The organism is Kiloniella sp. (assembly GCF_048259265.1).
In the GTDB taxonomy this organism is placed as follows: Bacteria; Pseudomonadota; Alphaproteobacteria; order Kiloniellales; family Kiloniellaceae; genus Kiloniella.
In genome coordinates this window covers 230,686-273,542 of record NZ_JBLXHT010000006.1, presented here as the reverse complement: position 1 = coordinate 273,542, position 42,857 = coordinate 230,686, and the positions used below count along the sequence as shown (strand labels likewise).

The following is a 42,857-nucleotide window of genomic DNA, read 5'->3' as shown; positions in this document are numbered from 1 at the left end:
AAATTCGTGAATTGAATTTGACCTGACAGATACCACCACAAAACGGCTAACTGTCAGATCAAGTCGCGACTACTACAAATAAACCTAAACGAATTTCTTCTTTAACTTTGTCAAAGACCCACTTTTTGCGGCATCTTTAGGCGAAACAGATCGGTTTTTAGGAAAAACGACTGTTGCAACTGTGCCTTCACCAAGATTACTTTCAAGCGAGAACTTAGCTTGGTGAAGGCTACATAAATCATTCACGATCGATAACCCTAGACCAATACCATCATTGACACGGCTAAAGCTTGATTCTGCTTGTCCAAATCTTTTTAAGACTTCAGAAATTTTATCCTTTTCAATGCCAATCCCATTATCTTGAACTTTAATTATAATTTCTTTTTCAGCTGCACCACTAATTTCAACCTGGACTATTCCACCGTCATTGTTAAATTTTATCGCATTTGAAACCAGATTAGATAAAATCTGCCTGATCCGTATTTCATCGGCATAAAGCAATGGTACCTCTGGCGAAATTCGGGAAACCATGTTCAGCTTTTTTTTATTTGCAGCAAAAGAAAGCATTGAAAAAACATCATCAAGAACATTACTTAAGCGAATAGTATCTTCATATAGAATGGTATCTTTTGCCTGTATTTGAGACACGTCTAAAACTGTATTTATCAAGGCTAATAAATGGGAACCTGAATTATGAATATCCTCAACATATCCACGGTACCTAGTATCCCCCAACGATCCAAAAACTTCTGACTGCATCATCTGAGAGAACCCAATAATTGCATTTAATGGTGTTCTCAATTCATGGCTCATGTTGGCAAGAAATGCGCTTTTTGATCTATCCGCAATTTCAGCACTTTCTTTTGCAGCCACCAACTCTTTCGTACGTTCGGTAACTCTGTCCTCTAAAAATCGATTAAAATTTGCCAACTCTTCTGTCTTTTGCTCGATAAGATTTTCCAACTCCTTTTCCCGCTTTAAATTGCGGGAACACCTTATCCAATGACAAGCATAGCCGCCCCCTGCGACGAGAAGAAAAAAACACGTCTTTGCAACCCAGGTATCCCACCAAGGCGGAGAGATTATTACAGACAGAGAAGTACCTTCATTATTCCAAACACCATCATTATTTGCAGCTTTAACCTTAAATACATACTCACCATGAGGCACGTTTGTATAATTTGCTTTTCTATAGTTACTATCTGCCCAGTGCCAATGGTTATCAAAACCTTCCAACATGTATTTAAATTGATTTTTTTCTGGGACGCTAAAATCCAAAGCCGTAAAAGAAAAAGCAATATCCCGCTGCTCATGAGACAGATAAATCTCTTTCACCAAGCTTATTTCCTCGGAAAGAGGCCCGTCATCCGATATAGAAATCGGCTTTTGGAGAATCTCTAGATCTGTGATTTCGACTTTTGGCACCCTTGTATTTTTATAAGAGTATTCTGGATTAAAGACGTTTAATCCTTTGGTACCACCGAAATACAGGTCACCCGTTTTTGATTTCAAATGGCTAAAACGATTAAACTCCCAACCCTGTAGTCCATCAGAAACGCCAAAATTATCAATTTGTCTCGTTTTGGGATCAAACTTGCTCAGGCCTTTTCTTGTACCAAGCCATAGCATCCCCTGATTATCGACCTCTATACCGGATATAAAACTATCTGGCAGTCCCTCTTTAACACCGAAAACCTCTTTATTATTGGTCTCATGATCATAGAGAATTAGCCCTTCCGAAGTTGCAAACCAAAACATTTCATCATCAGTTTCCATTACGTCGTAAATATCGTTTTGCGTGTTTAAAACAATGGAATTGACTTGCATATTGTTAGGGTCAAGCACCTCCAAGCCATCATGACCACCGAACCACAATCGTCCTTTTTTGTCTTCGTGCTGAAAATTTATGTGTTTGTTTTTCAATCTGAAGGGCGCGGTTTTATTGTCCAGGCTATAATCAGTAAATGCTTCGATAACGGGATCGAATCTCTGTAGCCCTTTGTCCCAAACACTAAGCCACAAAATACCCATATCATCTATACGGATATCAAAAATATTGTTTCCAGCAAGCCCCCCTTTTCTCAATCCGCTGCTTTTATAATGTGTAAACATTTCACGAACTGGATCATATTTGTTAACCCCTCCGCCCCATGTTCCAAACCACAAAGTACCATCATCACTTTCGGCAATGCTAATGACCGAATTACTGCTCAGGCTATTGCGATTATTCGGATCATGCTCCATATGCCGGAACAGGGTCGTTTCCGGGTCAAAGACACTAATCCCTCCGCCATCTGTTGCAATCCAGATCTTTCCGCTTTTATCTTCGTGTAGATCAAGCAAATTATTAAAATTCAGTCCTTTTTCCGGCGATGAAGAATTGGCTTCATAAATACGAAACTTAAGATCATGAATGCTAAAGCGGCACACACCACTGTTGAAAACACTTAACCACAAAGCACCATTCATATCTTCTTTGATATCGAAAATGGCACCACGAGGAACCAAGTTACGTCCTGAACCTGCCTGATAATGAACAAAGCTATCAGTCTCAGCGATATATTTGTTAACCCCGTGCTTATCAGTCCCAACCCAGATATTACCCATGGTATCTTCGAATACGGTCCAGACATCATTTGTTGCAATTGAACTACTATCCAATTCTGAATGCTGATAATGAGTCCATTCTTTACTTTTAGGATTAAAGACAACCACACCTTCGGCTGTTGAAATCCACAAATTTCCATTAAAATCTCTTGTAATATCACGAATAGAATTAGTAAAAATTGTCGAAATATAGTCACTTAGAATAAAGCGCGTTATTTTTCCCGTATCTATTTCCAGATGCCCTAATCCAAGATCAGTCGCCAACCATAAATCATTATTTTGGCCATTAATAATACGGTGGATTGTGTTACTCACCAAAGAGTTGTCAATCATTGGGTCATTAGTAAAAACCTGAATTAATTCACCAGTTTCAGGATCGATGCGCCGCAAACCAAATCCGACACCACCAATCCAGAGTTGCCCCTTTAAATCTTGATGGATTGTATAAATAAAATTTTGGCTGGAAACATCGAAATTTTGGAAATTTCCTTTGTTATGATTATATCGACTTAATTTATTCCCCCCGACCCACACACGTCCATCGCGGTCAGTCATCGTACTTCGAGAGTTCGTCCCCGCAAGGCTCAAGCTATCTTTGGCATCATGAACAAAAGATGTAAAATCATAACCATCATAGCGACTTAAACCATTCGAACTGGCTATCCATAAATATCCATCGCCATCGAATGTGTGTTCAGTCACCAAACTAGAAGATAAGCCATCATCAACAGAAAAACATCGAATATTCGCTTGGTTTGCTGAAGAGTGGTCCGCAAGAGAAGCATCACTTCCCGCCATTAAGACAACGTTAATAAACCCCAAAAAATAAACTACTTGGTACCAACACATATAAATTCGTCTTTATTTTTATGACCCCGTAAGACAAAAACACTTGCGGACTTCTAACTTAAAAGTCTCATTATATTTTTTATTTTCGCCTATTAAGTGCATACTGAACAGAGGAAGTAAGTAAAACGTTAATTTCAGAAAACTGTCATGACTTTATTGCTCTAATCACGACAACCATGATTTCAAAAACAACACTTAATGCTCCCCTAACAACTCGATTTTTTTCTATTCTCACATGACTTTTTTAAATAAAGCCACTCATACTCAGCATAAGAAGCATGAACAGAAGATCTTTTTCACCAATTATTATCGTAACTTACGGTTTTAATCGGTAAGCATATTTTGTTTTCGGAGGATTTTGTTTGAGGTCGTACAAAATACATAGAGTCAATTAAGAAAAGCTATTATATAAAGTTTGTTTGCTCAGCCCAAACAATCATCTTTTTAAGACGTTGCGCCTTTATATTTTCGCAAGATGGCTTCTATCACACCTTTGTTGTGCAAGTTCTTCACACCGGTCACAATTTTCTGCAGGATCTCTGGCGACATATTTTGTGATTTATGTGACACTTGAATCCAAGCAGAACTATAGCTCAGAAAAAAAGCTTCCCCCAGAATATCCGGTGTCTTTCCCTGTTGCATCAGGTGGTAATTAATCGATATTTCAGGACCAGCGACCAAACTGACCCGATCAGCTAAGAGCTGATTAACAGCAGAGGAAAACCCCCGAGCATGTATTTTTTTTAATCTCTGGTCATTATCAAACTTGTCATAATACCCTGTTCCGGCCGGGACAGAAATTGTATGTCCCAAAAGATCACTATACCACAACAGATCAATACCTGCCTTTCCGACAACAACATTCCGCAGGGTGTATATCCGGGCTTTGGAAGATGCGATTTCCTCGCCCTTTGTTGATCGAAAAAAGATTGCAAGATCACTCTCGCCCGTTTTCAATTCGTGAAACATTCGTTTGTAGGGAACGACTTTTTTCTCGAAAACCAGCCCGGTTTCGTGTTCTATTTCAGTTAAAATCTCAGGGATAATACCAACGATTTGTCCATCGGCATTGCGCCCACCAAAAGGGGGCAAGTCAAAAACGCTTACCTGTAACGGGGCTGCACCACACACCTCGCTCCACAACAAAAGCAAGACGCTACATATAAAAGGACAATATGACTTAAAGTTTAAAGCGTTAATTTGATGTTTCTTTCATGAATATACAAACCAATCCAAACCACACTTTGGTGCTATTATCGGTTTTAATACTTCATAATTTATTAACTGGACAAAAACTGCCGTTTACAGAAAATTATCTGAGCCAAAATTACACGAATAACCGAGGGATGTTTAATAAAACACCAACAAAAACAACCCTTAACACACCTCAAAAATACAAGTAAATTCTTGCGTTTGTGCCTTAAAGAATAAGAATGCGAGGTCCATTCCAATAGCTAGAAACCGACAACCAAAAAGTGATAATTATTATATGTTGCGCAATTTATAACGGCTACTTACCAACAATGAACCGATTAATCCCCTTAAACATCACCACCCCCGCCACCATAGACAGTAAAAACAGATAGATTTCTGTTGAACCGATCAAAAGTCCGGTAATAGCAGGTCCCGGGCAAAGTCCAGAGATACCCCAACCCACGCCGAACAGGGCGGCTCCAAGAACAAGTCGCGCATCAATCTTGATTTTTTCCGGTAGCTTAAAATCCGTAGAGAACAAGGGGTCTTTTCTGGAAAATACCAGCCTGTAACCAATTCCTGTCGTCAAAAGCGCGCTGCCCATAACAATAATAAGGCTTGGATCCCAATTTCCAGCGACATCCAAAAATGCCAATATCTTGGCCGGATGAATCATCTGCGACACCACGAGCCCAAGGCCAAAAACCAACCCGGCGATCAAAGCGAAAAAACTTTGTTTCATAACTCTCTCCATAATCAACAAGTTAACAATCAGGTGCCCAAAACATGGCGGATTACGAATAAAGTCACAGCCGCCGTCACCATAAAAATCAATGTGGCCGCGATCGAACGGACGGATAAACGAGAAATTCCGCAAACCCCATGGCCGCTGGTACAGCCACTCCCCAATTGGGTCCCAACACCAACCAACAGACCGCCAATAATCACCAGCGGCGTGGAAATAGAAAAAGTTACCTTAGGGATTTGCCCCATGAACAAACCATATAAAAGCGGTGAAAGGATCAGACCAGCTAGAAAAGCGATCCGCCATGACATATCCCCCCACTTTGTGGAAAAACACCCACCTAATATACCGCTAATCCCCGCAACACGACCATTGAACAGCATCAAAATAATGGCTGCAACACCAATCAGAATACCACCGATCAATGCCGATATAGGTGTAAAGTTTTCCATAACACTCCCCTGATTGGACAGGTATCAAATTTGGGTTAATCAAGATATTTCCCCTGAACTGTTTGAACAACGCCCCCTGCATCCCAGAAAACGACATCCCAGAGAAATACTCATATGGTTTATGCAAAAAAATAGGTTCTGACTACTAGATATTACTCTACCAAGTGCGACAGAACCTAATCAATGATATTGATCAAACCAGTATAATAACTGGTCAGTATCAGTCCCCGAGAACGGTGCCTTCGCGACGGGTGTCTGCCCCACCGACAAGTTCGCCATCAAGGATCTGGATTACGTGAAGACCAGAATTCAGATCACGCACGTTAACCTCGTGCCCCATGGCTTCCAGCGCGGGGACCATCGCAACAGCATCTGTGCCCTCTTCCACGTCTGTAGCCCCATTACGATTGACGATATGTGGCTGGCTGATGGCAACCTGTGGGTCCATGCCAAAGTCCAGAATACCAATGACGGATTGGGCCACATAGTTGATAATCCGTGATCCACCGGGTGATCCGATAGCCAGAACAGGCTTGCCATCTTTTAGAACAATGGTTGGCGCCATGGATGATCTTGGGCGTTTGCCCCCTTCAACACGGTTGGCAATCGGCTTGCCATCTTTTTCTGGAGCACGAGAGAAATCGGTCAACTCGTTGTTTAAAAGAAAACCGTTGCTCATCACACGAGATCCAAAACCAGTTTCAATGGTTGTGGTCATGGAAATAACATTACCGTCGGCATCAACAATGGAAAAGTGACTGGTCCCCGGACGCTCCAGTTGCGTATCCGGTGCATAAATACTTGCTTCTTTCCACGGCGGCGTCCCGGCATCTGCCTTGCCCATTGTTTTTGCCGGATCGATCAAAGCAGCACGTTCTTTCAGATAGCTCTGATCCAATAACCCTTCGGGCATCTTCACAAAATCACTGTCTGCCATATAAAGACCACGGTCAGCATAGGCCAATTTAGCTGCTTCCAGATACAGGTGAGTGCTTTCAGTACCTGGTCCCATGGCCGGAATGTCATAGTTAGAAAGAATGGATAAAATTTGTCCAACGGTCAGCGCACCGGATGACGGTGGTCCCATGCCGCATACTTCATACTCACGATATGGCGCACAGGCTGGTTTACGCTCAACAACGCTATAAGCCTTCATATCTTCCAAGGTAAGAATGCCGCCATTTTCTTCCGTCTTCACGGCCTCGACAATGTCTTTGGCAATCTGACCTTCATAGAAAGCTTTCGAACCTTCTTTCTGGATCATCGCAAGCGCAGCCGCAAATTTAGGGTTACGTAATAATGTCCCTTCTTTTAAGGGGTCACCATTTTTATCAAAGAAATAAGCCCGTGTATGGGGCATGGCTTCCAGCTTGCGTTTGCCAACAGCGTTAGCAATAGAATTAGCCATGCGGTGCGAAATCTGGAACCCGCCCTGTGCCAGCGCACGGGTTGGTTCAATCAATTCAGCCCAGTCCTGATTACCATAACGCTGGTGTACCGTTTCAATCAGTTTAAGCGTGCCCGGCACCCCAACAGAACGGCCGCCAACAACCGCATCAAACCAACCCACAGGTTGACCATCTGTTCCCAACCAATAGTCTGGCGTTGCGGCCATTGGTGCTTTTTCACGTCCGTCAAAGGTCGTCAGGCTTTTTGCTTTGGCATCCCAATAAACCATAAAGGCACCGCCCCCGATGCCAGAGCTTTGTGGCTCGACAAGGTTAAGCATCAACTGCACAGCTACTGCCGCATCCGCAGCGGACCCACCGCGTTCCAACACCTCATAACCGGCTTGTGTTGCAATCGGATTGGCCGATGCCACCATGAATTTTTGAGATTTCACGGACTGTTTTTCGACAACGGCGTGGGTCGCCTCGGGTTGCACAGCTTCTTGAGCGACTGAGGCTCCAATAACGCTATAGAGAGGTAAGGTAGTGGCAAATGCCAGCGCGACCTTTTTCGGACTAATCGACATAAATTTCTTCCCTGTGATTATATTTATTTTCTGTAACAAACAGGTCTTGTGCATAACGCCCTGATACTGCCCAAAATATTATCCCGAATGTTATCCAAGATATTATAAAGCCGATATCATAGCTTTAATTTATAGACTTTGGGGTCAGCAACAAGTTTACGAAAACAGATCACCAACAAATAACCTTGCCAATAAGTTCTGTTTTTATAATAGATAACGGCTACAGCTTTGCACTATGCCCGACAATCTTATAAATTAATTTTATAACTTTATAGGTTGTTTTAATAGCATAGCGCCCTTTGATTTCCTTTGGCAATGTCGCCAATAATTTTGTCACAGGCAAATTTTTATATCATCAAAAGCCCAACACACCTTGAAAAATCAAACAAGATAATCGGCGAAGACAGTAAACAAAGATGCAAAACCTAAAAGAAAGCAAACTCGCACACCTAAAATCTCTAGAGGCTTTTGCCGCCGTAATGGAAGGGGGAAGCATTACCAAAGCCGCCGAAAAACTAGGAGTAACGCAGCCTTCTGTCAGTCAGCACATACAACGACTGGAAAGCGCTTTTGAAACCGAGCTTTTCATACGCCAGAACGGACGCATCTTTCCCACTGAACGAGCAAAAATCCTGTTGGATGACGTAGAAAGCCTGCTGGCGGGGATTGATAAAACCTTTCGCAAATGGCGAAGAGGACAAACCAAACAGCTAAGCCATTTACGCATCTGCGCGTCCTTTTCCAACTGTTCATTAGTGTTGCCGCATCTTTTGACCCGCTTATCCGGGCAAAATACAATGCATTTTCAGGTTACCTCGGCCTCGATGGAAGAGTCCGTTTCAGCCCTCGTTGAAAACCGAGCCGATGTTGCGTTTCATACCAAACCACTGGATCATGGATCGATTGAAAACCAACGCTTTCTTTCCGCTCGGCAAGTCTGTGTCATGCCAAAGACGCATCCACTGTCTGTCCATAACGCTCTCAGCCCCGTTGATCTGGACACACAAAGAATGATCTCGGTCCCCAAAACGGACCCTTGCTATCCAGAGCATCAGGAAATCATGCGTCGTTATAACCTTGTGGTACAAAACCTTTTGGAAACACCCTATTCCACCCTTGCCATGCAGATGGCCGAAGAATTTGATGCACTCTATATTGGGAACGTCCTGATTGCAGAGCTGTTCTGTCAAAAAAATCAAAACCTTTGCTGGCGTGAAATTAAAGAATTCGACCAAAAGACTAACTTCTATTTCGCTGTCTCTCCCTGGTTACAAAATTCAGAGACCGAACGCGCCTTAAAAAAATCGATAGCAGATGCTTTTTCAGAACTGAACAGTCGTCTCCACCTTTGGTAAAAGCCATCCAGAAAAGATCGATATCCAGTTTCCTTTCCAAACCTTGGAAATCAAACACTGTCCTGACCAGAACAGACTATGGACGTATTTTATAAAGACAGAGCGATTTATACTGTCCAACGCGGATTATGACCATGTGATGGATGCATGAACCTGTATTCGCCGTCACCTGCCAAGCTTGGTAATTCTCTGGGGTCATAGCCAAGTTCGCCAACTAACTGAACACGAGATACCCCAATATCCTTCAACCACTTCTCGTCACAGCTCAAGAGTTTATAAATTTCTCGTTTTCGCGCATTTTCCTTTCGCTTAGCAAGGAACCAAGACCGAAAACGTGATCCCCATAAACTCCCCAGTGGCACGCATTGAGACCTAAAAGTATTTTCAAGTTTATGTACCATCGAACCTATTCCTTATATCAATTATTACTGAATATAAGACTGCGATAGACATTTTTGAAATTCATAGTTAATATGATAGGCATTTAAAATTATTATAACTATATTTCTGAGATATGCGCTATGCCTCCTCACCTTGAAAGCGATTTACTCCGTACCTTTATTGCGATTGCGGAAACAAAAAACTTCACCCGAGCATCAGAAATTGTCAGCAGAACACAGTCTGCCGTTAGCATTCAGATGAAAAAACTGGAAGAAATCGTCAACGGGAAATTATTTGATCGTGGGCCACGGGGCGTTACCCTCACTCCTTCTGGGGAACACCTAGTTAAAGATGCTAAACGCATACTGTCGTTATTGGATCAGGCCGCGGCATCATTACAAACAGATCCTCTGAAGGGCACCGTCAGAATTGGAATCCCAGAAGAATATGGCGGTACATTTCTCCCCTCTGTTCTCTCTCGATTTGCAAAAACACATCCCCAAGCAGAAGTAACCGTGCGCTGCGCACAATCAGAAGCACTTAATAAGGGGATGGAAAAGGGGGAACTTGACCTTATTATTCTTCACGAAGAAGCCACCAAAACTGGCGGTGAAATTCTTTTGAACAATCCGATAGTTTGGATTACATCAGATACATATTGCCAACACGAATGTACTCCCATGCCTGTGGCTGTGTACGATAGTGAATGTTGGTGGCGTGAATGGGCATTGGCCTGTCTGGATCAGCAAAATAAAGATTATAAGATCACCTATGTCAGCAGCAGTACATTTGGCTTACAAGCTGCGGTATCATCAGGCATTGCAGTCGGAATTGTCGCCGAAGGCCAAATACCGCCTGACTGCCGAGAATTAACCGCAGAAGAAGGTTTTCCAAGACTTCAGAGCACAAATATTGTCCTCCGGCAAAACACACAACGCGAATGCAATACTAAAGCAGGAATGGCTCAGGCGATACGCGATGCCTTTCAAGCCTCTAGAGCTTAGGGTCTACCCCCCCCTAATTTCGCAACTTTTGCCCACATGGTTTTTATAGACATGATTTTTGTGGGCATGTTAATTGCCGCCACACCAACAACAGCGGCCAGAATTCCAATGGCCACAATAAAAGAAATTTCTTCCCCCAGAAAAACCACTCCGAGCATAACCCCGAAACCAGCACGTAAATATGCCTGACTGGCAACACCTAAAGAACCCAAGGTTTTGATCAACCGAAAATAAATCAGAAGCGCAACGCCGGTACAAAAAATAGACAGGATGGCTAACGATCCAATAGCTTCGACAGAAGGTGTCAAAGACCATGGCTTATCGACAATCAGGCTGGCAGGTACCAAAACAACCGTCGCCCAAAGCATTGTCCCCGTGGCAATGACCGAGGAACTAAGATGGGTAAAGCGTTTTCCATAAATTGCGGCACAGCCATAAAGAAAGGCGCCCCCAACGGCACAAATTTGCCCAAGAACTTCTTGCCCCAAACCGTCTAAGGCATCAACCCCAACGATAGACAGAACGCCAAACAGCCCAAGGGTTGCCCCAAAAAGCTTTAACCCCGTTATCTTTTCATGACGGGTAAACAGTAAAGTGATAAAAAAGACAAAGATAGGAGAGGTCGAATTTAACACACTGGCAAGAGCACTATCCACATACTGCTGTCCCCACGCCAAGATTGTCCATGCTGCGATAGAGCTAAGAAATGATTGAACAAACAACATGCGCCAGCTTCGTCCGTCCCTTGGCAATTTCTCCTGTTTCAAAACAAGTAAAATAACCAAAAAAATAGCTGCACCCCCGACACGACCAGCCACCAGTGTAAAGGGCGGAATCTCCGTCACAGCGACCTTCGCGAATAAATAAGATGATCCCCATAATAATGCCAAGAGGCAAAGAAACCCCAGTTCGATAAAGAGAACAGGTTGCTTTTGTTTTACCACGATAATCGACCTCTATTTTCAAAAATTAAATAACGTCACTCGATCCGAACCATTTAATTATAGCTGGCTTTTTCACAAAATGGTTCGATTAAGAACGAAGTATTAAAATAGGCGTTTTGACATTACTCGCTAACAGTCGATTGTAAAACTATCGCATTTTTTTCACCTTTAGGTTATGGTTACCAAATTGTTACCAAAAAAAGGTAACAAGTGATCTTAAGATCCAAAAACAAAAACATTAAACAGGGGGGCTTCGCAGAATAGTAAAAGCCCCAAATAGAACAGTAAAAACCAGAGGGGAATCAAATGTCCGCTACATTAATTGTAGGACTTGATGGCACAGAGTCCGGTAACCGTGCCCTCGCCTATGCTAAAAAGCTCGCCAATCTTATTGGTGGCTGTGAATTACTTGTGGTCTATGTGATTGAATGGTCACCTTATACATTCCAAACCGCCGAAGAAAATTCCCAACGGCATAAACGCCGCGAAGAAGAAATATCAATGGCGATGGAACGCGTTATCGATCCTGCTGTTACATCCTTAAAAGCTGACGGCATTAACGCACGGGGCATTGTGCGTCATGGTGACGTTGCTGAACTTATCGATGCTGTCGCCGTCGAAGAAAAGGCTGAACAAATTATTGTCGCTCGTTCATCAGAAGGTGGCTTTGTTAAACGTGTCTTTGGCACAGCAACGGCCAACCTTGTTATGCACGCCAGCGTTCCCGTAACAGTAGTCGGATAAGGAGAGCACTTATGAATAAAATTTTTAAAATTCTCATGCCTGTGTTCGCCCTTATGAGCACAACAACGACCGCCTTTGCACAAGAAGGTGGGGGATTAGATGCTGCGATCAACACAGGCTTTGCCGCAGCAACTGGATGGTTTGTTAACTTCATCTTTGCCCCGTTCCCCGGAACAAGCTTTCCGTGGATTGTGATGTGGCTTGTTATTGCGGCATCCGTTTTCAGTCTCTATTTTATCTTTGTCCAATTCAGACTTTTTGGTCATGCGATTTCGCTTGTCAAAGGGGATTATTCCGATCCCAATGACGCGGGGGAAGTCAGTCACTTTCAGGCCTTGGCAACAGCCCTGTCCGGGACCGTCGGCCTTGGTAATATCGCGGGCGTTGCAGTCGCAGTCGGTATTGGCGGCCCTGGCGCAACCTTCTGGATGATCCTTGCCGGACTTTTGGGCATGGCCTCAAAATTCACCGAGTGTACACTTGGGGTGAAATACAGAAACGAGTACGAAGACGGCACCGTATCTGGTGGCCCCATGTACTATATTTCAAAGGGCTTTACCGAACGCGGTCTTCCCGGCGGCAAGTTTCTGGCTATTCTCTTTTCCGTGTTCTGTATCCTCGGTGCACTGGGCGGCGGGAATATGTTCCAGGCTAATCAGGCACATGCACAAATTGCAGGCATTGTCGGCGATTATCCAGGCTGGATTACAGGCATTATTTTTGCCGGTGTGGTCTTTGCTGTTATCGTTGGCGGTATCAAATCCATCGCGAACGTAACCGAAAAAGTTGTCCCCTTTATGGGCGTGCTCTACGTCGGTGCAGCCTTGGTTATTCTTATTATGAACGCAGACCAGATCGGTTGGGCTTTTGGCCAGATCTTTGAAGGCGCTTTCACAGGTCTTGGTGTCGCTGGCGGCTTTGTCGGTGCTTTGATTCAGGGCTTTAAACGGGCGGCTTTCTCAAACGAAGCTGGTGTAGGTTCTGCCGCGATTGCGCACTCTGCCGTGCGGACAAAAGAACCGGTAACAGAGGGTGTCGTTTCTTTGCTGGAACCTTTCATTGATACAGTTGTTATCTGTACAATGACGGCGCTTGTGATCATCATTACAGGCCAGCTCACCGTAAATCCAGAAACAGGCAACTATATTGTCGAAGGTGGCAAAATCGTCACAGCGACAGGCGTTTCCGGTGTTGCACTGACCTCTGCTGCGTTTGAATCAGCCTTTAGCTGGTTCCCGTATGTCCTTGCTCTTGCGGTTATTCTCTTTGCCTTCTCAACCATGCTTTCCTGGTCATACTACGGCTTGAAAGCCTGGACCTATATGTTTGGTGAAAGCAAAGGCGCAGAGCTGACCTTTAAGATTATTTTCTGTATCTTTATCATTATCGGGGCCGCAGCAAGTCTTGGTCCGGTTATCGATTTCTCTGATGCAGCAATCTTTGCAATGGCGGTGGTTAACATCACGGGGCTTTACTTCTTGATGCCAATCGTGAAGCGGGAACTCAACAGCTATATGGCCCGCCTCAAAAGCGGAGAGATAAAGAAATTCTCTGATCAAGCTGGAAAAAGTGCAGCTGAATAAGCGGACAAGAACTGCTAAATAATAACAGGTACTGTTATACCTGAACCTATAAAACGGGCGACATATAAGTCGCCCGTTTTCGTTTAACATCCACGTTTGATCAATACGGATAAAGCCCCACAATCCAAAAGATATTCTTCAAATGACAGCAGAGCTAACTATTTTCCGACACCAATATAAAAAGCTATACACCTCGCCATCTTTGCACTACGGAGAGGTAATAAGAATTTACTAGGAAAACTTTCTTGGCAGTCAATAACCTGTTAAACTGTTAGTGAAATGCAAAGCTATGAAATCTAAAAAGCGTAAGATCATTGAAATTGGGTGGCGCGAATATGTCGGGTTACCGGAATTCCATATAGATCATGTGAAGGCCAAGATTGATTCAGGTGCCCGAACATCCGCGCTACATGCCGAAGAAATCACCCCCTTTGATCAAGATGGGATCGGATATGTTTCTTTCCTTATCCCTTTTATCGGATGTGAAAAAGGCATTCGCTGTTCTGCAAAAATCGTTGATCGACGCCCGATTAAAAACACTGGTGGCGTGGCAGAAGAACGATACATCGTTAAGACACCCCTGACCTTGGGGGAAATGCGCTGGCCTGTAGAAGTTTCCCTGACCAGCCGGCAATCAATGCGTTTCCCCGTCATTATAGGACGTACAGCGATCAAGGAAAGAGGTTTTCTGTTGAACGCCGGGCGCTCTTATCTCTCAGGACGCCCCGGCTATATATCCCCCCGACAGGAATAAGACGGGAAGAGTTCATTTGTATCCCAAATGAATTTAAACAAACGTACTAAATCCATATCATTCAAAATGGAGTAAAAATCATGAAAATTGCGATGTTGGCACGAAATGCCAACCTCTATACGCACCAGCGCTTGAAAGCAGCAGCTGAAGAACGTGGACACGAGCTGGACATTATCAACACCCTGCGGTGCTATATGAATATCGCTTCCCGCCGCCCCGAAGTCTATTACAATGGCGAAAAGCTAACAGGGTACGATGCGGTTATTCCCCGTATCGGGGCCTCGGTCACCTATTACGGTACTGCTGTTTTAAGACAGTTCGAAATGATGGGCGTTTTCCCCCTGAATGAATCTGTTGCGATTGGACGATCCAGGGACAAACTGCGTTCCATGCAGCTATTGGCCCGTGACGGGATCGGGTTGCCCGTAACAACCTTTGCTCATGACCCCAAACAAACCGAAGAAGTCTTAAAGCTCGCAGGCGGTGCACCCTTGGTCATCAAACTTCTGGAAGGCACACAGGGCATCGGTGTTGTTCTTGCCGATAGTGATCGCTCTGCAACCTCTGTTATTGAAGCTTTCCGTGGTGTAAAAGTGAACATTCTTGTTCAGGAATTTATCAAGGAAGCAGGCGGTACTGATATTCGTGCGCTAGTCGTTGGGGGCAAGGTTGTCGCCGCGATGAAACGTACAGGTGCCGAAGGCGATTTCAGATCCAACCTTCATCGCGGGGGTAGTGCAAAACCAATCAAGATTTCCCCGGAAGAACGCTCAACAGCCATTCGTGCCGCAAAAGCCATGGGGCTTAATGTCTGCGGCGTTGATATGCTGCGTGCCAACCATGGACCAGTTGTTATGGAAGTTAATTCGTCCCCCGGTCTGGAAGGTGTCGAAAAAGCAACCGGCATTGATATAGCAGGTAAAGTCATTGAGTTTCTGGAAAAAAAGGCCAAGCCCGGCCAGACCAAAACCAAAGGTAAAGGATGATGCCAAGCCGCCCCGCATTTAAGATTGGTCAGCACACGATTGATGCAGGCACACGGCAAACCGTAGATCTGCCAGTCAGCACGCTTTCAGATCACACACCTGTTTCCATGTCAGTACATGTTATCCATGGTAAAAAACCGGGGCCAACAATGTTTGTCAGCGCGGCAATTCATGGCGACGAAGTCATTGGCGTAGAGGTAGTCAGACGATTACTTCGGACCAACGGTTTGAACAAATTACGGGGCACTTTGTTAGCGATACCGATCGTCAACTCCTTTGGCTTTATGAACCATTCCCGCTACTTGCCAGATAGGCGCGATTTGAATAGATCTTTTCCCGGCTCACCAAAGGGGTCTCTGGCTGGCCGGCTGGCCAATATTTTTACGGAAGAAATTGTCGCCCGATCAGATGTGGGTATTGATCTGCATTCCGCATCGTTTCACAGAACTAACTTGCCCCAAATCCGGCTAACCCCTTCTAAGCCGGAAACCATGACCTTGGCCAAGGCTTTTGCCGCACCGCTTATTTTGACGTCAAAAATTCGCCCGAACTCTCTGCGACAATCCGCACAAGAAAAGGGCGTCGACATTCTGGTTTACGAGGCTGGTGAAGGCTTACGCTTTGACGAAATGGCCGCGCGTGTCGGCACAGCAGGAATTATAAGGGTTATGCGACATCTTGAAATGCTTCCGGCAAAAAGTTCGGCAAAAGCAAAGGTTAAACCGATCCTGTCCTCATCCAGCTCGTGGGTTCGTGCCCCTGCTGGTGGCCTTCTACGTCTGTTCAAAAGTGCGGGCGAAGAGATCAAAAAAGGCGATATTCTCGGCGTTGTATCCGACCCCTTTGGCGAAGTTGAAACCGAAGTTCTTTCATCGGAAGAAGGCTTAATTATCGGTCGAACAAACCTGCCCGTCATCAACGAAGGCGACGGCATCGTCCACATTGCCAAGATCAACCGCAATGCAGACGCCGTGGCGACAATCGACAGCCTGACCACTCAACTAGAACAAGACCCCTTATTTGACGAGGATGAAATTATATAAGCCTACTTTTACATTACGTTTCACACATTTATAACATCCAATAGGATCGGGGCATCAGACAGGACACCCCGTTTCGTCACAGATGCCTTTTTTTTCACCTGATCCCTTTGAATTTTCACCCTGACTATGGTCATGACTTTGCCCCTCTCTTTGATCGGCTTTAGTTGGTTTTTCTTGGATCAAGGCCATAATCTCAGCCCCCAATTGCAGATCTGACATTGCGCCAAATTTTTGTCGTCGAAGCCGTCCCTGACGATCAATTAACATCAAGCTTGGTGTGCCCTGTAAATGATAACGCGCCATGGTTTTAGGGATAGGACCACTTGTTGAAGCCTCATCAATCCCAACAGGAAAAGTAATTCGATATTCATGCAAAAAGGCCTTAAGACTTTCTGGTCCCATCGCTGCATGATGCTCAAAAACAGTATGTATCCCCAACACCACAAGGTCGTCTGAAGAGAATAATTGATAGGCTTTTTGAGCCTGAGGCAGACCATGTTCTACACACCCAGGACAAAGCATTTGAAAAGCTTCGATCAAAACAACTTTTCCTAAGCACGTCTTCAACGTAATATCGGATTTGCTGTTCATCCATTGCGATATCTCCAGTTCAGGTGCTTTTCGCAATATATTTTGCATTTTGTCTCCTAATTTTTAATTCCGGCTTTGCAGTATATGACCAGCCCACCTGCACCAAAATTGCTCTCTAAGTCTCATGATTTTCTTATATCGCTGTCCCTGCGCAGAAAGCGTGATTTTCCTTTTCTGGCAGGGACAGCGATTAGCTCACGATGTTCAATCCAGGTTACCTTAATTGGAAATCAGTTTTGCCTCCCCCTCTTTCATGATGATACCGGGGAATGACAAATCACCGGATGCCACATCATGTGCCTGATTTACACAGAGCAAGGGATTTTCACTGCCCTCTTCCGATACGTTAAGCATAGCCGTCATTGCGTCGAAATGTGCCCCTTCAGCACCTCTTACAGGCAAAGTTACCTTGAGCTGGTTGTCAAAAAGGATCGGGCTTTGTCCGGGTGCATCCAAGGCTATTGGTAGGTCGGGCATCGTTGCTGGTACAATATCTTGCCCCGGCGAAATTTCTCGTACCTTGAACCCCGCGCCACATGCTTCGTCCTGGGCCAGAACCGCCCAGTGCGCGTGCCAGGTTTTGCCATCATTCGCCGGATCACCATCATTATTTTCATCATAAAGCGGCGTATCATCAAAATCAGGGTGCGACGTTATCGCCAGTGCTAGAATGCCTGAATTCGGGGTAAACCCCACGCCAGAGGGATTGATTTTGGTCGGCCAGACATATGCAAAAACAGATGAGCCACGAAACGCGCCTGTCACTTCTGGTGTGATTGTTCCAGTCTTTCCAACCAACTCCATCAAGAAAGTTGCCCAACGGCCATCCGTATTAGCAGAGACCTTAATGATATCAAAGGGCGGTGTGATATCTAGACTTACAGGGCTTTTGATATCGTGTGCCCTTGCTTCAGTGCCGAAAAACACCTCTGCCCCCATAAACGTCCCCGCCACGAATGTAACAGATGCCAGATAAGTGAATTTTTTTACAATAAGGTTTGTCATGATTTCGCTCTCCACTTCCTAATAGTATCGACTCGATACCATTAAATACATAACACACCTCCCTCCACTTGCAAGAATTGTTTTTAGTCGATACTATTAGAGAATGAGCAAACCAAGACAATTTATCAGCTTATTATCCCGCCTTTCTCGTTTGATTAATCACGATGGTCACGCAGGGGGGCTCAAACCCGCACAGTGGGATGCTTTACGTTATCTGGACCAAGCCAATTGCTTTTCTCGCAACCCCAGCGCCTTGACGTCCTATCTGGGCGCGACGAAGGGCACAATATCACAGACCTTAATGTCACTCGAAAAAAAGGGGCTTGTTGTTAAAACCCAACACCCACAAGACAAACGATCTGTAACTCTAGAACTAACGGGAAAGGGCGAAAACCTTGTTCAGGAAGATGCGCTTCAGCCCTTTCAAGAAGTGCTAACCACTCTCCCCGTCGATGATCAGAACAACATAAGAAACGCTCTGGAAAAACTTCTCCTCGTCAAACTCAGAAGTGACGGGAACAAGCCTTTTGGCATTTGCAATACCTGCCGACACTTTAGAAAAAGCTCTCCCCTTGGCGCGCCAAATTTTTGTGACCTGCTCAAAGAGCCTTTAAGCCATACCGAGAGCGACAAGATTTGTGTAGAACAAACCCCGACTTGATTTTAAATTCTCAACCATAAATAAATCGCCATTGCATCCTCATCAAAAGAGGCGCAAGCTATGGCGTCATTAAGCTCTGCTCCCATGCAGAGTTTTTGTCTGTTTACTGAAGAAACAGACCATCTTGTCCATACGCCACTACTGGCGCCTGTACTGGTTCTTTCTAATCCGCTTGATCAGAACCAGTCTTTGTCAAATCCAGCTGTTGCCCTACGATTACCCCTATAATCGCCAGAGCCAACTTTTGAATTAACAAAGATCTGACATTGCTCACCTAACAGGCCGTCAATCCACCAAGACCTGTGTATTACAGGCCACCACGTCCACCTCGCCTTACTCTATTGACGGGACTGGATAACAAAGGATTTTTGTCACCATGCAGTTCGTACCCGAACGCATATCAACCTATTGGGTAGAAGATCTCCTTCCTGAATGTTCCGGACGATGGAAGAAAATTCCCGGTAATATTCGCGGGGCCATTCTTGTTCTTCTCGCGACCCTAAGCGGCTCTATTATGGGGGCTTTGATCAAGGTTATCGGGCAACGGGTGCCTGTTTTTGAAATCCTTTTCATCCGCCAACTTTTTGCCCTGATGATGGTTGCACCAATCATCATAAAGTCAGGCCCCAAAGCATTTAAGACCAGCGTCTGGAAACTCTATCTCTTACGCGGGGCCTTTTCCTTTATCGCCATGAGTGCCGGGTTCACCGCTGTTGTCTATATGCCCTTGGCAGAGGTAACAGCCATTGGCTTTGTTCGCACCCTGTTCACGACCTTGCTTGCCATTGTTTTCTTGCGCGAAGTGGTGGGCATTCGCCGCTGGTCGGTCACCATTATCGGCTTTATCGGTGTACTCGTCATTGTTCGCCCCGACACAGGGGAGTTCAATATCTACGCCATTCTGGCAATCATCTCGGCCTTTTTTGTCGCCGCGATTATGATTATCCTACGCAAAGTTTCTCAGATAGATAAACCCTCGACAATCATGGTCTATCAGTCCCTGCTTGTGACCTTGTTTATGGCTGGACCTGCCTGGTGGTACTGGACCGCCCCGACCCTAAACGAAGTCTTGGTTATTATTCTGATCGCATCTTTACTATCGGCCATGCAGTGGTTTTACATCCAAGCCTATCGCGTTGCAGAGGCTGTGACCGTTGCTCAGGTAGAATACGTACGCCTGCTGTTTGCCACCGGGATCGGTATTCTCTTTTTCTCAGAGATCCCCACCCTCTGGACACTTCTCGGTGCTAGCATCATCGTTGGCTCAACCTTCTACACCGTCCACCGTTCCGCTGTACGTAAAAGAGAACGAGAAGGAAAAGAAAATGGGTAGCAAAAAAACATTTCCCGTTATACAGCCAAAATTCCCAACGCATCCCGGCAAAATTCTGAAGGATGTCTATATGACGGAATACGGGCTTTCCACTTATGAATTAGCAAATAACATTGGTGTTCCACAAAGCGAATTAGCGAAAATATTGCACGAAAATTGCAGGGTTTCAGCCGATATTGATTTAAGACTATCCAAGTTCTTTGGCATGACGCAAGGAATGTGGCTGAACATTCAAAATACTTATGATTTGAAGGAAGCGCAAATTAAGATCTGTGATGAATTGAAACGCATAACACCCATTGGATCATAACTTCCCCTTATGCACCGCTGTACTATGACGCATCTATATTTATTGCACCAGTTCCATGAGTCATAGCTTCCCTTTATGCACCGCTGTGCTATGACAGGAAATGATTATTCAAAACGGTGCTGCTGGTCATAGCTTCCCTTTATGCACCGCTGTGCTATGACGGGATACTCGGATTTTTCGACGAAGAGTTCTGTGTCATAGCTTCCCTTTATGCACCGCTGTGCTATGACCCTCTCGGATTTTTCGACGAAGAGTTCTGTGTCATAGCTTCCCTTTATGCACCGCTGTGCTATGACCCTCGTCTCCTTGTTTCGTCAGCAATCTTCGTCATAGCTTCCCTTTATGCACCGCTGTGCTATGACCCAGCCATTTGAAAGGTCGTTGCTGCCCCTGTCATAGCTTCCCTTTATGCACCGCTGTGCTATGACCGTTTAAAGGCTTCGTTGGCCTCGTCTGAAGTCATAGCTTCCCTTTATGCACCGCTGTGCTATGACTGAGCAAACTCCTTTTGTTGTTGCATTTGTGTCATAGCTTCCCTTTATGCACCGCTGTGCTATGACTTTAAAGGGTTTTTTGTCTTTAAAGAGATTGTCATAGCTTCCCTTTATGCACCGCTGTGCTATGACTGCGGCAATGACTTACCGGCTTCCTATCGAGTCATAGCTTCCCTTTATGCACCGCTGTGCTATGACCCTCGTGGTGCACACCTGATTGCGATGTTTGTCATAGCTTCCCTTTATGCACCGCTGTGCTATGACATAATTTGAAGGGACTGAGGGTCCGAGGTCATAGCTTCCCTTTATGCACCGCTGTGCTATGACTGTATGGCTGTGGTCAATGTATCCCTTGCCGTCATAGCTTCCCTTTATGCACCGCTGTGCTATGACAAATACTATGAAGGCTCAATATGGCGACTAGTCATAGCTTCCCTTTATGCACCGCTGTGCTATGACTTTTATAATTTCATCCCGCTCGCGGCTTAGGTCATAGCTTCCCTTTATGCACCGCTGTGCTATGACCGCTTTGACGGATAGAACAGGATTGACGGTGTCATAGCTTCCCTTTATGCACCGCTGTGCTATGACGCCTGATAATTTGGGGGTTGGAACTAACGAGTCATAGCTTCCCTTTATGCACCGCTGTGCTATGACTGAACCCTGTGGGGTTTGATAAAGCTCTGGGTCATAGCTTCCCTTTATGCACCGCTGTGCTATGACTGTATCATTGTTTCGATCGTCCGGTACATAGTCATAGCTTCCCTTTATGCACCGCTGTGCTATGACTTTCTCAAGGTTCGGATCACCGGCATTCCAGTCATAGCTTCCCTTTATGCACCGCTGTGCTATGACATAATTTGAAGGGACTACGATCTTGTCAGAGTCATAGCTTCCCTTTATGCACCGCTGTGCTATGACGTCTCGTCGCCGTACTCACCGACAAGGACAGTCATAGCTTCCCTTTATGCACCGCTGTGCTATGACTTCAGCTGAAATCGTTTCAATAAGATCCTGGTCATAGCTTCCCTTTATGCACCGCTGTGCTATGACCGATACCATTATAAACCGCAGCCCCCGCCCGTCATAGCTTCCCTTTATGCACCGCTGTGCTATGACCATGAAGATGTTATCAACTCGTCTTGGGGCGTCATAGCTTCCCTTTATGCACCGCTGTGCTATGACTTTGATAGAGAGTTCCTGATTAGCAGTGGCGTCATAGCTTCCCTTTATGCACCGCTGTGCTATGACAGAACCATCAACGGGAAGGTGTTCGTCAGAGTCATAGCTTCCCTTTATGCACCGCTGTGCTATGACTGCAGTTACAAAGTCTTCATTAAGAGCAGGGTCATAGCTTCCCTTTATGCACCGCTGTGCTATGACTCAACAAAACTATCCCACCACGTTCTATTCGTCATAGCTTCCCTTTATGCACCGCTGTGCTATGACAAGTGAACTCAAATACAGGAGTGAATCCAGGTCATAGCTTCCCTTTATGCACCGCTGTGCTATGACGAAAGAGGTAAAGTTACAGCATCACCTTTTGTCATAGCTTCCCTTTATGCACCGCTGTGCTATGACGGTTCCGGTCGTCGGATGCGTGTCCGGATGGTCATAGCTTCCCTTTATGCACCGCTGTGCTATGACTCATCTAGGGATGATAGGGCAACGCGTCCGGTCATAGCTTCCCTTTATGCACCGCTGTGCTATGACCTTTGAAGTAAATTATCTTGGTCGAAGGTGTCATAGCTTCCCTTTATGCACCGCTGTGCTATGACGGAACAGGGACGCTATCAATGAGGTTCTCGGTCATAGCTTCCCTTTATGCACCGCTGTGCTATGACGAAATTATGTGACATAACGGAAGGTTGTGAGTCATAGCTTCCCTTTATGCACCGCTGTGCTATGACCGATCTTTATATGGTCTTAGCCCTTGCTGGGTCATAGCTTCCCTTTATGCACCGCTGTGCTATGACTCTGGAACACAAGAAGCCGTTGATAAGGCGGTCATAGCTTCCCTTTATGCACCGCTGTGCTATGACCTAGGCCGGATAACGCCTTGTTATTGTTTGGAAATGACCTGATTCTTCAAAATAAAAAGAGCTGATTGGCTTTGTTTTTTGGGGAATCAGGACCATTTTTTTCGTCGTTTTCATTGCCCAAAAGCAGTTTCATCCGCTTGTACTGCCGGTCGGTTATCTGTAGTGCACGAATCGATCCACGGCTTGGCAGACGTCCTTCCAGACGCCCCAAATGCTTATCTACCCGTTCCTGCCCGTTACATAATCTGGCATAGACAGAATATTGCATCATGCAATAACCATCACGGAGCAGGAATTTTCGAAACCGAGTTGCATTTCTGCGTTCAACAGGTGTTTTGACAGGCAAATCAAAGAATACCATCAGCCACATAAACCTCGCCCCCGTTTTTGGCATACTCTGCCTTTCTGTTTTCCCGTTCCCCCAAATAAACCGGACCATCACAAGAACAATCCCGCTAAAGCGCAAAACCCGGTAATTTGAGACAGCTCGCATCCTTGTCCCTGCTTGCCCTGACCAGCGATTGAACCAGTATATCCGTTGCATTGCCAAGTGATTGTACTTCACTGTCGATCAGCACCTGTTCACCACCCAGTCCGGCAAGTTGTTGCCGATCCTCACGACAAAGGCCATCAAAGGCACTCTTTTGCTCTGCCCTGTTCGCCATATTATCCTCCCATAGTTCGGACATACGGCGCACAAGCCCATCAGCCAAAGGCCGAAAAGGTTCGATCAGATCATCAGCCAGATTAAAGGCATTGAGCTTGCTGTGATGGAACAGACCGAAACAAGGCAACAAGCCATGGGCGACAATACTGCGGGCAATGGTCGCTCGGATAATGGCATAGCCAAAATTCAACGCCGCATTTTTTCGAGGGGATGTCCCCCCATCTGTGACTCGAAAAAAGTCACTGCCCATCAGGGCTTGCCAGTACAGCCTCGCTGCCTGGGCTTCGCAATTCTGGCTATCACCGGAATCGACCTTGCGCACCAGATGCCTCAGATTTTTAACTACTTTATGAGACGGACCAAGCCCGGAACGGTCAAGGCAATGCGCCTGATTGGTAATTTTCTGCCGTACCAGTGCCTGCCAACAGCGTTTGCGAAAGGGTTGTGACCAAATACGCTGTATCTCGGCAACGTCACTCATCCGACTATGCTGGTGAAAAGGGTGAAGCAACCCGGCGGGATGGTGCTTTTTATCGCACACCATCACCACAACCCCGACCTGTTGTAACTCTGCCAGCAGGGCCGTTGTAATCATGATCTGTGGATGATCAAGAATAAGCACACCAATATCTTCCAGTGGCAACGAGGCAGAGTCATCCGCGCACGTTATCAGAAGCTGTGCATTTTCAAGGTTAAGTCTGGCCTTGTTCTGCAACAGAACGTTGCGCCAACTCATTTTTGTCCCCCTTTACAACAAATGTTTTTTCCTTATGGCAAATGAAAGCATCGTTTCTCGGTGGTTACTTCGTGCCGTTCACCAAAATAATTGACCGTAAACTTGCGGAACGATTTCATGCGTTGAACGCCAATACCGTCCTGAATCTTTGGTCCGGCAAAATCATGCGCCCGAATGGCAATAGAAGCCGTACTGCGATTACTGCCCGCAAAATAACCTTCCAGCATTTCGCCATTTGGTTTTTCCAGCATCACATAGTCATTTTTATAGAGACTGAAAACAAAGTGATGTTCGTCGGTAATGTCGGGCCAGTCCTGCTCTGCCTTGCCTGCCGCAATTAAATTATTCGGAAGATTTCCGGCCATCAGATCTTTTACATAAACCGGACAGAGATAATATTTCCCCTGTTTTTCAAAAACATCGGTGCGCACCATATCACCATTGTCGGCGATACCACTACGCCCCGGAACTTCCACACCACTCTGATCCTTTGTGATCAGACGGACAGATTTGATTTCCGGTCCTGGTGACCCATTTTTTGTCGGCATAAACAACGGTTTGACAAAAGCCTTGTCGGCTTTTCCGCCAAATTCATCCAACTGTTCTTTCAACAGATAATATAGATGCCTATTACGCCCACGCGCCTGTCCGTCAACGACGCCAACATCGACAATATTTGGCAAATCGGAAAGCTTGATATTGGACAGCCCGACCCGTTTGACAATCTGCATCTTGCCTTCGTCATCGTGACGCAGCGATTTGATTGTATCTTTGTGAATAGCACCACCGCCTTTTCGCGCAGGCATTCGGCTGACAAAAATGTCCGCAACCGCCGCCAGAACTTCCTCACGAAAACTGCCCCATGGCATAGGAGGGTGCCACCCAGCCTCACTTTTTTCACCGGGCTTGCGGTCATGACGGTTCCAATTGGCAACCCGCTGGGCAATCGCGGTCGTCGCACAGGCGGTTATCACCGCATCCAGTGCATGGTGGCGGTGGTTATCGCGGGATTTCTGGCCCAGCCCCCACAGATGACGCAACCGATCTGTTAAACCGCCATTACGGGTGTGAACAAAAAGCTTTCCATCATTTCTTTCCGGTGGTTCCAGACTTTCCTGGATATGGTTTTTCAGCAATCGAGTAATATAGCGGGTGTCTGTCAGACTGCGCTCTTTCCACTGTTTCTCATTCTCCGGGTCAAATTTTTGCGTCAGCAACTTGCGGCGTTTGCTATAGGGTAGATTTGCCACCGCCGCTTCAAAGGCAGGCCACAACCCGCGTGGGTTTAGATATTCAAAAGGTGTATAGTTTTTCTTGTTCCGGTTTTCCTGTGTCAGGCACAACACCTTGTTGGACCAACTGTCATCCCATGATCGGCTATAAGGCAAGGCATGGTCAATCTCGGCCCCATTTGCCGCCGCCAGCGTTTCCGGTGCAATATATTCACCGCTATAGAGGCAATAGCCATTCTGTTCTTTCCAAAGACGATACTTATAAAATTCCTGTCCCTTGATTTCACGTCCAAAGATTTCTTTGGCATGCAGACCCAGGTCTTCCTTGTATTCCCGGTTCTTCTTGTTTTCCCGTTCAGCTGCCTTGCGATCCTTGAATGATCGGCCCAGCTCGCGGGCCAGTTCCACATGGATGCGATCGGGCATACCATGACGGCGGATAATTGCATTGATTACCTTGCGGCATTGCGACAGCGCCCGATTCACCACGGGGTTGCGCACATCTTCAAAGGGAGGAATCAGGTTTAACCCCTTGTTTTTATCCCGATGTCCCGGATAAACCTGATCACAGGCATCGCTATAGTTAAAATCCTGTTCCTGCTGCATACAGGATAAAAGCTTGCACACAGCCTTGAGAGAATGATCAACCGTCCCGGCAAACCCGCGCAGTGTCATAACCGCATCCAGAACCGGATCGGGCAAATCGAGGCCGGAAAGCTGATCCCGGATATCTTGCTCTTCCTCGAAAAAACTGTGGGCATAGGCAATTTTATCCAATGCCCCATCCTGTGCCCGCAAAGCTATCCAGGTCTGTTCGCCCAAAGGCTCAACTGCCTTTCGAATAGACTGATAACCTTTCATTTCTGTCAGCTTTGCCCCCTTTTCGGACTTGTCGCGCAGTTCTTCCCAGCTTTGGGGTTTATTGGGTGTTGACGTGTTGCGATAGCTCACCAGATTAAAGGTTTCCTGATCACTTAACCCCAACTCTTTGCGAACTTGGGCAAAGGTGACACCCCCCTTGTTTTTATGGGCCAGCTCAACCAGTGCTTTCTTTTCGGCCAATTCCAGCAGTCGTTTGTCTTTTTTGCCAACAGAGAGAATGCGCAGACTGTTCAGGCGTGACCACAAGACAAAAAGCTCGGCATGATAGGCCATTTTGGGCGCCCGCTTTTCCGTCGGTTCCAGTGAACAGAACCCGACCAGATCAAGCGACGATTTTAAGGGCCGTCGATGAAAGGCGATGCGAATAAACTCATCCCGCAGGGCATCTGTGGCACGTAAATTCCCCAATTCAGCCTGTCGGGCAAAAATTGTCCTGACCTCTGCCTCTGTCAGTTGCTGGGTGACAGTACGTTCGTATCCGCCATCGCTATTCAGCGGTTTTTCCAGTGTTGCCAGATAGGCCCCGACAGTTTCCTTGTCACTTTCCACCATCGCTGTGCACAGGCTGTCAATGCCTGCCAGCATTTTCTTGCCTTCGCTGTCTTGTTCTTCGGCATCCTTACGGCTGGATTTGAACCCCCGCCGTTTGGCGATATGAAACAGCACACGGGAAAATTCAATATCATCCAATGGCCGCGACAAAGCTTCGGACCGTAATTGCCATGGACTAAGCTCAGGCAATCTGGCCGTCAAATCAGCCCGCGCCTCTAGCCCCGTAAAGCCAGATTTCACGAACAGTCGTTCTATGGCATCCAGACGACGACGCTTTCGATCCAGACGGCGGCGTTGGCTACGGGCTAAACGTCGAGGCATCGCGAGTGATGCCCCGTCCTTAGGGTTTTCTGCTGCATCAAAGATATGCGACCCGCAACGAACGATCCGGCCTTTCCCCCTGTCATTCTCTGGCATTTCGACAAGCGCAAAACCTACAGATGCAATACCAGCATCAATTCCCAAAATTCGCAGCATACGATAGCACTCTTATTAAGTGTAAAAATAAAACATTATACCCCTTGATCATACCTGACAAGTGCGATAGCCTCATCGTCAGTCATAGCATTGCGGTGCATAAAGCGTTGTTGTGATAAGAATTTTAAATTCGTCAAGCTCTGCCCCTGTCCGGTTCGCTGGTCAGGGGCATCTTGTTTTTAAAAGTCAACTCATAAAGGTATGCGAATAAAGTCCTATCGAAATAATAAACAAAGTCTCTTTGTCATAAACACAATTAAAGGGATATAAGTATATTAAGAATTAGCCAAAGTTTGAGGGCAAGCACATGAATGAGCATATCCTGATGTCTTACGATTTTGACGGTAAAGGGGGTGGTCAGGAAATCTTTGATACTGATGTCATCAGCCAGAAGTTAAGGGATGACAAGCTTGCCTGGATACATCTGGACCTTAACCACCCCGATACGCAACCGTGGCTGGAAAAAGAAATTTCTTATCTTGATCCTTTCATCGTCGATAGTCTTACCGCAGAAGAAACTCGTCCCCGGATTACGGAAATTGGCGAAGGTGCACTGGTGATTTTACGGGGTGTAAACCTGCATGAAAATGCCGATCCGACCGATATGATCTCTATCCGGTTATGGATTGATAGCCATCGCATCATCAGCGCCCAAAAACGACAGCTGAAGGCCGTTCAGGATATCGAAGATAAAATCAAGCTTGGCAAAGGCCCCAAAAGCGCCGGGCAATTCATCGCCTTTTTAATTGCCCGTTTATCGGAACGGATGGAACCAATCCTGATTGATTTGGATGAACAGGTCGATAATCTGGAAGAAGTCATCATGGAGCAGGCGGATAAATCTTTACGTGGAACGGTCGTAAACATACGCAAGCAAATCATCATGCTCCGCCGTTACATATCCCCACAACGAGATGCTATTATGCAATTACGTGGATCAGATCTTGATTGGCTAAATAACGAAGACAAACGCCTTATTCAAGAAAGCTATAATCACGTCACCCGTTTTGTCGAAGACCTTGATGCCCTTCGCGAACGCGCACAGGTCATCAAAGACGAGTTGATCAATAACCTGTCAGATAAATTGAATAAAAACATGTATACCCTGTCTGTCATCGCTGCCATCTTTATGCCCTTAGGCTTCTTAACCGGGCTTTTGGGTATCAACGTCGGAGGAATACCTGGCGGAGGAGACGAAAATGCTTTTTGGCTTTTCAGTGGTCTGCTGGTTTTAATCGTTTCGATACAAATTTATATTTTCAAAAAACTAAAATGGTTTTGATAGTGACGGCTGGCGAAACAACCCTGTTAAGGCCAAAGCTCATGCCATGAAAGCGCCCCACTCCAGATCTTAAAAAAAGAAAAACATAAAGCACTGGAATTACACCACCATAGATAATAACATACGATGACCGTTCAATCCTGATAAGAGGCTAAAGCGTGGGTTACAAACTGGATTTTAAGAACCTTGAATGCTGTATAGTAGATGATGAGCCCTTTATCCAACGCATTGTAAAATCGATCCTTACATCTTTAGGGGTGCGGGATATCCGCGTGGCTAACGATGGTGCTGGTGGATACAAACTACTGCAAAGAAAACCTGCTGATCTTATTTTTGTTGACTGGACGATGAAACCTATTTCCGGAATAGATCTCGTCAAAAAAATTCGTTCTTCCAACGACCAGAATATAGCTGACATTCCGATTATCATGCTAACCGCACATTCAGAACGCGAGTATGTAGAACAAGCGGTTCAAGCTGGTGCCAACGACTATCTGGTTAAGCCTGTATCACCCAAGCTCTTGCGTCAGCGTATCGAAGGCATATTCAAGAATCGTCTACCATTAAGCGAAGAAACGGGGCGTGCTAAACCCAAAACCTTACTTAAGAACCCATCTAAAACTGAAGATGACGACTTTTTCGATATCTCGGTAAAAGACGAATAAAAATAGAGAGGAGATATAAACCTCCTCCCCTAAGTTTTACTTTATAAATCATCTGCAATTACCGAAAGGTCACCAGCCCTTTTGCATGCAGCTTAATCAAGCATATCCCTATTCAACCATACCAAGGGATTTCAGGAACTCATATTCTGTCATGCGGGGATGGTCACCTGCAAAATTGTATCCTGCGGGTTTGCTGTCGATATAGATTTCATTGGCAAGTGAAAAGCCATCATTTTTATCAAAGGCCCCCGCCCATACAACAGTCATACTGCCATCACGCAAGCGATAGAACAGATGTGTGCCACAGTTCTGGCAAAATCCACGCTCTGCCCAATCAGAAGAAACATAGGACTTTATGTTATCTTCGTTTTCGAACTCCATGCCATCGACATGGATCGCCATGGTTGGGCCACCTGACCATTTCCGGCAGGTACCGCAATGGCAAACACCGTGATCTCCACCGACACCTGTTGCCGTAAACTTTACAGAGCCACACAAACATCCGCCCGTCATGGCTTGACCATTTTCATTTGTTTTATCTGACATTCTTTTCCCCTCTTGGTTCTTATAAATAACCGTTCCTGATTAGACTTATGTCGTATGCCTTATCGGAAATAATTTCATAAAATCTCACGAAACCTCATTGTACAGACAGATGATACCCCACCCCTCCTGACAACATTGTGTCAGGAGGATTTTGATTAGAATATTTCATCATATAAAGGGTCTGGCACATAAAGGGTCTGGGTGCGTCGTGTCCCGACAGAAACAAACATATATCCAGCTCAACTTCCCCTCAACAAAACCCGGGTATATATCTAGAGAGAAAAGGTCAGGAATTCTACGAGGCGTAATGTTCTGGACATAATCAGCGAAGACAAAGCAAACGTGGAAAGGCTTCCCTGCCTTACAAAACCACAAAATCAAACATATTAAATGATATCAAGACGAATACTTCACACATATCAAACCGATTCCACACAAACCTAACATGAAAATGACACACCACATTGTTGCATTACGGATATTGAATACAATATAATTGTTCATAAAAAAGCTAGATCCTACCTTTGAATCAATCAGATAATCGAACCGATACACACCCTATAAGTGTATTGATTTTTTTCACGTTTTTTTCACTCCACATTTCAATCAGAAAAGTGTTCAATACATTCACGCAAGCAACTTATCCCGATTTCTGAAGCGCTCGCACTGCGCACCATCTATCTCAGAAATCGGGATTTGCTTTTTCCACAGATTTTTCGTTATTTTTCCAACCGCAGCTTTTCTTTCTGGAAAAGCAGGTCTTCTCAGCACATCGTTATCGTAACCTAATTTGACCTTGCTCCAGATCGGCCACCTTAACGATTGATGTTTCTTGAAGGTTGCCAAGATCTTACGATTGCCCTCACCACACCTTTGATAAACGTCGACATCGCAAAAAAGCGAACATACGCATCATACCTCTACTACCCACACTCCTATTACCCATACTTCTAATACAGGGAGGTTTACTGCAGACCTTTCATTATACACCCATTAAACGGTCTATATGACTGGGGCATTTGGGTAAGCTGCCCCGTAGGTAAGCTTTCTGGAATGATCTTGAGAACACTCCTTCTAGATTTACCCCAGCTAAATTTACCCGTGAATATTTTTTCACGCTCTTTTCACTCACACCTTTCAGGTCAATTAGGTTTTAATACTCATGCAAGCAACTTCCCTCGGACTGACAACGCGTTTTATTGCACCACGCCTGTCAGTTCGGGGGTCGTATTAAGGCACATATTCAGCCTGATTCTATTGGCCAATTATATTCATGGCTTGTTTGCAAATAACCTATCGCTCGCTGATTTAGCGATCCATTTAAGTACACCACCGATAATATTAGTCGGTACACCCTGTATTTGCCTTACCCAGCCGGCATTTATTTGCCAGCCTTTTGACTCTTGTTGATTTTGTCAGGGGGGCAATGTCAACAAGAGTCATTTTTTTAAGTAAACAATCCTTTTCCACCCAAGCCTGATACTCGAAAAAAGTGGCATCGCACCTATCACCTCCCCCCCCTAAGTCCGAGTATCGTACCCCCTCACAACGGCAATTCCAGAAACTAAACCAGCCTAAAGATCAAACCGCGTCCCTCTTTAACAGACACAAAAAAGCCCGAAACAAATTCTGTTTCGAGCTTTCTATTGTATTATAATCTAAAGTTAAGCCGCAGCCATTCGCTTTTGAATTTGGTGTGCATCCTCTTCCAGACCAATTTTCCAATAGGCGGACATATAGGTATCTTCTTTAGGGATACCGCGTTCTTGATAAAGATGAGTACGCAGTTCCTTAACCACGCCAGACTCCCCTGCGACAAAAACACTAGGGTATCCCGGGCGCCATCGCATTTTTCTGATAAAATCACTTTGCTGATGACTTCTTACGGTCGGGCTGTCATGAACCAACCAATGAATATCAATACCATCAGGTGCGTCGATCTTCTGGCGATCACTCTCTGAAGTTACCTCGAAAACAGCTGTGCCCACAGCATCTTTTGGAAGCGCTTCAAGAGCAGCAGCGGCAGCCGGAATTGCGGTCATATCCGCCGCGAGCAAGAACCAATCGGCATCCAGGTAAGTCATTTTTTTAGGACCAGGTCCAAAAAGACCGATATAGTCCCCTGGCAATGCGCCTTGTGCCCAATTACTTGCCGGGCCACCATCACCATGAATAACGAAATCAATGTCGAGTTCATTTTCCTCAACACGATGCTGACGAACGGTGTAGGTTCTCATCACGGGGCGCTGTCCATCCTCTACCTGTGCCACGAACTCGGCAGGATCTATATCGCCTTGTGGAATCAATACCTTTACATGTGCCCCTTCCTGATTTTCAGGAAAGCCATGTAGGCCAATTCCACCAAGTGTCACACGCAACATATGCGGTGAAAGTTGTTCTTTACGAACAACCGTCAAAATCCTCGGCGGTTTACGCTTACTCATTTAATCCCCCATTCGGCAAGGTGAGTATAACCATCAATTATGTTTATTGACTGCCGGCACACGTAAAAAGCATTGCGAGCTCTTTTACATCATTACCAGCGCGGGTATATCTACAGGGAATATAAGACATAATTATGACAATACAATGAGAATGATTCTTAATTAGAACGAAAACCCCCTAAAGTATTATTTTTAAAAGAAATTATTTTTATTATATTTGTGATATACAACAAAATTTGGGATTAACTTCTCACCAGAGCACACAGAACCGTCCTATTTAACCATCAGTCAGGTCCAAATATCTTCGCCCCATGGCTGTATTATTCACCTCGTTAACGGCTCACTTTATCGCCCCAGAGTCCACGCGACGATAAATAAACTATATTTTCAAACGTTTATACATATAGGTCGTAGGGTCATATCGATCTGCATCATGTGTATCCCGACAGAAATCAGGAATGATGCCAGCAGTTTCATAGCCAAGCTGATGATAAAGCGGCTCGGCATTATCCCCTGTTCGTGTATCTAACGTAATCAGGCTTTTCCCACGCGCCACGGCCTGTGTTTCAAGCTCTGCCATCAATGCTTTTGCGATGCCTCTTTTCCTGCACAACGGAGAAACCAAAAGCTTTGACACATCAGCCCGGTGAACCTGATTGGGCATAACACTACTACACAACTGTACCGTCCCAACCACCTGCCCTTCGACAAAATAAACCATCAAAACTGTCTGACTGCTGGCAACCCCCGGACGTACATGATTGTTCCAAAAGCTCAGACTTTCGTTTTGCGAAAATGGTAAAACAAAACCGACACTGGCCCCGTCAAGAACACAGATCTTCAGCAATTCAGCTAACCCTTCAACGTGAAGGTCAAACCCCTCAAGATCGAGACACAGTAAAGCATTTTCACTCTTCATTATTTCCAACACCATTTCCAGAATTAAGTTATCGCTAATAGAATTTCCCACCAAGGAAAGCCGCATAAAAATCAGGCGCTACAAAATGACGAGCGCATATAAGGCCCCTTTTGATTCATCGGCGCGAAAATTGTTAGGCCCTTGTAATTTGTAGCGCAGGCAATCCCCAGGCCCTAGCAAATGAAACTGCCCATTTACGGTTATCTCAAGCGCCCCTTCCCTTAAAACCAAATGGTGTTCTAACGCCTTGTGGGCTGGATTATTTTTTGAAAAATTAGGATAGGCAATCTCGGCACCGGGCTGTAGTCGGCATTCAAGAACTTCGCAATTCAAACTCCCCGATGGTGGAGAGACTGATCGACGTTCAAATCCGGTTACTGCATCATGCCAAACTATCTGATCATCTCGCCGAATTAACGGTTGAAAATCATCCTCAACCATAATCATCAACCGCGACATCGTCATGCCATATGCCGCGCACAGCCGCCCCAATACCGCAGCAGTAGGACTGACATCCCCCTTTTCCATACGGGACAGAGTTGCTCGGCTGACATCGCTTCGTTCGGCAAGTTCATCCAAAGACCAATCTCGCTCTACTCTCAAAATCTTCAACCGATCAGCAAGAAGTCTGTTTTGGTTATTTTCTTCGGCATTTCCCATATATGAGAAATATTCCTAAATACTATCATTGTCAAATATCATCAAAATAACTTTTTGCCCCTCACAATCGACCGACCGCACCCAACAAGGATCAATACAGACAAAAGCGCCTATCGAACCGCGTAAAAACAAATTGCCATGAGCTAGTTAAAATTAATGCGAAAAGAAGAAAAACAATTGCTATACTCAGCCCATTCCAAAGAAGAATGCACCATATTTAACCGCGTTTTAAGACAGGATAGATACCAGAGCAACAGGACAAGTTGGATAAAAAAAACGAATGATCCCGAAAGCAGATCTTTCCTCCCCTTCGTTTCATACTTTGCGCCTCTTTCTACTAGCGGCCGTGCTTTTGATCGTGCCTCAAATATCGGCAGCAGGTGTTTACGAAGACGGTATTGCAGCTTACCGCGCCGGAGAATACGAAAAAGCCATCGAACTTTTGATCAAGGCAGGCGATCAAGGAAATGCAAAGGCCCAGTACTACCTCAGCGTCCTTTACGAGGGCGGGTCCGGCATAGACAAGGACACGGAAGCCTCTCTCAACTGGCTTCAACGCGCAGCAGAGGGCGGCATGGTCGAAGCCCAACGCAATCTGGGCGTCTTTTATCACGATGGCGTGGATGACCCTGACGATAATATTGATCAGGCGATCTATTGGTATCAACGCGCCGCCAGTCAGGGGGACTTAACCGGGCAATTACGTCTGGGCATTTTACTGGACAAAGAGAAAGACACCACATTTGATCACCGCGAAGCTATTCGATGGTACCTTTTGGCCGCCCGACAAGGGGTCGCCCAAGCACAACACAATCTGGGGGTTATGCACAGTCAAGGCCGCGGAACCCCCATTAACCCAGACAAAGCAATGGGCTGGTTCTTTAAGGCCGCAAAACAACGATATACAAAAGCCATGATCGAGATCGGAGAAAAGTACATATCTGGAACTGGTGTAGAACCTTCGCTTGTCGAAGCCTATAAATGGTTTCAGCTTGCCGATATCAACGGGCATGAAACGGCGGCACAAAAGATGAAAGAGATAGCTGCCCAGCTTACTTCTGAACAAATCAGGCAGGCTGAACATCTGGTAAACAACTGGCTGTCAGACCATTGATCGTCGCCCAAAACTGTAGCCGATCAAAAACACACCCCTGATGATTTCAGCTCTTTTGCGGCCATAGATAAACTACCTGGAAATCAACTGCCCAAAGATAAAATTCAAGAGAATAGACTTCATAGTAATTGACATCCTGAGCAGCTTTACCTAGCTCTTGTTTTGCCCGATATTATCCGTACGCATTTTGAAGACTTTACCACCGCGAATGACCGTTCGGTCCTGCCCCCGGCGCGAGGTTACAGACAATCGCTGTCGCCAATTTGCGACCGTTTGTGGTGAAGTCCCCACTTGTCTTGCAATTTCTCGGTCAGACCAGTTTGTCCGCTCAGGATCGGTCAAATAGGCCGTTATCGCCTCGCGTTTTTGCGCATTGGTCAACCTCGGCTCATCACCCGTTTCGCGCAACAAACGCGTCTCAAGCGCATCGACGCGCGCCTGCAAAGCCGCAATTTCATCATCACGGCTTTCGATCAGGCCCTGCGCCCAGTTACCCCATTTCTCCATCTGGGCAACACTTTGGCGCAAGCTCTCTTGAAGAGATTCGAATTGTCCTTTTGATTTCGCCAAATCGTCCCTTCTATTGCCACTTATTTTTACTGACGTCGAACCGCCATCTTTTCCCTTGGAAGCCATAATTCTAATCTACACGCTGTATTCAAGCTTCCGCCAGCAGGCCCATTGCACGTTCTAAAGCGTTGAGTTCCGCCTCATCATTTCCGACTTCTGTTACCACCGCCATAACCTGATGCCGGTCTTCCAGACGCGCCCAACGGTATTCTTTGCCGACAGATCTGTCTTTACCGCCAATAAACTGAAAAGCCGCCTGCTCTACAGCATCCGAAGCCACCTTTGAAGATCGTAATCTGACCGCATCATCACTTCGGGTTCCCCCTTTTCTACGATCCGCCCGAGACGAACGAACCTGCTCGGGATGCTGTGGCGCATCAGCGGTTGCTTTCATTCGCTGACGCAAGGAAACCCTTGGCCCAACACCCGTTTCCTTTTCAAAGGCCTGATATTGCGCCAGCTGTTTTGTCAACTTTTCGACCTCTTCCTTACGGTTCAAGGCCTCTTCCATCTGCACGGCATGAGCTTGTCGCAACCCCATCAACTCTCCTTCCTGAGCATGGCGTTTTGCTTGCTCACTCTGGATTGTGACGGATTTTTCTTCCACCGACTGACGTAATGCTGCGACCTGCAGCTCATGCCGAGCAAGGGACCATCGCAAAGATTCAAGTTCCTGCTCCAGCCTTTGCACTTGGGTGGGATCACCACCTTGTACAGGTTCTTGAGCTGATCCTTGAGAACTGGAGATCCCCACCTTTAGCTCTCGAAAGCTAATATCTGCACCCGCGAGCATATGTTTGGCACGTCCCAGAGCGGCAAGAACCTCTCCTTCGACGGCTGAGTCCAGCAAAGCCAAAACTTTCTCAAACCGATGCAAATCCAGTTGCGATCTTTCCACGATGTCCCCCTGCAGAGCGTTTTTACACTCATCTATATAATTTGTTAGATGATACTATTAATTGCCAATTAATTAATCAACTATAAAATTATATAGATCCTAAAAAAGATAACAAGATCAACGGCAAAAGCCTTGAACCCCGCAGAAAACCCTACAAACATGCATGATATAAAAAATAATATTTAGGATTCAAAACTTGATGTCGTTGATATTTAATCCAGAAAAACAGATAAAAAATCAGGTAACTGTCCAACATGAAAAGAATTGGACAGTTACCTTTGGGATCTTGATATGACTGCATGAATAAAACTGGCATAGATAAAACAGATCTCTGCATTGCCTAGGGCGAACCCGGCACACACAGCTGGACATGACTAGTCATAAAAATCAGGCGGGAATCTCTACGTTGATTGGTTACGTTTATGCCACTCTGGTCCATTTGTACCTGAGCTAATTTTTACCAAGGCCTATTCCAATCTGGGCCTATTCCAATCTGGGCCTATTTTGATCAGAACTTACAGGTGACGCCTACTCTACTGGCACCAAAAGAGTACGCTCTTGCTCGGGAACAGGCTGTTCATAGCAATCAACATTAGCAAGGGAACGGTAGCAATAGGTTGTTGGCTGAGGCGTTGAAACAACAACCACCTCTTTTTCTTGAAACGCATTTTGTCCGCACCCGGATAGCGTGACAACCACCACAGAGATAAATATGGATTTAACAACAGTACGCGTCATCATCAACTCCCAAGCAACCAAGAATATCCAGCCTTTATGTTCCATACAAGAACCGCGCCAATTCATCCTATCACCAATCTAAGATAAAAAACGATAACCGCGCCCAAATTTTACTGATCAAATTTCACTGATCAAATCTTACTGGGCCGAACTATCCCATAAGCTTCTGATAGATAAGGGTAAAGCATAGGGATAAATAACTTGTTAACCCTTTGATGCCATCATCTCTCTATGGTCGTAAATAAGTAAGACTTTTCGTCCACCCGGGCATAAATATACGTGTGCATCGGCAAAAACCGCCCAAACGTCCATACTTACGCCCCTGCGCCGTGGTGTATCGAAATTATAGTTTGCACCATATGCTCGCTTATAGAGGTCTTTCGTTAAAACGAGGTACCAATGTTAGATGAAGAAGATGAATTTACACACGTTGAAAGCTCACTTGATGATCTGAGCCATGCTGAGTTTTTGATGATCTATCGCGAGGCCGGTAACAATCTTCTTTTTGCAAAACGCCAGCAATGGCAAGCTCTTGCTTACCTCAGCTTGGCATTCGTTGCGATATATTTTCTGGCAATGGCCAACGCTTATGACGCAAAATTCCTTAACTACCTTATTGTCTGTTCCCTCATCCTAACTGTGTTCGCCGTCGCATCCGAGATTTTTCTCCAGTTTTGGCAAATCAACGAAAAACGTAAAATACGTGAGATCGCAAAGCACCTGTCAACATCAACACAGCGGGTGCGGGCTCTGAAATCCCGCGGGGAATCAAATGCACACCGCTACATGATGCTCTTCATGCTCATGGCCTATATTCTGATGGCACAAATTGCCCTGTTACGCGTGTTGTGGAATATGGTTCCTTAAGCTTCTTAACGTCCCTATTCCATTTCCACCCAAACAAAAACCCGCAAAAACAACACTATAACATACCTTTGTTTATAAGACCGCATGTGTGTAGATGATGCCCTTTAATGCACAGGACAAATTTGTAAAATGCGCTACATAAACGCTAAAAAAGCCCGTCACTTCCCATTTTCAGTAAAAAAGAATATACTACCATAACCTGAAACATTAAGAGAAACCGCGTGGACAACATCGTTCGACACCTCAGGAGAAGTTGCCTTTTCACAATATTACCCGTGTTTACTTTGGCAATAACAGCGGACAGCGTCCGTGCAAAGTATGTCACGATATCCAAAGCCCCGAAAAGCTTCCTGAATAAAACGCAGCAATCACAGTTTCATTATCGCTGGCTAAAAGAATATCATTCCTATGATCGGCACCATTCCAAACGTGTCCGAAATTGGTATCAAAGCCTGATGTCAAAAAAATCAAGCGATACCGTCAAAGAATTAAAGTCGCTCTATGCCTTGGCTGGTCGTAACGTAAAATATAAAACAGAGCGCAAAGACTATTGGTCAACACCTGGTGAAACCATCGCCCGGGGGTTTGGCGATTGTGACGATTACGCCCATGTCTACCTTACCTCTGCTGCGTTACTGGGCCATGACCAGCGTGATCTCTGGTTGGTTGCAGGAATTTTTCACGGTCGCTACGGATCGGTCGGACATGCTATCGCTGTCGTCGAGACAAAATCTGGTGAGCAGTATGTGCTCGACAATCTCTATCAACGCGTAATTTCAGAAGAACAACATCATAATTTCAAACCAACTTATGAAATTAATATGGAAGAACAGGCCGCATTTGTCAGCGTCAACACCCAATACCACGATGCTTTTTAAAATACTGGGGGCACCCCAATGCCTTCTTTTAATTTTCAGACATTACGAACCGCTTCTCAACACGTCCTTATCCAAGAGATCTTATATGTTCATACATAGAAAAAATGCCTTCGGATCACTCATGCTCTTTTCCTTTATTGTGGCGGCGTTTTCCTCCCTCGCATCTGCCAACGCAAAAGACATCACCCTCGAGCGCATAGAAAGAACAAATAATTTCGTCATTGGTTTTAGAAGCGATAAACATCCCTTTTCAGCCGTCACTCCCTCGGGTGAGGTCCATGGCTATTCCATTGATCTTTGCCAAGGTATCTATGAAACCCTGAAAAAAAACCTCAATAAACCGGATTTAAAATTAAAAATGATTGAAGTTACTGCCGACAATCGTTTCGATTATATAAATGCCGGAACCGTCGATATTATATGTAGTGCATCATCGTGGACCCTTGACCGCCAAAAAAAGGTTAGCTTCAGTCTGCTAACGTATGTAACGGGCGCTGAAATGTTGGTAAAAGACGACAGTCGGATCAGAAGCTTGAAAAACTTGTCAGGCAAAAAAGCTGGTATGATTTACGGCACACTAACCTCTGATATTATGACCAAGCGAATTAAACGCGACAAACTTGATATTGAATTGGTTAGCTACAAATACCCTGACCAAGGGATCGAAGCCCTTGAGAACAAAGAGATTGATGCCTACATCGCAGATCGTATCATCTTAATCGGTTTATTGGATGCTGCAAACGCCCCAGATGACCTCAAACTTGTTAATCGCTTTTATTCTTATGATCCCTATGCCCTGATGTTTGAGCGCCAATCACTAGATTTCAAACTTCTTGTCGACAGCTATCTTGCCGAACTATATCGAAGCGACAAATCACTGGAATTATTTAACAAATGGTTTTCGCACATGGGAATTCGTTCCAATGAAAATATCCTGCGGGCCATGTTCAAATTACAAAGTATCCCTGAATAAAATTTCATAATTTGACCAAAAAATAAAATTTATAGATACAAATGGCCTAAAAAAAGGTAACCTGAGACATCGAAAAAGAATTATCAGTAAAGGCCGGAGTGTACACTTGAAGCTATTGCCCCTGGTTCTGTTCTTTTTAACCATCTCAACTGTGGCTAAGGCTGCACCTTTTAAGCTGGCTTTTCCTGAATATTACGCGCCCTTGGTCTGGACTGAAAATGGGCAAATGAAAGGCGCGGCTATTGATGTTTTAGACATCATATTCAAACAGAAATTAAATCTGGAAACCCAATACAATGGCTATCCATGGTCTCGTGCTCAAATCAACGTCCAAAAAGGGGTATCAGATGCTTTCATCACCAGTCCCACCCCAGAGCGGTTAGAATACACCACCTGTAGCAACGAACCTGTTTTTTCCACAGATATTGTCGTTTACACCTATATAAACCACCCAAGACGCGATGAAATTCTCGCCATCACTTCAGCCCGTGACCTGCTAAATTTTACCATCGTGGATTACAGAGGCAATGGATGGCTAAAAAGCAAGCTTCCAGATGGTAGGGTTATCTGGACAGATACCTTGGAACAAACATACAAATTACTCGCGAACAAACGCGCCGATATCATCGTTAGAGGCACTGTTAACTTTGATTATTTCTCTCGCGACAATCAATATACAGACCGTATTGAAAAAACGAGTGTCGTCATCGATACGATCAATCTGTATCTGTGTATTAACAAAAATTCCGAATACACATCCATTCTGCCTGACTTTGACAAAGCTATTAGTGACCTCCGTAAAGAGGGTGTCATTAAAACGATTATTAACAGCTACACTAAGTCTGAAATTGCTTTAAATTGAATATTGCTCCACTAACAGACACCATCAGGTAATCAAGACGGCCTTTTAATCCCTCGTCTCCAAAACAGAAACATAACTAGCCACAGCAGCGCCTCCCATATTGTAGATGCCAGCAAGTTTGGGGTTAGCAAGTTGGATTTCAGGTGGGGCCGTTCCACTTAATTGCATTGCCGCCAGAACATGCATGGATACCCCCGTTGCCCCCACGGGATGTCCTTTGGCTTTCAGACCACCAGATAAATTTATCGGTAATTTTCCATCTGGATACACCCAACCTTCTTCCAGCGCACGATAACCTTGCCCGGGCGGGGTCAACCCCATTGCTTCGTATTCAATTAGTTCTGCAATTGTAAAACAATCATGTGTTTCAACAAAAGAAAGATCATCAAGTGTCACACTTGCAGCCTGCAAAGCTTGCTGCCAAGCACGGGTACACCCTTCAAACTGAATAATGTCCCGTTTGCTCATAGGTAAAAAATCACTGACATGGGATACTGATTTAAAACGTACTGCGTTGCCCATCCCCCTAGCTGTTTCTTCATCAGCAAGGATAATTGCAGCAGCACCATCAGATACCAAAGAACAGTCTGTGCGCTTTAAATTACCAACTACGGCTGGATTTTTATCAGACAAGGTGCGACAAAAATCATACCCAAGATCCTTTTGAATCTGAGCCAACGGATTATGAACACCGTTTGCATGGTTTTTTGCAGCAATACGTGCCAGTGCATCAGACTGATTGCCATATTTCTGGTAATAAAGATCACAGATCTGCGCAAAAACCCCCGCAAAACCACCTTTGATATCACCTTCTTCCTTAAGGTAAGCGGCCTTTAGCAAGGTATTCCCGATCTCTGGTCCAGAAAGAGCCGTCATTTTCTCGACCCCAACAACCAATACCAACCGCGCTTGACCAGATTCAATCGCCCGCAAGCCATGGTGAATAGCCGCTGACCCTGTGGCACAGGCATTTTCCACACGCACAGCAGGTTTGAACCTCAACTCGTTATCAGCTTGTAAAATCAAGGAAGCCGGAAATCCTTGTGGAGAGAACCCTTCATTAAAGGTGCCCAACACAACTTCATCCATATCCGCGGCTGATAACTCGCTATGCGCCAATACATCTTGCGTCACCCGCACGATCAAACTTTCCACATCTTCTTCCGGGTGTTTTCCAAAAGGTGTGTGCGCCCAGCCGACAATACAAGCTGACATATCAAGCTCCTGTATTTAGTATAATTGACGCGTGACGATTTCACGTAGATCTTGTTTTATACGCAAACAATCACGGATGGGATTTCAGATACTTAGCGTACCACAGATAACAAATAATCAAAGGCGATAATGTTGCGTCGCAGCATTACAACGGCACTCAATATCGAGTAACATCTAATCGACCACCAACGATCAAAACCCTTTACTGAACAACAACTAAAGGGCACTATATTTCTATATATTGCCACAAATCCGTACAGTTTACGCCCTTTGCTTAAGCTGTATTCGAAGAAGAGTTCGTAGAAAAGGTTTCGCCGAAGATGACAAATATACCCGATGAAACAGGTATGCCAATTGGTTCAGAAGAAGAATATGAGCTAATGAAATCCCAGATCGGTGATGAGGTTATTGTTGAGCTGATCGGTATGGCTCCCGATACGATTAACACTCAGATTGACAAAATCAAGGAAGGCCTATCATCAGGTGATAGTGATTTGATCTATCAAGCTGCACACACGATAAAAGGATCTGCCAGTTCCATGTTTGCCCTCCGATTAGCAGAGAATGCAAAGATAATGGAAAGCCATTCAAAAGACTTGTCAGCTGCCGGCGATTATCTGCCAACACT

38 protein-coding genes, 1 pseudogene and 1 CRISPR repeat array (1 of these 40 running past the window's edge) are annotated in these 42,857 nt (G+C 45.3%); of the genes and pseudogenes, 19 read left to right on the top strand and 20 right to left on the bottom strand.

Annotated elements, in window-relative coordinates; translation table 11 throughout:
- Positions 1-84: 84 nt before the first annotated feature.
- The 5 genes from ACN0QW_RS12035 to ggt all read right to left on the bottom strand — a co-directional run bounded on the left by ACN0QW_RS12035 (position 85) and on the right by ggt (position 7,822).
- Positions 85-3,405: a two-component regulator propeller domain-containing protein gene (locus ACN0QW_RS12035; protein ID WP_417431802.1), complete on the bottom strand. Its 3,321-nt coding sequence runs from the start codon at positions 3,403-3,405 to the stop codon at positions 85-87.
- Between the two features lie 495 nt (positions 3,406-3,900).
- Positions 3,901-4,587, bottom strand: coding sequence for a substrate-binding periplasmic protein (locus ACN0QW_RS12030; RefSeq protein WP_417431800.1), 687 nt, complete (start codon positions 4,585-4,587; stop codon positions 3,901-3,903).
- A 379-nt stretch (positions 4,588-4,966) separates the two neighbouring features.
- Positions 4,967-5,392: a DUF6691 family protein gene (locus ACN0QW_RS12025; RefSeq protein WP_417431798.1), complete on the bottom strand. Its 426-nt coding sequence runs from the start codon at positions 5,390-5,392 to the stop codon at positions 4,967-4,969.
- A 29-nt stretch (positions 5,393-5,421) separates the two neighbouring features.
- On the bottom strand, positions 5,422-5,847 hold the full coding sequence (locus ACN0QW_RS12020) for a YeeE/YedE family protein (RefSeq protein WP_417431796.1): 426 nt from the start codon (positions 5,845-5,847) through the stop codon (positions 5,422-5,424).
- Positions 5,848-6,067: 220 nt separating this feature from the next.
- Positions 6,068-7,822 carry a gamma-glutamyltransferase gene (gene ggt, locus ACN0QW_RS12015; RefSeq protein WP_417431794.1) on the bottom strand — a complete coding sequence of 585 codons (1,755 nt, stop codon included), beginning with the start codon at positions 7,820-7,822 and terminating at the stop codon, positions 6,068-6,070.
- Positions 7,823-8,238: 416 nt separating this feature from the next.
- Here ggt and ACN0QW_RS12010 point away from each other — a divergent pair, with 416 nt between their 5' ends.
- Positions 8,239-9,177 carry a LysR family transcriptional regulator gene (locus tag ACN0QW_RS12010; RefSeq protein ID WP_417431792.1) on the top strand — a complete coding sequence of 313 codons (939 nt, stop codon included), beginning with the start codon at positions 8,239-8,241 and terminating at the stop codon, positions 9,175-9,177.
- 107 nt (positions 9,178-9,284) lie between these two features.
- On the opposite strand, the gene ACN0QW_RS12005 is transcribed toward ACN0QW_RS12010, so the two are convergent.
- Positions 9,285-9,578 (bottom strand): hypothetical protein, encoded by a 294-nt coding sequence (locus tag ACN0QW_RS12005; RefSeq protein WP_417431790.1) that lies wholly within the window; start codon positions 9,576-9,578, stop codon positions 9,285-9,287.
- 120 nt (positions 9,579-9,698) lie between these two features.
- Here ACN0QW_RS12005 and ACN0QW_RS12000 point away from each other — a divergent pair, with 120 nt between their 5' ends.
- On the top strand, positions 9,699-10,562 hold the full coding sequence (locus ACN0QW_RS12000) for a LysR substrate-binding domain-containing protein (protein WP_417431788.1): 864 nt from the start codon (positions 9,699-9,701) through the stop codon (positions 10,560-10,562).
- On the opposite strand, the gene ACN0QW_RS11995 is transcribed toward ACN0QW_RS12000, so the two are convergent.
- The gene (locus ACN0QW_RS11995) at positions 10,559-11,506 is read right to left on the bottom strand and encodes a DMT family transporter (RefSeq protein ID WP_417431786.1); all 948 of its coding nucleotides are present in this window, start codon (positions 11,504-11,506) and stop codon (positions 10,559-10,561) included. The genes ACN0QW_RS12000 and ACN0QW_RS11995 overlap by 4 nt on opposite strands.
- Before the next feature lie 306 nt (positions 11,507-11,812).
- On the opposite strand from ACN0QW_RS11995, the gene ACN0QW_RS11990 reads away from it, so the two are divergent.
- The 5 genes from ACN0QW_RS11990 to ACN0QW_RS11970 all read left to right on the top strand — a co-directional run bounded on the left by ACN0QW_RS11990 (position 11,813) and on the right by ACN0QW_RS11970 (position 16,616).
- Positions 11,813-12,250, top strand: a complete 438-nt coding sequence (locus tag ACN0QW_RS11990; RefSeq protein WP_299371297.1) for a universal stress protein — start codon at positions 11,813-11,815, stop codon at positions 12,248-12,250.
- Between the two features lie 11 nt (positions 12,251-12,261).
- On the top strand, positions 12,262-13,833 hold the full coding sequence (locus tag ACN0QW_RS11985) for an alanine/glycine:cation symporter family protein (RefSeq protein ID WP_417431784.1): 1,572 nt from the start codon (positions 12,262-12,264) through the stop codon (positions 13,831-13,833).
- A 289-nt stretch (positions 13,834-14,122) separates the two neighbouring features.
- The gene (locus ACN0QW_RS11980) at positions 14,123-14,587 is read left to right on the top strand and encodes an ATP-dependent zinc protease (RefSeq protein WP_417431782.1); all 465 of its coding nucleotides are present in this window, start codon (positions 14,123-14,125) and stop codon (positions 14,585-14,587) included.
- 80 nt (positions 14,588-14,667) lie between these two features.
- Positions 14,668-15,573 carry a 30S ribosomal protein S6--L-glutamate ligase gene (gene rimK, locus ACN0QW_RS11975; RefSeq protein ID WP_417431780.1) on the top strand — a complete coding sequence of 302 codons (906 nt, stop codon included), beginning with the start codon at positions 14,668-14,670 and terminating at the stop codon, positions 15,571-15,573.
- The gene (locus tag ACN0QW_RS11970) at positions 15,570-16,616 is read left to right on the top strand and encodes a succinylglutamate desuccinylase/aspartoacylase family protein (RefSeq protein ID WP_417431778.1); all 1,047 of its coding nucleotides are present in this window, start codon (positions 15,570-15,572) and stop codon (positions 16,614-16,616) included. The genes rimK and ACN0QW_RS11970 overlap by 4 nt, the downstream gene beginning before the upstream one ends.
- A gap of 54 nt (positions 16,617-16,670) precedes the next feature.
- On the opposite strand, the gene ACN0QW_RS11965 is transcribed toward ACN0QW_RS11970, so the two are convergent.
- Positions 16,671-17,255 (bottom strand): redoxin domain-containing protein, encoded by a 585-nt coding sequence (locus ACN0QW_RS11965; RefSeq protein WP_417431776.1) that lies wholly within the window; start codon positions 17,253-17,255, stop codon positions 16,671-16,673.
- A 171-nt stretch (positions 17,256-17,426) separates the two neighbouring features.
- Positions 17,427-18,212, bottom strand: a complete 786-nt coding sequence (locus tag ACN0QW_RS11960; protein WP_417431774.1) for a hypothetical protein — start codon at positions 18,210-18,212, stop codon at positions 17,427-17,429.
- A gap of 103 nt (positions 18,213-18,315) precedes the next feature.
- Between ACN0QW_RS11960 and ACN0QW_RS11955 the strand changes: the two genes are divergently transcribed.
- The 4 genes and pseudogenes from ACN0QW_RS11955 to ACN0QW_RS11940 form a co-directional block, all read left to right on the top strand.
- On the top strand, positions 18,316-18,873 hold the full coding sequence (locus ACN0QW_RS11955) for a MarR family winged helix-turn-helix transcriptional regulator (RefSeq protein WP_299380956.1): 558 nt from the start codon (positions 18,316-18,318) through the stop codon (positions 18,871-18,873).
- Between the two features lie 60 nt (positions 18,874-18,933).
- Positions 18,934-19,101 (top strand): hypothetical protein, encoded by a 168-nt coding sequence (locus tag ACN0QW_RS11950; protein WP_417431772.1) that lies wholly within the window; start codon positions 18,934-18,936, stop codon positions 19,099-19,101.
- Between the two features lie 148 nt (positions 19,102-19,249).
- Positions 19,250-20,206, top strand: a complete 957-nt coding sequence (locus ACN0QW_RS11945; RefSeq protein WP_417431770.1) for a DMT family transporter — start codon at positions 19,250-19,252, stop codon at positions 20,204-20,206.
- Positions 20,199-20,456, top strand: a pseudogene (locus tag ACN0QW_RS11940) (HigA family addiction module antitoxin); the annotation flags it as partial. The gene ACN0QW_RS11945 and the pseudogene ACN0QW_RS11940, both read left to right, overlap by 8 nt.
- Before the next feature lie 53 nt (positions 20,457-20,509).
- Positions 20,510-23,052: direct repeats of the CRISPR family, unit length 36 nt; unit sequence GTCATAGCTTCCCTTTATGCACCGCTGTGCTATGAC.
- A gap of 46 nt (positions 23,053-23,098) precedes the next feature.
- On the opposite strand, the gene cas2 reads toward ACN0QW_RS11940, so the two are convergent.
- Genes cas2 through cas9 form a run of 3 tightly spaced genes read right to left on the bottom strand, consistent with a single transcriptional unit; the run spans position 23,099 to position 27,598 of the window.
- Entirely contained in the window at positions 23,099-23,491 is a 393-nt protein-coding gene (cas2, locus tag ACN0QW_RS11935; RefSeq protein ID WP_417431768.1) for a CRISPR-associated endonuclease Cas2, read from the bottom strand.
- A gap of 16 nt (positions 23,492-23,507) precedes the next feature.
- Positions 23,508-24,455 (bottom strand): type II CRISPR-associated endonuclease Cas1, encoded by a 948-nt coding sequence (gene cas1 / locus ACN0QW_RS11930; RefSeq protein ID WP_417431766.1) that lies wholly within the window; start codon positions 24,453-24,455, stop codon positions 23,508-23,510.
- 32 nt (positions 24,456-24,487) lie between these two features.
- Positions 24,488-27,598 carry a type II CRISPR RNA-guided endonuclease Cas9 gene (gene cas9 / locus ACN0QW_RS11925; RefSeq protein WP_417431764.1) on the bottom strand — a complete coding sequence of 1,037 codons (3,111 nt, stop codon included), beginning with the start codon at positions 27,596-27,598 and terminating at the stop codon, positions 24,488-24,490.
- 307 nt (positions 27,599-27,905) lie between these two features.
- On the opposite strand from cas9, the gene ACN0QW_RS11920 reads away from it, so the two are divergent.
- Together ACN0QW_RS11920 and ACN0QW_RS11915 are read left to right on the top strand one after the other, a co-directional pair.
- Entirely contained in the window at positions 27,906-28,880 is a 975-nt protein-coding gene (locus tag ACN0QW_RS11920; protein WP_417431762.1) for a zinc transporter ZntB, read from the top strand.
- A gap of 158 nt (positions 28,881-29,038) precedes the next feature.
- Positions 29,039-29,545, top strand: a complete 507-nt coding sequence (locus ACN0QW_RS11915; protein WP_417431760.1) for a response regulator — start codon at positions 29,039-29,041, stop codon at positions 29,543-29,545.
- Between the two features lie 108 nt (positions 29,546-29,653).
- Here the strand turns inward: ACN0QW_RS11915 and ACN0QW_RS11910 are convergent, their stop codons facing one another.
- The 4 genes from ACN0QW_RS11910 to ACN0QW_RS11895 form a co-directional block, all read right to left on the bottom strand.
- Entirely contained in the window at positions 29,654-30,091 is a 438-nt protein-coding gene (locus ACN0QW_RS11910; RefSeq protein WP_417431758.1) for a GFA family protein, read from the bottom strand.
- Between the two features lie 1,664 nt (positions 30,092-31,755).
- Entirely contained in the window at positions 31,756-32,535 is a 780-nt protein-coding gene (locus ACN0QW_RS11905; RefSeq protein WP_417431756.1) for a siderophore-interacting protein, read from the bottom strand.
- A gap of 379 nt (positions 32,536-32,914) precedes the next feature.
- On the bottom strand, positions 32,915-33,454 hold the full coding sequence (locus tag ACN0QW_RS11900; protein WP_417431754.1) for a GNAT family N-acetyltransferase: 540 nt from the start codon (positions 33,452-33,454) through the stop codon (positions 32,915-32,917).
- Between the two features lie 78 nt (positions 33,455-33,532).
- On the bottom strand, positions 33,533-34,114 hold the full coding sequence (locus ACN0QW_RS11895; RefSeq protein WP_417431752.1) for a helix-turn-helix domain-containing protein: 582 nt from the start codon (positions 34,112-34,114) through the stop codon (positions 33,533-33,535).
- 280 nt (positions 34,115-34,394) lie between these two features.
- Between ACN0QW_RS11895 and ACN0QW_RS11890 the strand changes: the two genes are divergently transcribed.
- A complete protein-coding gene (locus ACN0QW_RS11890; protein ID WP_417431750.1) occupies positions 34,395-35,228 on the top strand; it encodes a tetratricopeptide repeat protein in 834 nt (277 codons plus the stop codon).
- 150 nt (positions 35,229-35,378) lie between these two features.
- Here the strand turns inward: ACN0QW_RS11890 and ACN0QW_RS11885 are convergent, their stop codons facing one another.
- From ACN0QW_RS11885 to ACN0QW_RS11875, 3 genes are all read right to left on the bottom strand, one after another.
- Positions 35,379-35,864, bottom strand: coding sequence for a hypothetical protein (locus ACN0QW_RS11885; protein ID WP_417431748.1), 486 nt, complete (start codon positions 35,862-35,864; stop codon positions 35,379-35,381).
- A gap of 22 nt (positions 35,865-35,886) precedes the next feature.
- The gene (locus tag ACN0QW_RS11880; protein WP_417431746.1) at positions 35,887-36,696 is read right to left on the bottom strand and encodes a hypothetical protein; all 810 of its coding nucleotides are present in this window, start codon (positions 36,694-36,696) and stop codon (positions 35,887-35,889) included.
- A gap of 528 nt (positions 36,697-37,224) precedes the next feature.
- Positions 37,225-37,500, bottom strand: coding sequence for a hypothetical protein (locus tag ACN0QW_RS11875; protein WP_417431744.1), 276 nt, complete (start codon positions 37,498-37,500; stop codon positions 37,225-37,227).
- Between the two features lie 333 nt (positions 37,501-37,833).
- On the opposite strand from ACN0QW_RS11875, the gene ACN0QW_RS11870 reads away from it, so the two are divergent.
- From ACN0QW_RS11870 to ACN0QW_RS11855, 4 genes are all read left to right on the top strand, one after another.
- Positions 37,834-38,301 carry a hypothetical protein gene (locus tag ACN0QW_RS11870; protein WP_417431742.1) on the top strand — a complete coding sequence of 156 codons (468 nt, stop codon included), beginning with the start codon at positions 37,834-37,836 and terminating at the stop codon, positions 38,299-38,301.
- 284 nt (positions 38,302-38,585) lie between these two features.
- Positions 38,586-39,179, top strand: a complete 594-nt coding sequence (locus ACN0QW_RS11865; protein WP_417431740.1) for a transglutaminase-like domain-containing protein — start codon at positions 38,586-38,588, stop codon at positions 39,177-39,179.
- A gap of 85 nt (positions 39,180-39,264) precedes the next feature.
- Positions 39,265-40,152 carry an amino acid ABC transporter substrate-binding protein gene (locus ACN0QW_RS11860; RefSeq protein ID WP_417431738.1) on the top strand — a complete coding sequence of 296 codons (888 nt, stop codon included), beginning with the start codon at positions 39,265-39,267 and terminating at the stop codon, positions 40,150-40,152.
- A 106-nt stretch (positions 40,153-40,258) separates the two neighbouring features.
- The gene (locus ACN0QW_RS11855) at positions 40,259-41,014 is read left to right on the top strand and encodes a substrate-binding periplasmic protein (protein ID WP_417431736.1); all 756 of its coding nucleotides are present in this window, start codon (positions 40,259-40,261) and stop codon (positions 41,012-41,014) included.
- 45 nt (positions 41,015-41,059) lie between these two features.
- Here ACN0QW_RS11855 and ACN0QW_RS11850 read toward each other — a convergent pair whose 3' ends face one another.
- Positions 41,060-42,229, bottom strand: coding sequence for an acetyl-CoA acetyltransferase (locus ACN0QW_RS11850; protein WP_417431734.1), 1,170 nt, complete (start codon positions 42,227-42,229; stop codon positions 41,060-41,062).
- 320 nt (positions 42,230-42,549) lie between these two features.
- Between ACN0QW_RS11850 and ACN0QW_RS11845 the strand changes: the two genes are divergently transcribed.
- A protein-coding gene (locus ACN0QW_RS11845) for an Hpt domain-containing protein (RefSeq protein ID WP_299377443.1) crosses the window boundary here: on the top strand, positions 42,550-42,857 show its 5' portion. The gene runs 55 nt beyond the window's last position; the window shows 308 of its 363 coding nt (coding positions 1-308); it begins with the start codon at positions 42,550-42,552; its stop codon lies off the right edge, out of view.

Bases quoted from the DNA above. Each gene is read 5' to 3' on its own strand.
- ACN0QW_RS11890 (WP_417431750.1), top strand. From the start codon at position 34,395: ATGATCCCGAAAGCAGATCTTTCCTCCCCTTCGTTTCATACTTTGCGC.
- ACN0QW_RS11850 (WP_417431734.1), bottom strand. From the start codon at position 42,229: ATGTCAGCTTGTATTGTCGGCTGGGCGCACACACCTTTTGGAAAACAC.
- cas2 (WP_417431768.1), bottom strand. From the start codon at position 23,491: ATGGTCCGGTTTATTTGGGGGAACGGGAAAACAGAAAGGCAGAGTATG.
- ACN0QW_RS11885 (WP_417431748.1), bottom strand. From the start codon at position 35,864: ATGGCTTCCAAGGGAAAAGATGGCGGTTCGACGTCAGTAAAAATAAGT.
- ACN0QW_RS12035 (WP_417431802.1), bottom strand. From the start codon at position 3,405: ATGGCGGGAAGTGATGCTTCTCTTGCGGACCACTCTTCAGCAAACCAA.
- cas1 (WP_417431766.1), bottom strand. From the start codon at position 24,455: ATGAGTTGGCGCAACGTTCTGTTGCAGAACAAGGCCAGACTTAACCTT.
- ACN0QW_RS12020 (WP_417431796.1), bottom strand. From the start codon at position 5,847: ATGGAAAACTTTACACCTATATCGGCATTGATCGGTGGTATTCTGATT.
- ACN0QW_RS11985 (WP_417431784.1), top strand. From the start codon at position 12,262: ATGAATAAAATTTTTAAAATTCTCATGCCTGTGTTCGCCCTTATGAGC.
- ACN0QW_RS11945 (WP_417431770.1), top strand. From the start codon at position 19,250: ATGCAGTTCGTACCCGAACGCATATCAACCTATTGGGTAGAAGATCTC.
- ACN0QW_RS11875 (WP_417431744.1), bottom strand. From the start codon at position 37,500: ATGAATTGGCGCGGTTCTTGTATGGAACATAAAGGCTGGATATTCTTG.
- ACN0QW_RS12005 (WP_417431790.1), bottom strand. From the start codon at position 9,578: ATGGTACATAAACTTGAAAATACTTTTAGGTCTCAATGCGTGCCACTG.
- ACN0QW_RS12025 (WP_417431798.1), bottom strand. From the start codon at position 5,392: ATGAAACAAAGTTTTTTCGCTTTGATCGCCGGGTTGGTTTTTGGCCTT.
- ACN0QW_RS11900 (WP_417431754.1), bottom strand. From the start codon at position 33,454: ATGAAGAGTGAAAATGCTTTACTGTGTCTCGATCTTGAGGGGTTTGAC.
- ACN0QW_RS11980 (WP_417431782.1), top strand. From the start codon at position 14,123: ATGAAATCTAAAAAGCGTAAGATCATTGAAATTGGGTGGCGCGAATAT.
- ACN0QW_RS12000 (WP_417431788.1), top strand. From the start codon at position 9,699: ATGCCTCCTCACCTTGAAAGCGATTTACTCCGTACCTTTATTGCGATT.
- ACN0QW_RS11950 (WP_417431772.1), top strand. From the start codon at position 18,934: ATGGCGTCATTAAGCTCTGCTCCCATGCAGAGTTTTTGTCTGTTTACT.
- ACN0QW_RS11870 (WP_417431742.1), top strand. From the start codon at position 37,834: ATGTTAGATGAAGAAGATGAATTTACACACGTTGAAAGCTCACTTGAT.
- ACN0QW_RS12010 (WP_417431792.1), top strand. From the start codon at position 8,239: ATGCAAAACCTAAAAGAAAGCAAACTCGCACACCTAAAATCTCTAGAG.
- ACN0QW_RS11895 (WP_417431752.1), bottom strand. From the start codon at position 34,114: ATGGGAAATGCCGAAGAAAATAACCAAAACAGACTTCTTGCTGATCGG.
- ACN0QW_RS11860 (WP_417431738.1), top strand. From the start codon at position 39,265: ATGTTCATACATAGAAAAAATGCCTTCGGATCACTCATGCTCTTTTCC.
- ACN0QW_RS11910 (WP_417431758.1), bottom strand. From the start codon at position 30,091: ATGTCAGATAAAACAAATGAAAATGGTCAAGCCATGACGGGCGGATGT.
- ACN0QW_RS11905 (WP_417431756.1), bottom strand. From the start codon at position 32,535: ATGAGTAAGCGTAAACCGCCGAGGATTTTGACGGTTGTTCGTAAAGAA.
- ggt (WP_417431794.1), bottom strand. From the start codon at position 7,822: ATGTCGATTAGTCCGAAAAAGGTCGCGCTGGCATTTGCCACTACCTTA.
- ACN0QW_RS11955 (WP_299380956.1), top strand. From the start codon at position 18,316: ATGAGCAAACCAAGACAATTTATCAGCTTATTATCCCGCCTTTCTCGT.
- ACN0QW_RS11960 (WP_417431774.1), bottom strand. From the start codon at position 18,212: ATGACAAACCTTATTGTAAAAAAATTCACTTATCTGGCATCTGTTACA.
- ACN0QW_RS11990 (WP_299371297.1), top strand. From the start codon at position 11,813: ATGTCCGCTACATTAATTGTAGGACTTGATGGCACAGAGTCCGGTAAC.
- ACN0QW_RS11920 (WP_417431762.1), top strand. From the start codon at position 27,906: ATGAATGAGCATATCCTGATGTCTTACGATTTTGACGGTAAAGGGGGT.
- cas9 (WP_417431764.1), bottom strand. From the start codon at position 27,598: ATGCTGCGAATTTTGGGAATTGATGCTGGTATTGCATCTGTAGGTTTT.
- ACN0QW_RS11970 (WP_417431778.1), top strand. From the start codon at position 15,570: ATGATGCCAAGCCGCCCCGCATTTAAGATTGGTCAGCACACGATTGAT.
- ACN0QW_RS11965 (WP_417431776.1), bottom strand. From the start codon at position 17,255: ATGCAAAATATATTGCGAAAAGCACCTGAACTGGAGATATCGCAATGG.
- rimK (WP_417431780.1), top strand. From the start codon at position 14,668: ATGAAAATTGCGATGTTGGCACGAAATGCCAACCTCTATACGCACCAG.